This is a genomic window from Pseudomonas sp. R5(2019), from assembly GCF_009905435.1.
In the GTDB taxonomy this organism is placed as follows: domain Bacteria; phylum Pseudomonadota; class Gammaproteobacteria; order Pseudomonadales; family Pseudomonadaceae; genus Aquipseudomonas.
On sequence record NZ_JAAAMT010000028.1, the window covers coordinates 1 to 57,671 of the forward strand.

The following is a 57,671-nucleotide window of genomic DNA, read 5'->3' on the forward strand; positions in this document are numbered from 1 at the left end:
CCCGAACTCAGCAGTGAAACGATGCATCGCCGATGGTAGTGTGGGGTTTCCCCATGTGAGAGTAGGTCATCGTCAAGATTAAATTCCGAAACCCCTATCTGCGTACGCAGGTAGGGGTTTTGTTTTTGCGAACGGAAAAAGCGCAGGCATAAAAAAACCACCGCAAGGGTGGTTTTCAGAACCGCTTCGATTTTACTCGCCGCAGTATACGCAACCGCTGGTGCAGGTCTCGTGAATACGAACCTTGGACAGTTCAGGCAGCAGCGGTTTGAGTTGATCCCAGATCCATTTGGCGACGTTTTCACTGGTCGGGTTTTCAAGCCCGGGAATGTCGTTCAAGTAGTTGTGGTCGAGTTGATCATAGAACGGCTTGAAAATGGCCTTGATCTCGGCGAAGTCGCGGATCCAGCCGGTGTGCGGGTCAACTGGCCCGGTCAGGTGGATGGCGGCCTTGAACGAATGGCCATGCAAGCGTCCGCACTGGTGCCCATCAGGCACATGAGGAAGGCGGTGGGCTGCTTCGAAGGTGAATTCTTTGAAAATTTCCACGGTATGCTGGACTCTGAAAGGTAATGCCGACCGCCAGTTTATCAGCTAGGGCATCGCCTTGCGCGTTCGGTCCGCTACAAGGCTCGCCATAGACACAAACGAATGCACTATCATGGTGCCCATTTTCAGCTTCAATTAAGTTGCCTTCGCTAATGTAAGCACCGTAGACACAGACAACGCCCAACGGAGGCTTACTCATGAAGACTTTTACCACTCTGATCACTGTCACCGCCCTGACACTGACTGCCAGCCTGGTTCAGGCCCGTGACCTGGGTCCGGATGAAGCGCTCAAATTGCGCGATGCCGGTACCATCATCTCGTTCGAAAAACTCAACGCGGCCGCCATCGCCAAACACCCGGGCGCAACCGTGCACGAGACCGAGCTGGAACAGGAGTACGGCAAGTACGTGTATCAGGTCGAGCTGCGTGATGCCCAGGGTGTCGAGTGGGACGTCGAGCTGGACGCCACCAATGGCCAGGTACTCAAGGACCATCAGGACCGTTAATGAAGTTTTCATCGCGCTCTGCGCAGTGGCTGATCGTGGGCCTGCTTGCCTTTTGCTCGCTGGCGGTAGCCCGCGACCTGGATCAGGACGAGGCCCTGCAGTTGCGTCAGAAAGGGATCATTCTTCCGCTTGAGCAGTTGCTGCATCAAGCCTTGGCGCGATACCCCGGGGCGCGGTTGCTGGAGGCCGACCTTGAAGAGGAAGATCATACCTATGTGTACGAAGTCGAGCTGCTGACAGCCGAAGGTGTGGTGCGCGAAATTGAACTCGACGCGACTACCGGACATTTGCTCAAAGACAAGGAAGACAACTGATGCGCCTGTTGCTGGTAGAGGACAACGTACCGCTGGCCGATGAGCTGATGGCCGGCCTGACCCGCCAGGGCTATGCGGTGGACTGGCTGGCCGACGGCCGTGATGCGGTTTACCAGGGCAGCAGCGAACCCTATGACCTGATCATACTTGACCTGGGGTTGCCGGGAATGCCAGGCCTTGAGGTATTGTCCCAATGGCGTGCCGGTAACCTGGCGACGCCGGTGCTGATTCTCACCGCCCGTGGTTCATGGGCTGAGCGCATCGAAGGCCTGAAGGCTGGTGCCGACGACTACCTGACCAAACCGTTTCACCCAGAAGAACTTCAGCTGCGGATCCAGTCGTTGCTGCGCCGCGCGCGCGGCATCGCCAACCAACCGACGCTGACCGCTGCGGGTCTTCAGCTGGATGAAAGCCGCCAGTGTGCTCTGCGTGGCGATATCGAAATTCAGCTCACCGCCGCAGAGTTTCGCTTGCTGCGCTACTTCATGCTGCACCCCAGGCAAATCCTTTCAAAAAGCCACCTGGCCGAGCACTTGTACGACGGAGAAACCGAACGCGACTCCAACGTCCTGGAAGTTCACGTCAACCACCTGCGCCGCAAGCTTGGGCGCAGCATCATTGAGACACGCCGTGGCCAAGGTTATCTGTTCGGTGAGGTGAGTGAGTGAAGTCACTGCAGGCGCGGCTCAGCCTCGGGTTGATCACGGTGCTGGTCGTCGTTGGCCTGGGTGTCACGCAGTTGAGTCTGTGGTTGTTCGAAGTCGGCTTGCAGCGTTATCTCGAGGCAGGGCTGCGCAACGAAAGTGAAAGCATCCTGGTTGCCTTGGTGCGTGGGCGTTCCGGGCTTGAGCTTGAAGAACGGCGGCTCTCTCCAGCCTATCAGCGGCCGTTTTCCGGCCATTATTTTCGCGTCGATTTCAGCAATGGCAGTTGGCGATCCCGCTCCTTGTGGGACTTGGATATGCCGCGTCCAGACACCACTGGCTTGCATTCCGATCTGACGCTGGGACCAGAAGGGCAGCAGCTGTTGAGTCTGCGTGCCGATTACCGCCGGTTTGGCGAAACCCTCTCCATCAGCGTTGCTCAGGATTACACCCCGGTGCGGGCGAGTTTTCGGCGTATGCAGCAGATCGGCCTGGGAATTGGCCTGGGCGCGTTGCTGGTCATCCTGATCTTGCAGCGCTTGATCGTGACACGCTCGCTTCGACCGCTCGAACGTGTCCGCGAGCAGATCGCTCAGTTGCAACAAGGCCAGCGCTCTCAGCTCGACAGCGAAGTGCCTGCCGAGCTTGAGCCTTTGGTCGCACAGATCAACCACCTGCTGGCCCACACCGAAGACAGCCTGAAACGCTCACGCAATGCGCTGGGCAACCTTGGTCATGCTCTCAAGACGCCCTTGGCGGTGTTGCTCAGCCTGGCTGCCAGTGACCGCCTGCGGGATAACCCGCAGGTCCGCGCGCAGTTGCAGGAGCAACTCGAACAGATCCAGCACCGTTTGAGCCGCGAACTCAATCGAGCGCGGCTGGCCGGCGATGCCTTGCCCGGTGCGCACTTCAATTGTGATAACGAGTTGCCCGGGCTGTTCTCGACCCTGGGCATGATTCATGGCGACGGGTTGAAACTTGCCCATGAAGTACCCGCTGGCTTGAAGTTGCCTTGGGATCGGGAAGACTTGCTGGAGCTTTTGGGCAATCTGTTGGACAACGCCTGCAAGTGGGCCGACGCTGAGGTGCTGCTGAGTATCGAGCAGCATCCTCGACATTATTGCCTGTTGGTCGACGATGATGGCCCCGGCATCCCCCAGGCCTCCCGTGCCGAAGTGCTGGAGCGCGGCATGCGCCTGGATGAGCAGATCGACGGCCATGGCCTGGGACTGGGCATCGTGCGGGATATTGTCGACGCGTGGGGCGGCAGCCTGAGCTTGCAGAGCAGCCCGTTCGGCGGGCTGCGGGTGCTGATCGAGTTGCCACGACGCACCGCTGCCTGAAAGGCTCCCTCGCTGTAGCGCATGGGAGCCATTACGGTCAGACGCGGAACTGGTCCATCAAGCCTTGTTGCTGGTTTGCCAGGCTATTGAGCGACTGGCTGACCCGGGCGGACTCATTGGCCTGACCCGATAGCGATTCAGTGACATCGCGGATGGTGGCGACGTTGTTGTTGATTTCCTCGGCGACTGCGCTTTGCTCTTCGGCAGCGCTGGCGATCTGCAGGTTCATGTCGGTAATGATGGTGACCGCATCGCCGATCTGGCGAAGTGCAGTGACAGCCTGGCCGACCTGCTCGACGCTGCCCTGCGCCTGGCGATGACTGTTGCTCATCGCCTCGACCACCACCTGTGTGCCTTGCTGCAGGTGTTCGATCACCTGGCGGGTTTCTTCGACCGACTCCTGAGTGCGACGGGCCAGGTTGCGTACTTCATCGGCCACTACCGCGAAGCCACGCCCGGCTTCACCGGCGCGGGCGGCTTCGATCGCAGCATTCAAGGCCAGCAAGTTGGTTTGCTCGGCGATCGAGCGGATGACCTCCAGTACCGAGCCAATCTTTTCGCTGCTGGCCGCCAAGCCTTCAACCTGGCTCATCGCGGTGCTCATGTCGGTCGCCAATTCATCGATACTGCCCGTGGTGCGGTCGATGACGGCCAAGCCCTGGCGCGTGGCCTGATCGGCGTCCCGGGCAGCCTGTGCCGCTTGGGCTGCACTGCGGGCGACATCCTGGGCGGTAGCGCTCATTTCATGGGAGGCGGTTGCCACCTGATCGACCTGGCGGTACTGCTGTTCCATGCCGGCGCTGGTCTGGCTGGCGATCGAGGCTGATTGGTCTGCGGTGTCCCGGGCGGCTTGCACGGAGCGCTTCACGTCGGCAATCGTCGGTTGCAGTTTGTCGAGAAAGCGGTTGAACCAGCCGGCCAACGCGCCCAGCTCATCACGTTTGGGATAGTGCAGACGACGGGTCAGGTCACCTTCGCCGCTGGCGATGTCCTGGAGCATATCGGCGACCCCGAGGATGGGCCGCGTGACGCTGCGGGCCATCACCCAGACCAACAACAAGCCGATGATCGCGGCCATCAACCCGAGGCCCAGTTCAATCAGGGTGCCGCTGGCATTGCGTTGATCCAGCTCTTTTTTCAAGGCTTCGGCGGGACCGACCAGTGCGGCTGCCGGTACGTCCAGCAGCACGCCCCACAACTTGCCATCAGGAATGGGCGCGAAGGAGGCCAGGACCTTGAGCCGTGCATCGTGGTGGAGGCTGTGAAGAGGCTTGCGATCACTGAGCAGGCCAACCAGTTGTGCGCCATTGACACTGTCAACCTGCTCCAGGCGCTTGGCAAGCTGAGACGCATCGCCGCTGTGGCCGGCCAGCAAGCCGGCTGGGCTGATGATGCTGACGCGCGTCTGGCCTTCATACAGGCTTTGGCTGGCCTGCTCGCTGATGACCTGCAGGCTGTTCAGATTGATGTCCACTAACAGAGTCGCGATCGCCTTGCCGTTGTCCATCAGCGGAAACACGATGCTGGTCATCAGCACGTTCTGGCCATCGATCTCGTAGAAATACGGCTCGATCACGCACGTCTTGAGCGTGGTCCTCGGGCAGGTCGACCACGTGTTGTTCGGCTCTCCGCTTGGGCCGATGCTGGTGTCATTCATGTCCCGTTCCGGCAGCGCCATGGAGGTCAGCTTACCTGCCGTCGGCTGTGACCAGTACAGCGCATAGCGGCCTTTCTCATTGCTGCCCAAGATGTGCTGATTGACGAACAGCTCGTCCTTGCCGTCCAGCGCGTTGGGCTCGAACACCAGGGAAAGTCCCAACAGTTGCGGGTTGGCCTGCAAGGCCGACTTGACCTGCCGGGTCATGTCCTCTCGCAAGTCAAAGGCATCCAGAAAGCGCTTTTGCGCCTGTTCACGCAAGAACAACACCTGGCGCGAGAAGCCTGCGCCGTATTGATAGGCATCCATGAATTGGCGACGAATATTCAGCGCCTGCACTTCGCCCTGGGATTCCAGGCGTGCCCGGGCCGACTCATTGAGCATTTGCATGCTGCTGGCTTTGACCAATTCCGAGTTGTGCTCCATCCGGTACAAGGACAACCCGACCAGCAGGGTGACTGTAGCCAGCAGGCAGAGGCCCGCCAGCAGGGTAATTTTCCATTGAATGGAAAGTTGTCTGAGTGACATCGAGGCGTCCTTGAAAGGGATGACAGGGCTGAAGACTGTGTCGGCTGTGCAGGACTTTTCTTTATTCAAACGTTCAATTTAAATGCGTCGTTTACTGTCAACCGTGCGACCTGCCGCAGCCTTGTGCGTCCAGCGCTTTGACATCCCCACAACGCTGCTGCAGAGTGTCGGCCCTTCATCAAAACGTCCCCCAAGCCCGGTCGCTGCAGGCGCAGTCTGGTTGCCGTTGTCGAGCTATTGACGGGTGTTTTTACAGTTTTTTCAGGTGTGCAAGAGGTACAGGAATGAACGCAGTCATTGCCGCGGTCGGGATCATGCTGATCCTGAGTCTCTCCCGCGTGCATGTGGTGATCGCTTTGATCATCGGAGCGCTGGTGGGTGGATTGGTCGCAGGCATGGGCATTGAAGCCACCCTCAAGGCGTTCAATGGCGGCTTGGGGGGCGGTGCGACGGTTGCCTTGTCTTACGCGCTACTGGGCGCTTTCGCCGTGGCTATCGCCAAGTCGGGTCTGGCCCATGCCTTGGCCGACCGGGCGTTGGCATTGGTCGACCGCCGCGATGCTGCGACTTCCGGCAAGGTGAAATGGTTGCTGATCGGTTTGCTGCTCAGCGTGGCCATCGCCTCGCAAAACATCCTGCCGATTCATATCGCCTTTATTCCCTTGCTGGTGCCGCCGTTGCTGTACGTGCTGACGCGCTTGCAGATCGACCGGCGCTTGATCGCCTGTGTGATGACCTTCGGCCTGATCACCCCTTACATTTTTCTGCCGGTGGGGTTCGGCAATATCTTCCTCAACCAGATCCTGCTGGCTAACGTCGCCAGCAGCGGGGTGGATGTGAGCGGCGTGAATGTCACCCACGCCATGGCGATTCCTGCGGTGGGCATGCTGTTCGGCCTGCTGGTCGCGGTGTTTATCAGCTACCGTAAAAAACGCGTGTACGACCTGGAGAAAATCGCGCAGGTCGAGCAAGTGGCCGTGAACTACAACCCGGTCACGCTGCTGGTCGCGCTGGGGGCGATCGCTACCGCTTTTATCATTCAGTTGTGGCTGGACTCGATGATCATCGGTGCACTGGCAGGTTTTGTGATCTTTTCGTTGTCGGGCATCGTGCGCTGGCGCGAGACCGATGACCTGTTCACCGAAGGCATGAAGATGATGGCCATGATCGGTTTCATCATGATTGCCGCCTCCGGGTTCGCCGAAGTGATGAAGGCAACCGGCGAGATCCGCACTCTGGTCGAGGCCTCTGCCGGTTGGATCGAACACAGCAAGGGCATCGGCGCGCTGTTGATGCTGCTGGTTGGGCTGCTGGTGACCATGGGCATCGGCTCGTCGTTTTCCACCGTACCGATCCTGGCGGCGATCTTTGTGCCGCTGTGCGTGCAACTGGGCTTCGACCCGCTGGCGACCGTGTGCATTGTCGGAACCGCGGGTGCGCTGGGGGATGCGGGTTCGCCTGCATCAGACTCAACCTTGGGGCCCACCTCCGGCTTGAACATCGATGGACAGCATCACCATATCTGGGACACGGTCGTCCCCACCTTCATCCACTACAATTTGCCACTGCTGGCGTTCGGCTGGGCTGCGGCCATGCTCCTGTAGGCCGCTGGCCAATAGCAGGGGACGATCAGGATCTACACTCATGGCACTCGGCCGCAGTACGGTGGACTAACCCTCAGTACCTAAGCGCTTTTCGGCGCACTGACAGGGATCGACCATGAGTGAATCTTCGCTGCACCATCGCAGCCTGCTGCTATTGCTGATCCTGGTCACGCTGGCGTTTATCTGGGTACTGCTGCCGTTCTATGGAGCAGTCTTCTGGGCTGTGATCCTGGCTATCGTCTTTGCACCGTTGCAACAGCGGTTGCTGCTCAAGTTCAGCTTTCGTCGAAACTTGGTCTCGCTGCTTACCCTGACCATTTGTATCGTGATCGCCGTGTTGCCGGTGATTGTGATCAGCGCCTTGCTGGTGCAGGAAGGGGCGAGTCTCTACAAGCGCATCGAGAGCGGTGAGCTGGACATTGCCGGCTATATCAGTCAGTTCAAACACATGCTGCCGGCCTATTTCCAACACCTGCTCGATCGCATGGGCATGGGCAACCTGGCAGGCTTGCGCGAGACCATCACCAAAAGTGCGACTCAAGGCAGCCAGCACCTGGCGAGCCAGGCCTTCAGTTTTGGCCAGGGTACCTTCGACTTTATGGTGAGCTTCGCCATCATGCTGTACCTGCTGTTTTTCTTCCTCAGGGACGGCGCCGAACTGGCGCGCAAGGTTCGCGCTGCCATCCCGTTGGCCGAGCACCAGAAGCGCCTTCTGCAGCTGAAATTCAACCGCGTGGTGCGGGCCACAGTGAAAGGCAACCTGCTGGTGGCGGTCACTCAAGGTGCGCTGGGGGGAGCGATTTTCTGGTTTCTTGACATTCCCAGTGCCTTGCTCTGGGCGGTGCTGATGGCATTTCTTTCATTACTGCCTGCAATCGGCGCAGGAATCGTCTGGGCACCGGTGGCCGTCTTCTTCCTGCTCAGCGGGGCGATCTGGCAAGGGGTGGTGCTGTCGCTGTTCGGCGTGTTCGTGATTGGCCTGGTGGACAACGTGCTGCGACCGATCCTGGTCGGCAAGGACACCCGGATGCCCGACTACCTGATCCTGATCTCGACGCTGGGCGGCCTGGCCGTGTTCGGCCTCAACGGCTTTGTGATCGGGCCGCTGATTGCCGCGCTGTTCATGTCCACCTGGGATATTTTCGTCGGCACTGGAAAACAGGTGCAGTTGCCGTAGTGTGCCTTTCCTGGGGGCTACCGGAAACTGTAGGAAACCCCAGCATACACCCCGAAGCCTTCGCCGGGCGTCGAACGGGCAATATCCTGGCCCTTGTCGTTGTAGCCCGGTGTGACCGTGGCAGCGTAGCGCTTGTTGGTCAGGTTGCGCAGGTCCAGCCAGGTGTCCCAGTCGTGCTTGGGTGAGGCATAACCCAAGGTGGCACCGAGCAGGGTGTAGTGGTCGGCGTAGAAGCTGTTGGCATAATCAACGGCGATCTTCGAGGCCACCTGGGTGTTGATGCCAGCGTAGAAACCCAGTGGGTGGTCGAAGCGCAGCTCGGCCTGATAGTAATGACGAGGAATGCCCGGCAGGCGGTTGTCGCCAAAAGTGTCGTCATCCCGGTAGTGGAAATCGCTGAAGGTGTAGGCCTGACGCAACGACACCTTGCCGACGGCAGCGCGTTCCCAAAGCAGGCTGTCGAGGCCGGCTTCGATGCCCTGGTGCACGGTCGGGCTGGCGTTGACCTCACCGACGATTTGCGAGGTGGTGGCCGTTGCTGTCTGGGTCTCGACTGTCAGCAATTCATGGCGCACGGCCGAGTAGTACCAGGCCAGGTCCCAGCGCCCGATGGCCGATTCGCCCCGGCTGCCGAGCTCGAAGGTGGTGGCGGTCTGGTTTTGCAGTTCGACAGGGGTACTTTGCAAGCCGGTCGCTGCACCGCTGCCGGCCGGGAAGTAGCGGTTCGAGCTCCAGATCAACGCCCACGGGTGCGGCGGCTCTACCGTGCGGCTGATGTTGCCATACACCTGCAGCTGCGGCGTGAAGTCGTAGCGCAGGCCGACCCGTGGTGCGTAGTCCCAATCGTGCTGGCTGACTTTGCCGCCGCTGGCGGGGTAGGTCACGTCGCTTTCCCGACGGGTGTAGATCAGCGCCAGGCCTGTGGTCAGCCACAGGTCTGGCACCAGCTCCAGGTCGTTACTGGCGTGCAGCGCAGAATCTGAACCCTGATAGCTGAAGTCCCGGGTCTTGGTGCCGGGGGCGAAGCCTGCCGTATTGCCGACCGGAATCCGCACGAACTCGGAAGAGCCGCTGTTGGGCAGGTGCTTGGTGGTGCGCCAGCCCAGGGTGGTCTTGCTTTCATGGCCGAACAGGGTATCGCGGCGATGGTAATTCAACGAGCCGCTGACATCGGTGTACGCCACCTTCAGCCGGTTGGCGCCCTCGCGCAGGTCCATCGGGTAGTCGTGGTACACCAGCCCGGTTTCCAGTTGCGAATCGTCGTCCAGGTAAAAGGTCGTCTTGTTCGCCAGCCAGGTGCTGCCCGGTTGCGGGCGGCTGGCGTCGCGCGCCACGTAGACCGGGTTGGCGGCGCGAGGGTGATGCTCGATCGAGTCTTTGCTGACCCGGCCGGCCAGTTCGTTATCGGTCTCCCGGTAGCGCAGGTAAAAGCGGGTTTCCAGGTTGGGGTTGAAGCGGTAGCCGACGTTGGCGGCGATCCCCTGGCTGTTGCCTTGGGTATGGTTCTGATAGCCGTCGTAGTCGGAGTCGGTCAGTGCTACATAGTAATCCAGATCGCCCAGCACTTGCCCGGAACTGACTTGGCGCTTGCGGTAGCCATGGCTGCCCATTTCGTAACGCACTTGCAGAGGCGCAGCGTCGTAACCGGTGCGGGTGATGTAGTCGACCGCGCCGCCCAGGGCCAGCGAACCCTTGTTGAAACCATTGGCTCCGCGCAGCACCTCGGCGCGGCTCAGCCACAGGGGTTCGAGCAGCTCATAGGGCGTGCCACCGGGGCCGGTCAAGGGCAAGCCGTCCAGCATCACGAACACGCCTGAACCGTGGCTGCCCGGTGCCCGGTTGATTCCGGAACCTCGAATCGACAGCTTGATGCCTTCGTTGCCAGCCGATTGGGCATACACGCCCGGTTGGTAGGCAAGCACGTCCTGGTTGCTGGAAACGCGGCCCTGCTCGACACGGGTCAGGTCGATCAGGTTGCTGGCGCCGGGCACTTGCTGGAGGCGCTCGCTGGCGGCTTCCAGTTCCGTGCGTTCGCTTTCCTGAATCATGACCTGGCCCAGTTCGATGCCTTCGGCGGGGGCGCAGGCCAATGCCACGAGCACAGCGAAGGGTTTGGAGAAGGGCAGGGGGGATCGCATCAAGCGTGCTCCAGGACGACGAACAATGAGAGCTCAGACGCACGAAGTGACGGACAAAGCACGGCGATCTTTAACGCAAAGGCGTTACCCGGATTTTTCGCCGCATAAAAAACACCCCGCCGAGGCGGGGTGTTTGAGGGGGCAGCGCAGCATCAACCGATCAGTTGAAAGCCTGCGTGTTGCACCATGTCCAGCAGCGGTTGTGGGTAGACGCCGAGAACGAAGGCCACGATCGCGATCGCCAGCAGCATCACGCCGCCGGTACGTTGTTCCCAGTTGAACGGTGCATCGTGACGACGCAGGTTCGGTTCGATCAGGTACAGGGTGACCATCACGCGCAGGTAGTAGAACACGCCGATGGCACTGCCGATGACCAGCGTACCGACCAACCACCACAGCTGCGATTCAACACCGGCGGCAATGATGTAGAACTTGCCGATGAAGCCTGCGGTCAGCGGAATGCCCGCCAGCGAGAGCATCATCACGGTCAGCACGGCGGTGAGGTACGGACGGCGCCAGAACAGGCCGCGGTATTCGTACAGGGCGTCCGCGTCACGGCCGTTGTACGGCGAGGACATCAGGGTGATCACGCCAAAGGCGCCCAGGCTTGTGATCACGTAGGTGACCAGATACACGCCGATGGCTTCCAGCGCCAGGCCCTTGCTCGCCACCAGGGCGATCAGCAGATAACCGAAGTGGGCGATCGAGGAGTAACCCAGCAGACGCTTGAGGTTGCTCTGGGTCAGGGCCAGCAGGTTACCGACGATGATCGAGACCACGGCAATGATTGCCAGCACATCGTGCAGCACGCCGCTGCTGGCAGCAGGCGAGAGCTGGAACAGGCGCACGACCACGGCGAACACCGCGACCTTGCTGGCAGTGGCCAGGAAGGCGGCAACCGGTGCCGGAGCACCTTCGTAAACGTCCGGGGTCCACAGGTGGAAAGGCACCAGCGAGAGCTTGAATGCCAGGCCTACCAGCATCATGGCCAGGCCCAGCTGTGCCAGCAGGCTTGGCATGCCGGTGGCTGCCAGTGCCGCGCCGATACCGCTGAAGCTCAGGCTGCCGGCGTCGGCGTACAGCAGTGCCATGCCGAACAGCAGGAATGCAGAGCCTGCGGCCGACAGCACCATGTACTTGATGCCGGCTTCCAGCGAACGCTTGTTGAAGAACGCATACGCCACCAGGCCATAGACCGGAACCGACAGCAGTTCCAGGCCGACGAACAGGCCCGCCAGGTGCTGCGCGCTGACCAGCACCAGACCACCGGCGGCGGCCATCAGGATCAGCAGGTACAGCTCTTCACGGTTGCCGGGGTAGCCCGAACCGCCATCGCCCAGGTAGGCGTGGGCGAGGGTGACGCAGGCCAGCGTGGCCACCAGGATCAACGCCATGTACAGGCAGGCGAAGTTGTCGATCTGCAGCAACGGGGTGACGGCCAGCGGGGCGACTTTCAGCGCCGGGATGATCGACAGCAATGCCAGGTTCAAGCCTGCTACCGAGAGCAGGAAAGTTTGCGAGTGATTGCGACGCCAGGCGATGGCCAGCATCACCACGATGATGGTGAGGCTGGTGATCAGCAGCGGCGCAAGCGCGATAAAGTGTTGAATCGTCAGGTCCATAGCGCTCTTACCGGGCCGAAGCGAGTTGAGTGAAAGCGGAACCGAACCACTGCTGTACACCACTCATGGTGGCGGCAGAAGTATCCAGGAACGGCTGCGGATAAATCCCGAGCAGGATCAGCAGGCCAGCCAGGCCCAGCACCATGATCATTTCGCGACCGTCCATGCCGGCCAGCACTTCCTCGGATCTGGCCGGGCCGAAGAAGGCGCGGTGGATCATGATCAGCGAGTAGACCGAACCGAACACCAGGCCCGAAGTGGCGATCACGGTGACCCACGGCGAGGCCACGAAGCTGCCGATCAGGATCAGGAACTCACCGACAAAGTTACCGGTGCCCGGCAAGCCCAGCGAAGCAGCCGCGAAGAACAGGCTGATCGCCGGCAGGTAAGCGATGCGGTGCCACAGGCCACCCATCTGACGCATGTCACGGGTGTGCAGGCGCTCGTACAACTGGCCGCTGAGGATAAAGAGTGCGGCGGCCGAGAGGCCGTGGGCCAGCATCTGGATCACCGCGCCTTGCAGGGCTTGCTGGCTGCCGGAGTAGATGCCGATCAGCACGAAGCCCATGTGCGCGACGCTGGAGAACGCGATCAGGCGCTTGATGTCGGTCTGAGCGAAGGCCAGGAACGCACCGTAGAAAATCCCGATCAGACCCAGGGTCATGGCGAACGGCGCAAACTCGGCCGAGGCATTCGGGAACAGCGGCAGGGCGAAGCGCAGCATACCGTAGGCAGCGGTTTTCAGCAGAATACCGGCCAGATCCACCGAACCTGCGGTCGGTGCCTGGGCGTGAGCGTCAGGCAGCCAGGAGTGGAACGGTACGACCGGCAGCTTGACCGCGAAGGCGATAAAGAAGCCCAGCATCAGCAGGTACTCGGTACCGGCTGGCATCTCGGCCTTCAGCAACTGCGAGTAGTCGAAGGTCAGCACGCCAGTGCTGTTGTAGTTGACCAGCACCAGACCGAGGATCGCCACCAGCATGATCAGGCCGCTGGCCTGAGTGAAGATGAAGAACTTGGTCGCGGCGTAGATCCGGGTTTTCTTGCCGTCTGCCGAGCTGTGACCCCAGAGCGCGATGAGGAAATACATCGGCACCAGCATCATTTCCCAGAAGAAGAAGAACAGGAACAGGTCCAGGGCCAGGAACACCCCGACCACGCCGCCCAGGATCCACATCAGGTTGAGGTGGAAGAAGCCGACGTGGCGCTGAATCTCTTTCCACGAACACAGGACCGACAGCACACCGAGCAAGCCGGTGAGCAAGATCATCAGCAGCGACAGGCCGTCCAGGCCCAGGTGCACGCTGATACCGAAGCGCTCGATCCAGAGCACTTTGAATTCAAGCGCCCAGGCAGGTTCGGCACCCGGAGCGGGGGCGAGGGTGTAGTCACCGTTGGCCCACAGCCAGAGGCCGATACCGAGCAACAGGGACATGGTCAGCAGCGCAATCCAGCGTGGCAGGGTGGCGCCGAAGCGCTCACCCAGCCAGCACAGCAGGCCGCCGATAAAGGGGATCAGGATCAGCCAAGGCAAAATCATGACGGGCTCAATTCCTTTCGCAAATTCGCAAGGTTCATATCAGACCGCAAGCAACACAGCACCGAGCACCAGCACGGCGCCAGCGGCGATAGAAGCGGTGTACCAGCGCAGCTGACCAGTCTCGGTACGGCTCATGGCGGTGTGACCGCCCTTGGCCAGTCGTGGGATCAAACCAATGGTGCGATCCACTGGGTCACGGCCCAGCAGGCGAATGATCAGCAGATAAGGTTTGACGAACAGCAGGTCATAGAGCCAGTCGAAGCCCCAGGCCGCATACCACAAGGCCGACAGCACACGCCCCGGCGCGCTGTTGGCGACCGCGGTGGCGAAGCGACGCTTGCCCAGGAACAGCAGGGCGGCCAGCAGGATACCGGCAATGGCGATGGCACCGGAGGCGATTTCCAGGCTGTGCTTGGCTTCGCCACCGGCATGACCGGCGCTTTGCGGCAGCACGCCTGCCAGTGGTGGATGAATCCAGGCACCGACGAAGGTCGACAGCACAATCAGCACGCCCAGCGGCAGCCAGTGGGTAATCCCGTGACCGGCATGGGCTTCGGTCTTCGCTTCACCGTGGAAGGTGATGAAGATCAGGCGGAAGGTGTACAGCGAGGTCATGAACGCACCGACCAGGCCTGCGTACAGCAGGTTCTGGTTGCCGCTGGCGAAGGCTTCCCAGAGGATTTCGTCCTTGGAGTAGAAGCCTGCGGTCAGCAGCGGCAGGGCGGCCAGGGCGGCACCACCGACGATGAAGCTGGCATAGGCCAGTGGCAGTTTCTTCCACAGGCCGCCCATCTTGAAGATGTTCTGCTCGTGGTGGCAGGCAACGATCACCGAACCGGAGGCAAGGAACAGCAGGGCCTTGAAGAAGGCGTGGGTCATCAGGTGGAAGATCGCGCCTTCCCAGGCGCCGACGCCCAGGGCCAGGAACATGTAGCCGATCTGGCTCATGGTCGAGTAGGCGAGGATACGCTTGATGTCGGTCTGGACCAGCGCGGCAAAGCCGGCCAGCACCAGGGTCACGCCGCCAACCACACCGACCAGGTGCAGCACGTCAGGTGCCAGGGTAAACAGGCCGTGAGTACGAGCGATCAGGTAAACACCCGCGGTCACCATGGTGGCCGCGTGGATCAGTGCCGAAACCGGGGTAGGGCCGGCCATCGCATCCGCCAACCAGGTTTGCAGCGGCAGCTGAGCCGATTTGCCGACTGCACCACCCAACAGCATCAGGGTTGCCAGCACGATCCAGAAGTCACCGACCTTGAATTGCTCAGGTGCCCGCACCAGCAGTTCCTGAACGTTCAGGGTGCCCAGTTGCTGGAACAGGATGAACAGGCCGATGGCCAGGAACACGTCGCCGACACGGGTCACGATAAAGGCCTTGAGGGCCGCGTTACCGTTGTTGCGGTTGCTGTAGTAGAAACCGATCAACAGGTATGAGCACAGGCCCACGCCTTCCCAGCCGAGGTAGATGAACAGCAGGTTATCGCCCAGTACCAGGAACAGCATGCTGGCGATAAACAGGTTGGTGTAGGCGAAGAAACGCGAGTAACCGGCTTCACCGCGCATGTACCAGGACGCGAACAGGTGGATCAGGAAGCCGACGCCGACCACCACACCGAGCATGGTGAGCGACAGGCCATCCAGGTACAGGGTGAAGTTGGGTGCGAAGCCGTCGACCGACATCCACTGCCACAGCAGTTGGCTGTACGCACCCCCTTCAGGCGGCGCGACGTTGAACTGCCAGATGACGTAGGCGGCGACGATGGCCGACAGGCCAACGGAGCCGACACCGACCAGCGCCGAGAGGTTTTCGGACCACCGACCGCGCGAGAACGACAGCAGCAAGAAGCCGATCAGAGGAAATACGAAAGTCAGAAAGAGTAGGTTCATCCGCGCATCTCACTGGCTGCATCGATATCGAGAGTGTGGAAGCGGCGATACAGCTGCAGCAGGATCGCCAGGCCAATACTGGCCTCGGCGGCTGCCAGGCTGATCACCAGGATGAACATGATCTGCCCATCCGGCTGCGCCCAGCGGCTACCGGCGACGATGAACGCCAGGGCCGAGGCGTTCATCATGATTTCCAGGCTCATCAATACGAAGAGAATGTTACGACGCACCATCAGGCCGACCAGCCCGAGGCAGAACAGAATGCCGGCGACCGCCAGGCCATGCTCTAAAGGAATTGCAGGCATGTGATTACTCCTTCGCCTCGTTGCGGCCGAGGTGGAAGGCCGTTACCGCTGCGGCAAGCAGCAGCATCGACGCCAGTTCCACCACCAGCAGGTAAGGGCCGAACAGGCTGATGCCAACGGCCTTGGCGTCCACGGTGGTATGACCGACACCGCCCGCGCTTGGATTGACGAACAATACGTAGAGCAGTTCGAGCAGCAGCAGCGCAGCGAGGAAAATGGGACCGGCCCAGATTCCAGGTTTCAGCCAGGTGCGTTCCTGTTGAACCGAGGCCGGGCCCAGGTTCAGCATCATCACCACGAAGACGAACAGCACCATGATGGCGCCGGCGTAGGCGATCACTTCCAGAACCCCGGCGAACGGTGCACCAAGGCTGAAGAAGGTCATCGCCACGGAGATCAGCGAGATGATCAGGTAGAGCAGGGCGTGCACGGGGTTGGTGTTGGTGACCACCCGAAGGGTGGACACCACAGCGACACCGGATGCGAAATAGAAGGCGAATTCCATCTTTCTTCCTTAAGGGAGCAAGCTCTTCACGTTGATCGGCTCGGCTTCGTTCTGCGCGGCGCCTTTCGGCTTGCCGGCAACAGCCATACCTGCAACACGGTAGAAGTTGTAGTCAGGGTTCTTGCCGGGGCCGGAGATCAGCAGATCTTCTTTCTCGTACACCAGGTCCTGACGCTTGAACTCGGCCATTTCGAAATCCGGTGTCAGCTGGATTGCGGTGGTCGGGCAGGCTTCCTCGCAGAGGCCGCAGAAAATGCAGCGCGAGAAGTTGATACGGAAGAAGTCCGGGTACCAGCGACCATCTTCGGTTTCAGCTTTCTGCAGCGAGATGCAGCCCACCGGGCACGCCACGGCGCACAGGTTGCAGGCTACACAGCGCTCTTCGCCATCCGGGTCGCGGGTCAGGACGATGCGGCCACGGTAGCGTGGCGGCAGGTAGACCGGCTCTTCGGGGTATTGCAGGGTGTCACGCTTGCGAAAGCCGTGACCGAAAATCATCACCAGGCTGCGCAGCTGAGTGCCCGTGCCTTTAATGATGTCACCAATATATTTGAACATGGGTCAAATCCTCACTGGGCCGCAACAGCTGGCGTGTTCAACAACACGATCGCAGCGGTCACCAGCAAATTGATCAGGGTCAGCGGCAGGCAGAACTTCCAGCTGAAGTCCATCACCTGGTCATAGCGCGGGCGCGGGATCGAGGCGCGCAGCAGGATGAACAGCATGATGAAGAACGCGGTTTTCAGTGCGAACCAGACGAACGACAGTTGCGGCAGGATGCCGAACGGACCGTGCCAGCCACCGAAGAACAGGGTGACCAGCAGCGCCGAGATCAGGATGATGCCGATGTATTCACCAACGAAGAACATACCCCATTTCATGCCGGCGTATTCAATGTGATAGCCGTCGGCCAATTCCTGTTCTGCTTCCGGCTGGTCGAAGGGGTGACGGTGAGTCACGGCCACACCAGCAATGAAGAAAGTACAGAAGCCGAAGAACTGCGGAATGATGAACCACAGGTTCTGAGCCTGGTAGTCAACGATATCGCGCATGTTGAACGAGCCGACCTGAGCCACGATGCCCATCAGCGCCAGGCCCATGAACACTTCATAGGACACGGTCTGGGCCGAGGCCCGCAAGCTGCCGAGCAGGGCATACTTGTTGTTCGACGACCAACCGGCGAACAACACCGCATACACCGACAGACCGGCCATGGCGAAGAAGAACAGCAGGCCGATGTTCAGGTCCGCGACACCCCAGGTCGGGGTGATCGGGATGATCGCGAAGGCGATCAGCAAGGCGCTCATGGCCACCACCGGCGCCAGGGTGAAGATCACCTTGTCGACGAAGGGCGGGTTCCAGTCTTCCTTGAAGAACATCTTCAGCATGTCGGCGGCAATCTGGAACATGCCGAACGGACCGACGCGGTTAGGACCGTAACGGTCCTGCCACCAGCCCAGCAGACGCCGCTCGACGAAGCTGAGCAGCGCGCCACAGACCACCACGGCGAGCAGAATGACCACCGCCTTGATGACTGTAATCAGCACGTCGATCACTTCAGGAGTAAACCAGGTCATTGTGCTGCCTCCTGCAGACCGTCGACGGATGCACCGAAGATGGCTGGCGGGATACCGGCCAGGCCTTTGGGCAGGGCAACCAGGCCGGCGCCCAGTTCTTCATTGATGCGCAGCGGCAGACGCAAGGTCTGGCCGGAAACGTTCAGGCTCAGCATGGCACCGTTGTTGATGCCCAGGCGATCGGCTTCCGATTTGGCCAGGCCGACATAGGCGCGCTGAATGCGCTCCTGAACCGGTGCGGCGCGCGAAGAGGTCTCTTCACTGCCGAACAGGTGGTAGAACGGCACGGCTTGCCAGGTGCCACGGGCCGGGGAGAAGGCGCCCGGAATGCGGCTGAACCAGCTCAGGTTGTCGCCCTGGGTTTCGATCAGGCGGGTGCCCGGGTCGCCAGCGCGCAGGTGACCACCGACTTCGTCCTGGAACTTGTTCCAGGCTTGCGGCGAGTTCCAGCCCGGCGACCAGGCGAACGGCACCTGTTGGCGAGGTTCGGCCGAACCCGAGTAACCTTCCATGGAGAAGGCGAACGCGGTGTCGTTGTCTTGCGAGGTACGCGGTTCGTGCACGCTGATGTTGGCGCGCATGGCGGTCCGGCCGCTGTAACGCAGCGGTTCACGGGCAAGCTTCATGCCCTTGATGCGGAACGCTGCCGACGGTGCGGCATTGAGGATACCGGCCAGTTGCGGGCTGCTGGCAGCGCAAGCGCTGGTGACATGGTCCAGTTGTGTCCAGTCGACCTTCTTGTTCAGCAGGGTCGAGCGCAGGACATGCATCCAGCGCCAGCCCTCGTGAATCAGGATGTCGGCATTCAGGTAGGTAGGGTCGAAGACCTGGAAGAAGCGCTGGGCACGGCCTTCCTGGCTGACCAGCGTACCGTCGCCTTCAGCGAAGGAGGCAGCAGGCAGCACCAGGTGGGCGCTGTCGGTGGTGCGGGTTTTCTGGTGGTCGGCGACGATCACCACTTTCGCGGCTTTCAGCGCGGCGTCGACCTTGGCCGCATCGAGGCGGGTGTACAGATCGTTTTCCAGCACCACGATGGCGTCGGCACGACCTTCGATCACGGCGTCCAGCGCAGTGTCGACGGACTCACCGCCGAGCATGGCCAGGCCCAGGCTGTTGGCTTCCGGCACAACCAGGCTCAGGGAGCCGGCTTTTTCGCGCAGCTTCAGGGCCTTGGCGATGTTGGCAGCGGCTTCGATCAGCGCGGTGGACGCCAGCGAAGTACCGGCAACAATCAGCGGACGCTGGGCGTTGACCAGCGCATCGGCGATGCGTTTGGCCAGTGCCAGGGCTTCGGCGTCCAGGCCTTCGACGGCCGGCGCGCTCGGGTCGATGGCGTGCGCCACGGCAAAACCGATACGGGCCAGGTCGTCGGGCGCTGCGTGTACGCATTCTTCGGCAACGTCATCGAGCTTGGTTTCGGCCAGGCTGGCGATGAACAGCGGGTACAGCGCGTGCTGACCGATGTTCTTGACCGCCGCGTCGAGCCACGGCTGGACGCGCATGGCATCGGCCATGGCTTCGGCCTTGCCCTTGACCGACTGACGAATCGACAGCGCCATGCGGGCAGCGGTCTGGGTCAGGTCTTCGCCGAGGACGAATACGGCGTCATGGTCTTCGATTTCGCGCAGGGTCGGAATCGGCAGCGGGCTGTCTTTCAACACCTGCAGAACCAGGCGGATACGCTCCAGTTCAGCGGCCTCGATGCCGGAGTGGAAGTACTCGGCGCCGACCAGTTCGCGCAGGGCGTAGTTGCTTTCGAGGCTGGCGCGAGGCGAGCCGATGCCCACGATGGTACGGCCGCGCAGCAGGTCGGCAGCCTTGTCCAATGCGGCGTCCAGGCCCAGCTTCTGGCCACCGGCCAGCATTGGCTGGCGCGGGCGGTCTTCACGGTTGACGTAGCCATAGCCGAAGCGGCCGCGGTCGCACAGGAAGTACTGGTTTACAGAACCGTTGAAGCGGTTCTCGATCCGGCGCAGTTCACCGTAACGCTCGCCCGGGCTGATGTTGCAGCCGCTGGAGCAGCCATGGCAGATGCTCGGGGCAAACTGCATGTCCCATTTACGGTTGTAGCGCTCGGAGTGGGTCTTGTCGGTGAACACACCGGTCGGGCAGACCTCGGTCAGGTTGCCGGAGAATTCGCTTTCCAGCGTGCCATCTTCGACACGGCCGAAATACACGTTGTCGTGGGCACCGAATACGCCCAGGTCGGTACCGCCGGCGTAATCGTTGTAGTAACGCACGCAACGGTAGCAGGCGATGCAGCGGTTCATCTCGTGAGCGATGAACGGGCCGAGTTCCTGGTTCTGGTGGGTACGCTTGGTAAAACGGTAGCGGCGCTCGTTGTGGCCGGTCATCACCGTCATGTCTTGCAGGTGGCAGTGACCGCCTTCCTCACAGACCGGGCAGTCGTGCGGGTGGTTGGTCATCAGCCATTCGACGACGCTGGCACGAAACACTTTCGCTTCTTCGTCTTCGATGGAAATCCAGCTGCCGTCGGAGGCAGGGGTCATGCAGGACATGACGATACGACCACGGGTGTCGTTCTCGTCGGTGTACTGCTTGACCGCACACTGGCGGCAGGCGCCGACGCTACCGAGCGCCGGGTGCCAGCAGAAATAAGGAATGTCGAGGCCTAGCGACAGACACGCCTGTAACAGGTTGTCTGCGCCGTTGACTTCGAGCGCTTTGCCGTCTACGTGGATAGTGGCCATGGTTCAAAGTTCTTCGTTGGCCCGCATGGGCGGGCGTGGCTAATGGAAAGCTGTGTGCCTGCAGCCCGCCTCAGGCGTACCCGGGCGAGCGCTGCAAGCAGCGGATGGCACGGGCCATCCGCTGTCGATTCGGTCAGGCCGGGGCGACGATCGGGCGCGCCAGGTCCGGACGCACGCTGCTGGTCGCAGCGATGCCTGCCTCGAACTCCGGACGGAAGTATTTGATCGCGCTGCCCAAGGGCTCCACGGCACCTGGTGCGTGAGCACAGAAGGTCTTGCCTGGGCCGAGAAATCCAACCAGACCCAACAGGGTCTCGATGTCGCCTTGCTGCCCCTGGCCTTGCTCGAGCGCGCGCAGAAGCTTGACGCTCCATGGCAGACCGTCGCGGCACGGGGTACAGAAGCCGCAGGATTCGCGGGCGAAGAACTCTTCCATGTTGCGCAGCAGGGACACCATGTTGATGCTGTCGTCCACGGCCATGGCCAGGCCCGTACCCATCCGGGTGCCGACCTTGGCGATGCCGCCGGCGTACATCTGTGCGTCCAGGTGCTCGGGCAACAGGAAACCGGTACCGGCGCCGCCTGGCTGCCAGCACTTGAGCTTGAAGCCGTCGCGCATGCCGCCGGCGTAGTCTTCGAACAGCTCGCGCGCGGTGACGCCGAACGGCAGTTCCCACAGGCCCGGGTTCTTGACCTTGCCGGAGAAGCCCATCAGCTTGGTGCCGTGGTCTTCACTGCCTTCTCGGGCCAGCGACTTGTACCAGTCAACGCCATTGCCGACGATGGCCGGCACGTTGCACAGGGTCTCGACGTTGTTGACGCAAGTCGGCTTGCCCCAGACGCCAACGGCGGCAGGGAAGGGCGGCTTGGAGCGCGGGTTGGCGCGGCGGCCTTCGAGGGAGTTGATCAGTGCGGTTTCTTCACCGCAGATGTAACGACCGGCACCGGTGTGGACGAACAGTTCGAAATCGAAGCCGCTGCCCAGGATGTTCTTGCCCAACAGGCCTGCGGCTTTCGCTTCTTCAACGGCGCGGGTGAGGTTGCGGGCGGCGGTGGTGTATTCGCCACGCAGGAAGATGTAGCCGCGGTAGGCTTTCAGTGCACGGGCACTGATCAGCATGCCTTCTACCAGCAGATGGGGCAGTTGCTCCATCAGCATGCGGTCTTTCCAGGTGTTGGGCTCCATTTCATCCGCATTGCACAGCAGGTAGCGGATGTTCATGGATTCGTCTTTGGGCATCAGGCCCCATTTGACGCCGGTGGGGAAACCCGCACCGCCACGGCCCTTCAGGCCGGAATCTTTCACGGTTTGAACGATGTCGTCCTGGGACAGGTCGGCGAAGGCCTTGCGCGCGGCGGCATAGCCGTCCTTGGCCTGGTATTCGTCGAGCCAGACCGGTTCGCCGTCGTCACGCAGGCGCCAGGTCAGCGGGTGGGTTTCAGCGGTGCGCGCAATGCGGTTGGCCGGGCCGAAGGAAGTGATGGTCATACGTAGTCCCCCAGCAATTTCGCTACACCGGCAGGTTGCACGTCGCCGAAGGTGTCATCGTCGATCATCAGCGCCGGCGCCTTGTCGCAGTTACCCAGGCAGCATACCGGCAGCAGCGTGAAGCGGCCGTCAACGGTAGTCTGGCCCAGGCCAATGCCCAGCTCGCTCTGGATCTGGGCAACCACGGACTCGTGGCCACCGATGTAGCAGACCATGCTGTCGCAGACGCGAATGATGTGGCGGCCAACGGGCTGACGGAAGATCTGGCTATAGAAGGTGGCCACGCCTTCGACGTCGCTTGCAGGAATGCCGAGGATTTCGCCAATGGCATAGATTGCGCCATCCGGTACCCAGCCGCGGGCCTTCTGGACAATTTTCAAAGCTTCGATGGACGCCGCGCGCGGGTCCTCGTAGTGATGCATCTCGTGCTCGATGGCCGAGCGCTCGGCTGCGCTGAGGGCGAAGCGGTCAGTCTGAATAAGTGGGCTGTTCATACTTAGCGGTCCACGTCGGCCATAACGAAATCGATACTACCCAGGTACGCAATGAGGTCCGCGACCATGCTGCCGCGGATCACCGAAGGGATCTGTTGCAGGTGCGGGTAGCTCGGGGTACGAATCCGGGTGCGGTAGCTCATGGTGCCGCCATCGCTCGTCAGGTAATAACTGTTGATGCCCTTGGTCGCTTCGATCATCTGGAAGGACTCGTTGGCCGGCATGACCGGGCCCCACGAAACTTGCAGGAAGTGCGTGATCAAGGTCTCGATGTGCTGCAGGGTGCGCTCTTTCGGTGGCGGCGTGGTCAGCGGGTGATCCGCCTTGTACGGGCCTTCCGGCATGTTGCGCAGGCACTGGTCGATGATGCGGATACTCTGGCGCATCTCCTCGACGCGGACCATGCAGCGGTCGTAGGCATCGCCGTTGTGGGCCAGCGGTACTTCGAATTCGAAGTTCTCGTAGCCGGAGTACGGACGGGCCTTGCGCAGGTCGAAGTCGCAACCGGTGGAACGCAGGCCGGCACCGGTGACACCCCAGGCCAGGGCGTCCTTGGTGTTATAGGCGGCGACGCCGACGGTACGGCCTTTGAGGATGCTGTTTTGCAGCGCCGCTTTTTCGTACTCGTCCAGGCGCTTGGGCAGCCAGTCGACGAAGTCCTTGACCAGCTTGTCCCAGCCGCGTGGCAGGTCGTGGGCGACGCCACCAATGCGGTACCAGGCCGGGTGCAGGCGGAAACCGGTGATCGCTTCGATCACGGTGTAGGCGCGCTGGCGGTCGGTAAAGGTGAAGAACACCGGGGTCATGGCACCAACGTCCTGAATATAAGTACCCAGGAACAGCAGGTGGCTCGTGATCCGGAAGAACTCGGCCATCATGATGCGGATGGTGTCGACTTTCTGCGGCACCTTGATGCCGGCCAGCTTCTCGACCGCGAGTACGTAGGGCAGGTTGTTCATCACCCCGCCGAGGTAATCGATACGGTCGGTGTAGGGAATGAAGCTGTGCCAGGACTGACGCTCGGCCATCTTCTCGGCACCACGGTGGTGGTAGCCGATGTCCGGGACGCAGTCGACGATTTCTTCACCGTCCAGTTGCAGCACGATACGGAACGCACCGTGGGCGGACGGGTGGTTGGGCCCCAGGTTGAGGAACATGTAATCCGCGTTGGGGCCGGAACGCTTCATGCCCCAGTCTTCCGGATTGAAGCGCGCGGCTTCTTCTTCCAGTTGCTGCTTGGCTAGCGTCAGGCTGTAGGGGTCGAACTCGGTCGCACGGGCCGGGTAGTCCTTGCGCAGCGGGTGACCTTCCCAGGTCGGCGGCATCATGATGCGAGTCAGGTGCGGGTGGCCGGCAAAGTGGATGCCGAACATGTCCCAGACTTCACGCTCGTACCAGTTGGCGTTAGGCCAGATACCGGTGATGGTTGGCAGGTTAAGGTCGCCCTCGGACAAGGCCACCTTGATCATTACGTCACTATTACGCTCGATCGACATCAGGTGGTAGAACACACTGAAGTCGGCGCCCGGCAGGCCGCGGCGCTGGGTGCGCAGGCGCTCGTCCACGCCGTGCAGGTCATAGAGCATGACGTACGGCTTGGGCAGGTTGCGCAGGAAAGTCAGGACTTCAACCAGTTTGGCACGGGCAACCCACAGCACCGGCATGCCGGTGCGGGTTTCCTGGGCGGTGAACGCCTCGGGGCCAAAACGGTTGGTCAATTCGACGACCACATCCTGGTCGTCAGCCTTGTAAGGCGGGATATAAATAGCGTTGTCCGCTGTCATGGTCTCGGTCGCTTTGGGTCAACGTAAAGAATGAAGCCAGGGTGCTTGCCTTGTGGGTCAAGACACAAACAACTGGATCAGACTTCGTCGGGGCTGCGCAGGTTGGTCACCGCAATGCGCTGTTCGCGGCGCTGCTCTTTCTGGGACGGCATTTCGGCGCGGTAAACGCCTTGATCGCCAACGACCCATGAAAGAGGACGGCGCTCCTGGCCAATCGATTCCTGCAACAGCATCAGGCCTTGCAGGAAAGCTTCAGGGCGAGGCGGGCAGCCAGGTACATACACGTCCACGGGGAGGAATTTATCGACCCCTTGAACGACCGAGTAAATGTCGTACATGCCACCGGAGTTGGCGCACGAACCCATGGAGATAACCCACTTCGGTTCCAGCATCTGCTCGTACAGGCGCTGGATGATCGGGGCCATTTTCACAAAGCAGGTACCGGCAATAACCATGAAGTCAGCCTGACGCGGCGAGGCCCGGATGACTTCGGCGCCGAAGCGGGCGATGTCGTGGGGCGCCGTGAAGGCCGTGGTCATTTCCACATAGCAGCACGAGAGACCGAAGTTGTACGGCCACAGGGAGTTTTTACGCCCCCAGTTGACGGCACCATTGAGCACATCTTCGAGCTTGCCCATGAAGATGTTCTTGTGGACCTGATCTTCTAGCGGATCGGAAACGGTTTCGCGTTCGCCGATTGGATACTGCTCGTTAGGTGCATCCGGGTCGATTCGAGTGAGATTGTATTGCATTGCCAAAGCCTCATTGTTTCAGCTTCGCTTGCCGCATGCGACGACCCACGGGAGCCCAATCGAGCGCCCCGACCCGCCAAAGGTAGACAAGACCTGCCAACAGAATTGCTATGAAAACGAGAGCTTCGACGAATCCGGCCCAGCCGCTTTCGCGGACGGACACAGACCAGGCAAAGAGAAAGAGGGCTTCGATATCGAAGATCACGAACAGCATCGCGACCAGATAGAATTTTGCGGAAAGACGCAGGCGCGCGCCGCCGGTAGGCAGCATGCCGGATTCGAAGGGTTCGTTCTTGGCGCGGCCGAAGGCCTTGCTGCCAAGAAGGCTCGACAGACCGAGCATGAAGGCGCACAAGCCGACGACACCCAAAAGGAAGATGGCAAAGCCCCAGTTGTGGGCGATGAGTCCTGTCGAATCGGGCATGCTGGAAATCCTTAACAGAGAGCCGGGTCTCTGAGCTTGAAAAAGAAGTAGAGCAGTGACGATATGTCGCAGCGGAATCTATCGCTCTGATTTTATGGGTAAACCAGGTGCAAGTAAATTTTCTGCAGCAAATTTATTCGTAGGATTAAGTACATATTCGGTCACGGATGCGACGCAGGCCCCGTAAACCGTGGATTAGCGCCACTTTTGTCAATTATGTTTCTTGGGCGCGGCAATGAAGCACTTAAGCTGAAATGATAATTACTATCATTTATAGGTGTTACTTATTTTCTCACCTTAATGAACGGTCAAATTAATGAGGGTGCTTTGCTCGCTTAGGTATCCTCCCTTAATGGTTGTAGCAGGTTTTCTATCAACCGGGGGTGCGCTGGATCAATGTCTGTCGGAAAAACAACAAGCCGCCCCTCAGCACGCTCAGCATAGGCACGAATGGAGGTGGGTGCAGGAGCCGAGCTTGCTCGCGATGAGGCCGGTAAAGGTTGCGGACATGTTGCTGCTGGAGAGGCTGTTGCGGGTGAAATATCCGCAGATGAGGCGGTTTCATCGCGAGCAAGCTCGGCTCTCATCAAGCATGGTGACCCGCGATGCGGCACTGTTTCAATGCCTGGGCAGTGCTATTGATGATTTTGGGGCCTCGTCCCGAGAGCTGGCTACCGTTGCGTTCCTGATAGCGAAGTCATTGCTGGTGATCCGCTGCTCAAGGAACTCCTAACAGTCGACCTCCTGCTCCAGGACGTGAAGGTGTTCGAGTCGCGAGCTGCCTTGAAGGCTCCGTGCGATGGTGTCTTGCGGGGCCCTAGACGCGGCGATCTCTCAGCGCTGTCAGCTTTTTCGGGTTGCGCTCCCCGGCGATGATTGCCCTGAGGATCTTCAAGCTGGTGACGCCGGAAATATTGCTGATGACATTCGCCAATTGAACGTTCATCTGCCTGAGCGCTTTTGGAATCCGATTGAGTGGCTGTGCCTGGTCATGAACCGTGTTCGCTCGCCGTCGAACCAATGCGCGCACCGAACAAATAGCGCCTGCGGGCCGAAACGCGCTGCACCCCTTGGTTGCGCTCCATGCAGTCCTTTGCAAAGCGTTGAGTCGCAAAGAAAGGAAGGCGGAGGTTGACTGCGAGGTTTTGATCCTATTCGTCGCCGCTCAGCTTCAGGAATGGCTCCGGCTATAGCGCTTCCATACCTGCTGATGAGCCCGTCACAAGCGCTCGCTTTCCTCTCAATCGTCCTCTCATGGCTTGGTACTCCGTCATGCCATTTGGGTGACTGGGTGCTTGCGGTTGCATGGGGTATAACGCATTGATCTTGAATGTAAATTGAGAGCTGCCCTTCGATAGTGCAAGATCTAAAAGTATTATCCAAGTGCGTTATATGATGTTTCAGGGGTGTGCGGAGTCGTGCTTTTTAATCAGCTGTATGGCTGGATGCGCACAGTGTCCTGATGCGACTAGTTATTTGTTTTGTGAATAGTATGTCGATATCTCGGTAAAAGTTCCTACAGAGTTTTCGCTCGAAAATTTCGGAATTTTTCCTATTGATGAATGAATTTATTTGTGGAAGGCTAATGGTGTGTGTTTATTTGTGTGATTGAGCGGCAGTGGTTTGATTAATGAGGTGCCGGAAAATACCTTAATAGCTGAGGATGTTGCATCCATTGCTTAGGGTCTCGTGAATTTACCTACCCCAACTATCAACCGCTGTTGGTCGGGACGTCACCAATGCTCTTTGATCAAAGAGCTCTATACGACCATGCGACGAGGCATACCACTGTGGGTGGATGCACTAGTGACCCTGCCACGCTGGTTTTTGGCGTCGAGGTGATCCTGAAGTGAGGAGAATGTTGAGTAAAATCAGTTTGGCGGCAGGAATGCGCAATATTGTTTTGCTCCGGTTGCTCTTCGTCACGGCGAATGCGTTGGGGCCTTTTGCTGCCTTATTTTTCCAGCGTCATTACCAACTCGAAAGTTCGGCGGTGGCGTTAGTGATTACGCTGATGTCGGCGTTCTATCTCGCGGGTAATCTATTGGGCGGGGCGCTGGTCGGTCATTGTTCATTCCGGGCGCTATTCATTTGTACTTCGTCCTGTTCATCAGTGTTTCTGTTACTCGCTGTCGTGTTCAGCTCATCGGTCGCATGGACGGAAGCGGCGCCCCGTGTTTCATAGCCACAAAGGAGCTGAAACCTGCATCCGAAGCCGGCTGGCTAGCCGCTTTGAAACATCAATGGAAAGAGGTGTGGTTAAGATGAACGCGACAACGCAGGATTTGTTTGGTCGGTTGTACACGGCTTCCCCGACCCTGGTCAAAACCGATGATTTCGAAAATATGGCCAAATTTTTATTTCATTGTTTATGACAGTCTGTATCGATCGCTTAAAGCGAAATATAGACCGGCTCATGCATTTAGTGTTTGGCCCGGTGGCTGGCTATGGGGTGGGCGCAACTGGGAAAAGTCGGAGTCCAAAATCTTGTCTATTTCGATAAGCGCTTTTTGTGGCAAGCGTTCTCTTGTTGAAGTTGACCGGAAGTTTACAAGGGAATGTGAGCCGAATGAGTCATTGTCGCTCAGTTCCAGCAATGTTGAGGAACCTCTATGCGACCGCAGTACGATCCAGCCTGGGTAGAAAGTACGGCGCAGGCCAAATGGCTTCAAGATGATGTATTCAGGGCGGTCGAAGATGAAAGTCGGCCCAAGTTTTATGCTTGCTCCATGCTTCCCTATCCATCAGGTAAGTTGCACATGGGCCACGTACGCAACTATACGATCAACGACATGCTGGCCCGTCATTTGCGCATGAAGGGGTTCAACGTGCTAATGCCGATGGGGTGGGATGCTTTCGGTTTGCCGGCAGAGAATGCGGCTATGCAGTCGGGCGTTTCTCCCGCCCAGTGGACACGGTTGAATATTGCTGACATGAAGTCGCAAATGCAGCCGCTGGGCCTGGCTTTCGACTGGTCGCGAGAAATCGCCACCTGCGACCCGGAATACTACAAGTGGAACCAGTGGTTTTTCTTGAAACTGCTGGAAAAGGGCGTGGCCTACAAGAAAACCCAGATAGTCAACTGGGACCCTGTCGATCAAACAGTTCTGGCCAATGAGCAGGTGATCGATGGTCGAGGCTGGCGATCTGGGGCGCTCGTCGAGAAACGGGAAATTCCCGGGTACTACCTGCGCATCACTCAATATGCCGAAGAGCTGCTATCGTCCATCGACACTTTGGATGGCTGGCCGGATATGGTCCGCACCATGCAGCGCAACTGGATTGGCAAGGCCACCGGGGTTCGTCTGGCATTCGCCCACAAGATTCAAAACGCCTCCGGGCAACTAATCGATGCAGGCAAACTGTGGGTGTTTACAACCCGCGTCGATACGCTCATGGGAGTGACGTTTTGTGCCATTTCTCCCGAGCATGCACTTGCCAGGCGCGCTCTGGAGATCAATCCCGGCCTTGAGTCGCAGGTGCAGGCGTGTCGGCAAGCGGAAGATGCGGGCACGGCTTTCAGAGCCCAAGTCAAGATCGGCGTTCCCACCGGTTTGCAGATCGACCACCCGTTGACCGGTGAGCCTGTCGCACTGTGGATTACCAACTACGTGCTCGGCGGATATGGTGAAGGGGCCCTGATGGGGGTGCCTGCCCATGATAAACGTGACTTCGAATTTGCCAATCAATACGGTTTGCTTGTTCGCCAGGTCATTGCCTGCGACGATCAGGTATACGACCCCCGGGGCTGGTCAGACACCTACACCAGTCGGGACGGCCATCTAGTCAACTCCGGCACCTACGATGGGCTGGCAGTCGCACAGGCCACCCGGGCCATCGTCGCTGTACTGCGTGAGCGTGGAATGGGCGAGGAGACCACCACATGGCGCCTGCGCGACTGGGGAATTTCACGGCAGCGTTACTGGGGTACCCCAATTCCCATTATCCATTGTGAGCAATGTGGCGACGTTCCGGTACCTTACTCGGATCTGCCCGTGGTGTTGCCCACCGATTGCACTCCCGACGGCAGCGGCAATCCGTTGCTGCAGCATGACGGGTTTCGCCATGTGGCTTGCCCTCGCTGCGCAGCGCCTGCGCTGCGTGAAACGGACACCATGGATACCTTCGTGGATTCAAGCTGGTATTTCATGCGCTATTGCGATCCCGACAGTCATACCTCGATGGTGGGGGCCGGCAGCCGATACTGGATGCCGATTGACCAATACATCGGCGGTATCGAGCATGCGGTTCTGCATTTGCTCTACGCCAGATTCTGGACCCGGGCGATGCGTGATGAAGGGCTGGTGAACTTCAGCGAGCCATTCAAAAGCCTGTTTACCCAAGGAATGCTGCTGCGTGAAAGTTATTACCGAAAAGCCGACGACGGTAGCCGGCGGTGGTTCTATCCCGCTCAGGTGTTGGTCGAATACGATGAAAAAAGCCGCCCGGTGAGGGCCACGGCGCTTGAGGATGGTTTACCTGTCACCATTGGCGACGTGGAGAAGATGTCCAAGTCCAAGAACAACGTCGTCGAGCCGAAGGACATCATCAACAAGTTTGGTGCCGACACGGCCCGATTGTTTACGATCTTTGCGGGCCCCCCTGACCAGAGCACGATCTGGAGCGACAGTGGCGTTGAGGGTGCCTATCGCTTCCTGCGCCGGCTCTGGCGCTTTGCCAGCGAGGAGCAGGCCCCACGTAATGGGGATGAGCAGGCTGAAGATGTTGCCGAATCCAGACGCGTGCGCTTTGAGATGCATTGTTTGCTGCAGCAGATCAACATTGATTACGAACGACTGCAATACAACACCGTGGTGTCGGGCGCGATGAAAATGCTCAAGGTTCTGGAGGGGGGCAAGGCGGCCGGTCAGCAGACGTCGCGCGAGGGCATGGCAATCCTGTTGCAGGTTTTGCATCCAGTGACGCCGCATATCTCCCAGGTCCTCTGGGATGAGCTGGGGTTCGCAGGTGATATCTACGACAGTTCGTGGCCGGTTCCGGATAGCGAAACTTTGAAACAGGACGAAGTAAAAATGATGGTGCAGGTCAATGGCAAGTTGCGCGGAGATATCATGATCCAGGCTAATGCCGATCACGAATTGATACGAAGCCGGGCGTTATCCGATGCTGCCTTGCGCAGTCACCTGGAAGGCGCCGGGAGGATGATCGTGGTGCCCAACCGTCTGGTGAACTTCATCGTCTGAATACTCCGGGCTGATGCTCTGGAAACGAAAAACCCGGTGTTTCGTGAGAAACGCCGGGTTTTTTCGTTCAGGCACTGGGCCTGTCAGAGCTGATCAATCAATGAAACTGCTCTTCTTCAGTCGAGCCGGTCAGCGCGGTGACCGAGGATGAGCCACCCTGGATCACGGTGGTCATGTCGTCGAAGTAGCCGGTGCCCACTTCCTGCTGGTGCGCCACGAAGGTATAGCCTTTGGCGGCGTCAGCGAACTCCTGCTCTTGCAGTTTCACGTAGGCGGTCATGTCGTTGCGGGCGTAGTCGTGCGCCAGGTTGAACATGCTGTGCCACATGTTGTGGATGCCTGCCAGGGTGATGAACTGGTGCTTGTAGCCCATGGCCGACAGCTCGCGCTGGAACTTGGCGATGGTCGCGTCGTCCAGGTTTTTCTTCCAGTTGAAGGAAGGCGAGCAGTTGTAGGACAGGATCTGGTCCGGGTATTCCTTCTTGATCGCTTCGGCGAAGCGACGGGCTTCGTCCAGGTCCGGCTTGGCGGTTTCACACCAGATCAGGTCGGCGTAAGGGGCGTAGGCCAAGCCGCGGGCGATGGCTTGATCGAGACCTGCACGAACCTTGTAGAAGCCTTCCTGGGTACGGGTGCCGGTCACGAATGGCTGGTCGTACGGGTCGCAGTCGCTGGTCAGCAGGTCGGCGGCGTTGGCGTCGGTACGGGCCAGGATAATGGTCGGTACACCGGCAACGTCAGCGGCCAGGCGAGCGGCAGTCAGCTTCTGAACGGCTTCCTGAGTTGGCACCAGTACCTTGCCGCCCATGTGGCCGCATTTTTTCACTGAAGCCAGTTGGTCTTCGAAGTGAACGCCAGCGGCGCCTGCTTCGATCATGCTCTTCATCAGTTCGTAGGCGTTCAGGACGCCACCGAAACCGGCTTCGGCGTCAGCAACGATTGGCGCGAAGTAGTCGATGTAGCCGTCGTCGCCCGGGTTCTTGCCGGCTTTCCACTGGATCTGGTCGGCACGACGGAACGAGTTGTTGATGCGCTTGACCACGGTTGGAACCGAATCCACCGGGTACAGCGACTGGTCTGGGTACATGGACTCGGCAGAGTTGTTGTCTGCAGCGACTTGCCAGCCCGACAGGTAGATGGCCTGGATGCCGGCCTTCACTTGCTGTACAGCCTGGCCGCCGGTCAGGGCGCCCATGCAGTTGACGAAGTCCTTGTCTGGACGGAAGGAAGGCTTGGCACCTTGGGTGACCAGGTTCCACAGCTTTTCAGCGCCCATGCGGGCCAGGGTGTGCTCAGGTTGGACCGAGCCACGCAGACGAACGACATCAGCGGCAGAGTAGGTACGAGTCACGCCTTTCCAGCGCGGGTTTTCTGCCCAGTCTTTTTCAAGGGCTGCAATTTGCTGTTCGCGTGTCAGTGCCATGGAGATAAACCTCGTCGCATAGGTCTTGGGTGAAAAATTCTTGCTCCGTCTGGCAGCTGTCTCGACAACATACCGGTGACTTGCTCGCAAACCAGAAGCTTAGGCGCTCGAGTCCTGGTTTGACGGGGCGGGCGACGATCGAACGATGAGGTCGATTGAAGAAGAGGAAGTGGTCGGGCGTCGGGCGAGTCTTGCGGGCGCACTGTGGCTCGTGGATGCCGGTGTGCAGCCGAAAGGGTCTTGCCGTGTACCTCGTATCTGCTTCCGTCCCTCAGGACAACTTCGTTCCAGTCGCAACCTCGTCAAACTGCCTTGTGGGCGGTACAGACACGAATCGGCTCAGGTGGGTAGGGTTAGAGCGGCGATTCGAAGGCCCTTGTCGGGGCCTCTGATTAGCGGGAGCGGGGCCATCATGCCTCCGTGATTTTTCGCCGTCAAATGTTTTGTAGTGGTTTTTTTGGTCCACTACATCTTTGGTCTAATACGACTGAGCAGTCAGTTTCAAGGCCTTTGGTCGAAGCCTTGATTTCATTGAGGTCCGTCCAAAGCGTCGACCTTGACCCTCAGGGTCATGTCATCGCGGCCCTGGGTCGAATAATGGCGCGAGTAGCCATTTTGATCGGCCTGGCTCTGGCGATTGACCCCTGCCAGGGTGATCCATTCGCCCAGTCGACCGCTGACGTTGGTGTCGGTGCTTTGCACATTCACGACATCCGGCTGTTCCTGGCTCATCCGGTCGTTGTTGGTGCTGATGCTCACGTGCACGGTTTGCCCGGTGACGCTGGCGGTCACGTAGAAGCCTTGGGTCACGTTGCGGTATTGGGTCTGGGCCTGAATCTGGCCGTAAGGATCGCTCTGGGTGCTGGTCAGTGGCACGCTCTGGCCGACCTGGATCAGCGCGGGTGAACCTTCGGTGGTCTGAATTTGCTGGATCCCGCCGCTGCGGTTGGTGGTGCTGTAAGTGATGATTCGGGTATTGCCGGGGCCGCCTTGCTGGACATTGCTGTCGCTGGAATCGACGCTGATCAGAAGTCGCCTTGCGGGCCTGTCGAGCTGGTTGATCAGGACGCGAAGTTCGTCGATCTTGCGCGGTTCGGCGTTGACGATCAATTGGTTGCCATAAGCACTGACCTTGCCTTCGTCGCCCAAAAACTGCTGAGCGGCGGGCAACAGCTCTTCACTGGGGCGGTGGTTGAGGGGCAAGACTTGCGTATCGGCAAGCAGGGGAAGGCTGAGACTCAGCAGGAGGGAAGCGAGGAGGGTGCGTAGCGGCATGTCCATAATCTCCGCGAGTGGAGACGACATGATGGCAAATTTTCTGCTACAGCAGGAGCGACCTGGGTCACTCCTGCTGAAAACAGCGAATCAGGCGCGCGAATCGCGAACCATATCAACGTGTGGAATGCCTGCTTCCAGGAATTCTTCGCTGACGATCCTGAAGCCCAGCCGCTCATAGAACGGTATGGCCTGGACCTGCGCACTCAGCATTTGTTGCTTGAGGTCGCGGTTCTGGGCTTCGCTGATCACGGCGCTCATCAGTGCATCGCCGACTTTCAGGCCGCGCCAGTCCTTGAGCACCGATACCCGCCCGATCTGACCGTCGGGTAGCAGCCTGGCGGTGCCGACCGGGTAGTCGCCTTCGAGTGCGAGAAAATGCACGGCGTCGATGTCGTCGGCATCCCATTCAAGCTCCGGTGGTACCGATTGCTCGGCGATAAACACGCTGTCGCGGATACGGCGTATTTCGGCGTTGTCTTTGTGCCAGTCGGCAATACGGACGCGGATTTTATTCATCGGCAGCGAACCCCAGACTTCCTTGTTTGACCAATTGGCAGAGCAGCGTCAGGCCTTCTTCGTCGCTCAGCCATGGTTGGAGGTTTTCGATGTGCAGGGCGTCAGCCGAGCAGATCAGTTTCAACAGCTCGCGCAGCGCGCCCGGCAGCAGGCGGCTCTGACCGCTGGCGAACAATAGCAGGTCGTCGTCGACTTCGGACCAGGCCAGGCGTGCGCTCGGGTTACGGATCAGCAGGGCGCCTTGTTCCAGGCTCTCGACCAGGTCTTCTCCATGCAGTTCGGTGTCGTCGCCGCTGACCAGTTCGGGGTAGCGCGGCTCGGTCATGAACTGGCCGAACCAGGTGAGCAGCAGGCGTTCGTCGCTCATGTGCTCGGCCAGCAGGCGCTTGAGGCGGTCCAGGGCGTCATGCTGAATCTGGTGCGGGTCGGCGGCCGGCTGTGCGTCAGCATCGCTGTAGCGCTCTTCGTCCGGCAGGAACTGGCTGAGGAAGTCGGTGAAGTGGGTCAGGACTTCGGCGGCACTTGGCGCGCGGAAGCCGACCGAGTAGGTCATGCAGTCGTCGACGGCTACGCCGCAATGGGCCAGGCGCGGCGGCAGGTAAAGCATGTCGCCCGGTTCCAGTACCCACTCGTCGGTCTGCTGGAAGTCGGCCAGGATACGCAAATCGGCGTGCGGCAGCAGCGGGCTGTCGGAATCGCACATCTGGCCGATTTTCCAGTTGCGTTTGCCGTGGCCTTGCAGCAGGAACACGTCGTAGTTGTCGAAATGCGGGCCAACGCTGCCACCGGGTGCGGCGAAGCTGATCATCACGTCGTCGATGCGCCAGCTCGGCAGAAAGCGGAAGTGCTCCAGCAGGGCGCCGACTTCCGGCACAAACTGGTCGACGGCCTGTACCAGCAGCGTCCACTCACGCTCGGGCAACTTGCTGAACTCGTCTTCGGCGAATGGGCCGCGACGCATTTCCCACGGACGCTCGCCGTGCTCGAGGATCAGGCGCGATTCGACGTCTTCTTCCAGCGCCAGGCCGGCCAGTTCATCGGCGTCGATCGGGTTCTCGAAATCAGTAAAGGCCTGGCGGATCAGCAGGGGCTTTTTCTGCCAGTAGTCACGCAGGAATTCGCGTGCAGTCAAACCGCCAAGAAGCTGGAGTGGAATATCAGGATTCATGTGTAACCTATTGAAAAAAAGTACTTTTCTTTCAGGAATAAAAACGCCCGGCACTGCCGGGCGTTCAGGCGGTGTAGGCAGCGTCAGACGCGTTTGGCTTGAGCCGCCGCGTTACCGATGTAAGTTGCCGGGGTCAGCAGCTTGAGCTCTGCCTTGGCATCGGCGGGCATGTCCAGGCTGTCGATGAAAGTTTGCAGCGCTTCTGGGCTGATGCCCTTGCCGCGGGTCAACTCTTTGAGTTTTTCGTACGGGTTTTCAATGTTGTAGCGACGCATGACGGTCTGGATTGGCTCGGCCAGGACTTCCCAGCAGGCGTCCAGGTCGTCAGCGATGCGCTGGGTGTTGATTTCCAGCTTGCTGATGCCCTTCAGGCTCGCTTCGTAGGCAATGACGCTGTGAGCAAAGCCCACGCCCAGGTTGCGCAGTACGGTGGAGTCGGTCAGGTCGCGCTGCCAGCGCGAAACCGGCAGTTTGCTCGCCAGGTGCTGGAACAGTGCGTTGGCGATACCCAGGTTGCCTTCGGAGTTTTCGAAGTCGATCGGGTTGACCTTGTGCGGCATGGTCGACGAACCGATTTCGCCAGCGATGGTGCGCTGTTTGAAGTAACCCAGGGAGATGTAGCCCCAGATGTCACGGTCGAAGTCGATCAGGATGGTGTTGAAGCGGGCGATCGCATCGAACAGCTCGGCGATGTAGTCGTGCGGCTCGATCTGCGTGGTGTACGGGTTGAAGCCCAGGCCCAGCTCATCTTCGATGAAGGCGCGGGCGTTGGCTTCCCAGTCGATCTGCGGGTAGGCCGACAGGTGGGCGTTGTAGTTGCCCACGGCGCCGTTGATCTTGCCCAGCAGCGGCACGGCGGCTACCTGGGCGATCTGGCGCTCCAGGCGGTAAACAACGTTGGCCAGCTCTTTGCCCAGGGTGGTCGGCGATGCCGGTTGGCCGTGGGTGCGCGACAGCATCGGCACGTCGGCGAAGCGGTGGGCCAGCTCACGGATGGCTTCGGCCGTCTGGCGCATCAGCGGCAGCAGCACGTCATCACGGCCTTCGCGCAGCATCAGGGCGTGGGACAGGTTGTTGATGTCCTCGCTGGTGCAGGCAAAGTGGATGAACTCGCTGACCTTGGCCAGCTCTGGCAGCTTGGCAGCCTGCTCCTTGAGCAGGTACTCGATGGCCTTGACGTCGTGGTTGGTGGTGCGCTCGATTTCCTTGACGCGCTCGGCATGTTCGAGGGCGAAGTCTTCGGCCAGGGTGTTGAGCAGGGCGTTGGCTTCGGCGGAGAACGCCGGCACTTCGCTGATCTGCGGGTGGGCGGCCAGGCGCTGGAGCCAGCGAACCTCAACCAGGGCGCGGAAACGGATCAGGCCGTATTCGCTGAAAATAGGGCGCAGGGCCTGGGTTTTGCCGGCGTAGCGGCCGTCAACAGGGGAAACCGCAGTGAGCGAAGAGAGCTGCATGGGGTGTTCTCGGACAGTCGGGCAACGAAAAGGGCGCATATCATACATGAAAAAAGCGCCCGGGTCGGCAGTCGGACAAATGGCCGACTGCTATGAGGGGTGAAATCTGCGTGAGCGCGGCGGTCAGCCGCGCATCATCGGGTACAGCTCCTTGAGCAGCTTGCGCCGGCTGATCACCAATTGCCAACGGTGGCCGCCCAGTTGCCGCCACAGACGCGCTGAGCGGATACCGGCCAGCAGCAGGGCGCGGATCTTGGAGGCATTGCTGGTTTGTTGCAGGTGGCGCATGTCTCCATGCACCTGGATGCGTTGGCGCAGCGTGCTCAGGGTGTCCTGATACAGAGCACCACTGGCGGCAATCACGTTGTCGTGGACCAGGCCAAAGTGTTCGACTTGCTGCTGGATTTGCGGCAGGCGGTTGCCGATCACTTCCAGCATGTCGCCGCGCTTGGCCAATTGCCGCTCCAGGCCCAGCATGCCGAGGGCGTAGCGCAGTGGTTCACGCTGCAGGCTCGCCGGGTCGCGCTCCAGGGCGCTGGCCAGTGCGCGGTAGCCGTCGCGTAGGTACAGGTCGTCGCCGCCGAACACTTCAAGGGTGTTTTTCGGGTCGCGAACCATCAGGCTGCCGAGCATGCAGCCGAGGTCGGCCTCGCTGGCGGTGCCGGTCTTGGCGATGCGGTCGACCAGCACGGCTGCCTGAAAGACGCCGCCCAGTGCGATGAGTTGCTCTTGCATCGCATTCATCAATGGCTGCTCCAGGGTTCGGCAGTTTCGATCACGCCGCCACCCAGGCAAATTTCACCGTCATAAAACACGACCGATTGGCCGGGCGTCACGGCCCGTTGCGGTTCGTCGAACACGGCGCGGTAGCCGCTTTCAGTGTGCTCCAGGGTGCACGCCTGGTCGCTCTGGCGATAGCGGACCTTGGCTGTCAGGCGGCGCGGGCTGCTCAGGTCGATCGGGTTTACCCAGTAAATGTCCGAGGCGAGCAGGGCGCGGGAGAACAGCCAGGGGTGTTCGTTACCTTGGCCGACGACCAGCACATTGCGCTTCAGGTCTTTCTCCAGCACATACCACGGCTCGTCGCCAGCGTCTTTCAGGCCGCCAATGCCCAGGCCCTGACGCTGGCCGATGGTGTGGTACATCAGGCCGTGGTGCTGGCCGATCACTTCGCCGTCGGTGGTCTGGATTTCACCCGGTTGGGCCGGCAGGTATTGCTTGAGAAAATCGCTGAAGCGACGCTCGCCGATAAAGCAAATGCCGGTGGAGTCTTTCTTCTTGGCAGTGGCCAGGCGGTATTTTTCAGCGATGGCACGCACTTCGGGCTTTTCCAGTTCGCCAACCGGGAACAGGGTCTTGGCGATTTGCTCGCCGCCGACGGCGTGCAGGAAGTAGCTCTGGTCCTTGTTCGGGTCCAGGCCCTTGAGCAGTTCGGTGCGACCGTCGATGTCGCGGCGGCGAACGTAGTGGCCGGTGGCGATCAGGTCGGCGCCCAGCGCCAGGGCGTAGTCGAGGAACGCCTTGAACTTGATTTCGCGGTTGCAGAGGATGTCCGGGTTGGGGGTACGCCCAGCCTTGTACTCCTCCAGGAAGTGTTCGAAGACGTTGTCCCAGTATTCGGCAGCAAAGTTGGCGGTGTGCAGCTTGATGCCGATCTTGTCGCACACGGCCTGGGCGTCGGCCAGGTCTTCGCGGGCGGTGCAGTATTCAGTGCCGTCGTCTTCTTCCCAGTTCTTCATGAACAGGCCTTCGACCTGATAGCCCTGTTCGAGCAGCAGGAGAGCGGAAACGGAGGAGTCCACGCCGCCGGACATGCCGACGATGACGCGCAACTTGCCGGGTTCGATGAGAGCTGAATCAGACATAGGGATAGGATGAGTATCTGGGAAAAGGAAGCGATTCTATCAGGCTGCGGGCCCCAAGGCGAAAGGCGCGCTCAATCGCGGATCAGATCGAGGCTGTGCAGCGGGCCGGCCAGGTAGTCGTCGATGCAGCGCAACAGCAACTCACTGCGCCAGCGTTCCGGCTGGGTGGCCAATTCGTCGCGTTCGAACCACTGTGCGCCGAGGATGCCGGTATCCAGTTTGCGTTCGGGATGGTGTTTGAGCGGGCGGGCGGCAAAGCACACGCGCTGGTAAGTGACGCCGTTGCTGGGAGCGGTATACAGGTAGATGCCGACCACGCCGGTCAGCTCGACGTCCCAGCCGGTTTCCTCGAGGGTTTCGCGCACGGCGGCTTCGCGCAGGGTTTCATTGGCCTCCAGGTGGCCAGCCGGTTGATTGAGCACATTGCGCCCACCCTTGAATTCCTCCACCAGCAGAAAACGGCCCTGGTCTTCGACAATGGTGGCGACGGTGATATGCGGTTGCCAAGTCATGATTGCCTGTCCTTTTCAAGGTGTAAAAAGCAGAACCCCCGGTGCGTGGCCGGGGGTTCTGGTGTCACTTCAAACGGACCTTAGGCCAACAGCGTGCTGATCGCATTGTTGAGGGTCTGGCTTGGGCGCATGACCTTGCTGGTCAGCTCGGCATCGGGGTAGTAGTAACCACCGATTTCCACCGCCTTGCCTTGAACTGCGTTGAGCTCGGCGACGATGGTCGCTTCGTTCTCGGTCAGTGCCTTGGCCAGGGGTGCGAAGTGAGCTTGCAGCGCAGCGTCTTCGGTCTGGGCGGCCAGGGCTTGAGCCCAGTACAGCGCCAGGTAGAAGTGGCTGCCGCGGTTGTCGATGTTGCCGACTTTGCGCGCAGGCGACTTGTTGTTGTCCAGGAACTGGCCGGTGGCCTGGTCCAGGGTGTTGGCCAGAACCTTGGCTTTCGGGTTGGCGTAAGCGTTGCCCAGGTGCTCCAGGGAAGCAGCCAATGCCAGGAATTCGCCCAGCGAGTCCCAGCGCAGGAAGTTCTCTTCAACCAGTTGCTGTACGTGCTTTGGAGCCGAGCCGCCGGCGCCGGTTTCGAACAGGCCGCCGTTGTTCATCAGCGGTACGATCGAGAGCATTTTGGCGCTGGTGCCCAGTTCCATGATCGGGAACAGGTCGGTCAGGTAGTCGCGCAGTACGTTGCCGGTCACCGAGATGGTGTCCTGGCCTTTACGGATGCGCTCCAGGGAGACAGCCATGGCCTCGACCGGTGCCAGAATGCGGATATCCAGGCCGGAGGTGTCGTGGTCTTTCAGGTACTTCTGGACTTTCTCGATCAGCACGCCGTCGTGGGCGCGCAGTGGGTCCAGCCAGAACAGCGCCGGGGTGTTGCTGGCGCGAGCGCGGTTGACGGCCAGTTTGACCCAATCCTGGATCGGGGCGTCTTTGGTCTGGCACATGCGGAAGATGTCGCCCGCTTCAACGTTCTGCTCCAGCAGCAGCTTGCCTTGGCCGTCGACAATGCGAACAACGCCGTCTGCCTTGATCTGGAAGGTCTTGTCGTGCGAGCCGTACTCTTCGGCTTTCTGCGCCATCAGGCCAACGTTCGGCACGCTGCCCATGGTGGTCGGATCGAAGGCGCCATGTTTCTTGCAGTCTTCGATGACGGCCTGGTAGATGGTCGCGTAGCAACGGTCCGGGATGATGGCCTTGGCGTCTTGCAGTTGGCCTTCGGTGTTCCACATCTTGCCGGAGTCACGGATCATCGCCGGCATCGAGGCGTCGACGATAACGTCGCTCGGCACGTGCAGGTTGGTGATGCCTTTGTCGGAGTTGACCATCGCCAGTGCTGGGCGAGCCGCGTAGACCGCCTGGATGTCCGCTTCGATTTCGGCTTGTTGCTCGGCCGGCAGCGCCTTGATGCGTGCGTACAGGTCGCCGATGCCGTTGTTCAGGTTGAAGCCGATTTGCTCAAGCACGGCAGCATGCTTGGTCAGTGCGTTCTGGTAGAACTCAGCCACGATCTGGCCGAACATGATCGGGTCGGAGACCTTCATCATGGTGGCTTTCAGGTGCACGGAGAACAGAACGCCCTGGGCCTTGGCGTCTTCGATCTGGGCGGCGATGAAAGTGCGCAGGGCGCTTTTGCTCATCACGGCGCAGTCAATGATTTCGCCGGCCTTGACCGAGGTTTTTTCTTTCAGGACGGTGGTGGTGCCGTTCTTGTCCAGCAGCTCGATGCGCACAGCGTCGGCGGCTTCGATCAGTGCGGCTTTTTCGCTGCCGTAGAAGTCACCGGCGCTCATGTGCGCAACGTGCGACTTGGAGTCGGCAGCCCAGGCGCCCATCTTGTGCGGGTGCTTGCGCGCGTAGTTCTTGACCGACAGCGGTGCGCGGCGGTCGGAGTTGCCTTCGCGCAGAACCGGGTTTACGGCGCTGCCCTTGATGCGGTCGTAGCGTGCCTTGGCTTCTTTCTCGGCATCGGTAGCGGCGGCTTCAGGGTAGTCTGGAACGTTGAAGCCCTTGGCTTGCAGTTCCTGGATGGCGGCCTTGAGCTGAGGCACCGAGGCGCTGATGTTCGGCAGCTTGATGATGTTGGCTTCTGGCGTGGTTGCCAGTTGGCCCAGTTCTGCCAGATGGTCGGCCACTTGCTTTTCGGCGCCGAGCTGTTCAGGGAAGGCAGAAAGGATGCGGCCGGCCAGAGAGATGTCCCGCGTTTCTACGGCGATGTCGGCCGTAGCAGTGAATGCCTCGACGATCGGCAGAAGTGAATAGGTGGCGAGGGCAGGGGCTTCGTCGGTGAGGGTGTAGATGATCTTAGAGCGGGTGGGCATATTCGGGTTAACTCTCTGTTTTGCTGAGCGTGCTCAGAATCTCGAGTTGTGCAGGGTATGCGCTTTTGCCCAAAGTCATCTATGAGCAGAAAGTCGAGGATTTCTGTGCGGTGATGGTGGGTGCATCAGTCGAGTGTCGTGCGGTCGGGTTGCGGTAACAGCCCGGCCCTTTCGTGCTAAGTGCCTGATTCCAGACGCTTTGGCTCCAGTGACCTAGTGGTCACGGCGCGCATTATACCAAACCATTGGGCGTAATCATCAAGGCTATTAATAGAATGTCGTTTGGCTTATAGACCAAAGGCGTAGAGCCTTGCATGTGGTTCCCGTTGTCAGCCAAGTGGGTTACGCTCAGGGAATTGCGGATGACAAACCACAGAAAAGCGGAGTGCAGCATGGGATACCAGAAAATCAAGGTACCAGCAGTCGGCGACAAGATTACCGTCAATGCAGACCATTCACTCAACGTTCCTGATAATCCGATCATTCCCTTTATCGAAGGCGACGGTATCGGCGTCGATATCAGCCCGGTGATGATCAAGGTCGTTGATGCTGCCGTCGAAAAAGCCTATGACGGCAAGCGCAAAATCTCGTGGATGGAAGTCTATGCCGGCGAAAAGGCCACCCAAGTCTATGACCAGGACACCTGGCTGCCGCAAGAAACCCTGGACGCTGTCAAAGATTACGTCGTCTCCATCAAAGGCCCCCTGACCACCCCGGTCGGTGGCGGTATCCGCTCCCTGAACGTTGCCTTGCGCCAGCAGCTCGACCTGTATGTGTGCCTGCGCCCGGTACGCTGGTTCGAAGGCGTACCAAGCCCGGTGAAAAAACCTGGCGACGTTGACATGACCATCTTCCGTGAAAACTCCGAAGACATTTACGCCGGTATCGAGTGGAAGGCCGGCTCGCCGGAGGCGCAGAAGGTCATCAAGTTCCTGAAAGAAGAAATGGGCGTCACCAAGATCCGTTTCGACCAGGACTGCGGTATCGGCGTCAAGCCGGTCTCCAGGGAGGGCACCCAGCGCCTGGTGCGCAAGGCCCTGCAATATGTGGTCGACAATGATCGCAAGTCGCTGACGATCGTTCACAAAGGCAACATCATGAAGTTCACCGAAGGTGCCTTCAAGGATTGGGGCTATGAAGTCGCCAAGAACGAATTCGGCGCCGAGTTGCTCGATGGCGGTCCGTGGATGAAGTTCAAGAACCCGAAAACCGGCAGGGAAGTGGTGGTCAAGGACGCTATCGCCGACGCCATGCTGCAGCAGATCCTGTTGCGTCCGGCCGAGTATGACGTGATCGCCACCCTGAACCTGAACGGCGACTACCTCTCCGACGCATTGGCGGCCGAGGTGGGTGGTATCGGTATTGCACCGGGTGCCAACCTGTCCGACACCGTGGCCATGTTCGAAGCCACCCACGGCACTGCGCCAAAATACGCCGGCAAGGACCAGGTCAACCCGGGTTCTGTGATTCTTTCGGCGGAAATGATGCTGCGCCACCTGGGCTGGACCGAAGCAGCCGACCTGATCATCAAGGGCACCAACGGCGCGATTTCGGCCAAGACCGTGACCTACGACTTCGAGCGTTTGATGGATGACGCGACGCTGGTATCGAGCTCGGGCTTTGGTGAAGCAGTCATCAAGCACATGTAAGACGAGCGAGCACTAAAAAACCGGCTGCGCATTGAGCAGCCGGTTTTTTTGTGCCTGCGGTTTGACTCGCAGGGCTTTTGTCAGGCGGTGACCTTGGCTTCAGTCGCAGCGCTGGCAGCGGGAGCGGTATCTTGCACCTTGGACGCACTGCAGATGTTCACCGCATGCAGCCCCTTGGGCCCCTGGATGATCTCGAAGCTCACGGCCTGCCCGGCCTTGAGCGTCTTGTAACCGTCCATCTGAATGGCCGAGTAGTGGGCGAAGAGGTCTTCTGTCTTGCCGTCTTCGTTGATGAAACCGTAGCCCTTGGCATTGTTGAACCACTTGACTTTACCGCTTGCCATGCTCATATCCCTCTGCAAAGGACTCCATCACTGGAGTATCATCCACTACATCCGCATCGCGACCGACGAAATTGTGGTTGACTGGGCGGATCTTTATTACCCAATGTGGGTTCTATTGTTTGTAACACCGTTTTGCCGATAGTCAAGGTCATGCGATGCCCTTGTGCCGTCGCGGATACGGAAACCCACAATCCTGTTTGCCAACGATGAAACTTTCTTTCCATGCATGCACACAGCCAGATTCGACTAACATTCAATCAGGATCGCCCGCAATCGCATGAGGACGACTCCTCGGGGCTGGCCTTGCAGGAGGCCAAGCCGGCGTTACAGGCTCCGCCTATGTATAAGGTGGTTTTGTTTAACGATGACTACACGCCGATGGATTTCGTCGTCGAAGTGCTCGAGGTGTTTTTCAACCTGAACCGCGAGCTGGCGACCAAGGTCATGCTGGCCGTCCACACAGAAGGACGGGCAGTGTGCGGATTGTTTACCCGCGACATCGCCGAGACCAAGGCCATGCAGGTTAACCAGTACGCAAGGGAAAGCCAGCATCCGCTACTCTGTGAAATCGAGAAGGACGGTTAAAGCCGGCCAGTTGGGTATGAGGTGAAGCTATGTTAAACCGCGAGCTCGAAGTCACCCTCAATCTCGCCTTCAAGGAGGCCCGTTCCAAACGTCATGAGTTCATGACCGTGGAACATCTCCTGCTGGCTCTATTGGACAATGAGGCTGCTGCCACGGTACTGCGTGCCTGTGGCGCCAATCTCGACAAACTCAAGCACGACTTGCAGGAGTTCATCGACTCCACCACGCCGCTGATCCCTGTTCATGATGAGGACCGCGAAACCCAGCCAACCCTGGGCTTCCAGCGGGTGCTACAACGTGCCGTATTCCATGTGCAGAGCTCCGGCAAGCGCGAAGTCACGGGTGCCAACGTACTGGTGGCGATCTTCAGCGAGCAGGAAAGCCAGGCGGTCTTTCTGCTCAAGCAACAAAGCGTGGCGCGTATCGATGTCGTCAACTACATCGCTCACGGCATTTCCAAGGTGCCAGGGCACGGCGAACATTCCGAGGGTGAGCAAGATATGCAGGACGACGAGGGCGGTGAGTCTTCTTCTTCAGGCAATCCGCTGGATGCTTATGCCAGCAACCTCAACGAACTGGCGCGCCAGGGTCGCATAGACCCGTTGGTGGGGCGCGAAGTGGAAGTTGAGCGCGTGGCGCAGATTCTCGCACGGCGTCGCAAGAACAACCCGCTGCTGGTCGGAGAGGCCGGTGTCGGTAAAACCGCCATCGCCGAAGGCCTGGCCAAGCGCATCGTTGATAATCAGGTGCCGGACCTGCTGGCCAACAGCGTCGTTTACTCCCTTGATCTGGGGGCGTTGCTGGCCGGTACCAAATACCGCGGCGATTTCGAGAAGCGCTTCAAGGCGTTGCTGCACGAGCTGAAAAAACGCCCGCAAGCGATTCTGTTCATCGATGAGATTCACACGATCATCGGTGCCGGTGCGGCCTCGGGCGGGGTGATGGATGCCTCGAACCTGCTCAAACCGTTGCTGTCGTCGGGTGATATCCGTTGCATCGGCTCGACCACCTTCCAGGAATTCCGCGGCATTTTCGAGAAAGACCGGGCCTTGGCGCGGCGCTTCCAGAAAGTGGATGTGAGTGAGCCGTCGGTGGAAGACACCGTTGGCATCCTGCGCGGCCTCAAGGGGCGTTTCGAGCAGCACCACAACATCGAGTACAGCGATGAGGCGCTGCGCGCGGCCGCTGAGCTGGCAGCGCGTTATATCAATGATCGGCACATGCCGGACAAGGCGATCGATGTGATCGACGAGGCGGGTGCCTACCAGCGCCTGCAGCCGCTGGAAATGCGGGTCAAACGTATCGAAGTGCCGCAGGTCGAGGACATCGTCGCGAAAATCGCGCGGATTCCACCAAAACACGTCACCAGCTCCGACAAGGAACTGCTGCGTAACCTGGAGCGCGATCTGAAGCTGACCGTGTTTGGTCAAGACGCTGCCATCGATTCGCTGGCTACCGCGATCAAGCTGTCTCGGGCAGGCCTGAAGTCGCCGGACAAACCGGTGGGTTCGTTCCTGTTCGCCGGCCCTACCGGCGTCGGCAAGACCGAAGCGGCGCGGCAACTGGCCAAGGCGCTGGGTGTGGAGTTACTGCGCTTCGACATGTCGGAGTACATGGAACGCCATACCGTATCGCGCCTGATCGGTGCGCCACCGGGCTATGTCGGTTTTGACCAGGGCGGCCTGTTGACTGAAGCGATCACCAAGCAGCCGCATTGCGTGCTGCTGCTCGATGAAATCGAGAAGGCTCACCCCGAAGTCTTCAACCTGCTCTTGCAGGTCATGGACCACGGGACCCTGACCGACAACAACGGGCGCAAGGCGGATTTCCGCAACGTGATCGTGATCATGACCACTAACGCCGGTGCCGAAACCGCGGCGCGTGCTTCGATCGGCTTTACGCACCAGGACCACTCGTCCGATGCGATGGAAGTCATCAAGAAGAGCTTCACGCCCGAGTTCCGCAACCGTCTGGACACCATCATCCAATTTGGTCGCCTCAGCCATGAGGTCATCAAAAGCGTGGTGGACAAGTTCCTTATCGAGCTTCAGGCGCAGTTGGAAGACAAGCGTGTGCTGCTTGAGGTGACGGATGCGGCCCGTAGCTGGCTGGCAGCCGGTGGTTATGACGCGCAGATGGGTGCGCGGCCGATGGCGCGGTTGATCCAGGACAAGATCAAGCGTCCGCTGGCGGAGGAAATCCTGTTTGGCGAGTTGGCTGAGCACGGTGGTGTCGTCCATATCGACATCGTCGATGGGGAGTTGACCTTCGAGTTCGAAACCACTGCAGAGATGGCATGAAGTAGAGCAGGGCGCCTGGCGTCCCGCTTTTCCTTGGTGCACACAAAAACGCCCGGCATTGCCGGGCGTTTTTGTGGGTGTTGCTTAGCGAGCGCGGTAGGTGATACGCCCTTTGCTCAAATCATAGGGCGTCAGCTCAACACGCACCTTGTCACCGGTCAGAATACGGATGTAGTTCTTGCGCATCTTGCCGGAGATATGCGCGGTTACGACGTGCCCATTTTCCAACTCCACACGAAACATGGTGTTGGGCAGGGTGTCGACGACAGTGCCTTCCATTTCGAAGCTGTCTTCTTTCGACATGCAGTAAAGCCCTCGGTGTCCAGTTATTGGCCCGGTGCAACTGCGCCAGGCTAAAAAGTGGCGTGCATTGTGCCCGAAAAATGGGGTTAACGCCAAGGGCTTCAGTTCAGGGTGATCCAGCGCTGATTGATCAGCAGCTCGATCGGGCGGTATTGAGTCTTGTAACTCATCTTCTTGCAGTTCTTGATCCAGTACCCGAGATAGACAGCGTCGAGCCCCAGGCGCAGGGTTTCGGCGATCTGCCAGAGAATGGCAAAACGGCCCAGGCTGCGGCGCTCTTCATCTGGTTCGTAGAAGGTATAAACCGCCGAAAGGCCATTGGGGAGCAGGTCGGTGACGGCGACGGCGACCAGTCGGCCCTCGAGCCGGAACTCGTAAAAGCGTGAGAAAGGCAGGTCTCGGACCAAAAAGGTGGCGAACTGGTCGCGGCTTGGTGGGTACATGTCGCCGTCGGCGTGCCGCTGCTCGATATAGCGGCGGTACAGCTCGAAGTACTCTTCACTGAAGGACGGGCGGGCCGCGGTTACCTGCAGGTCGGCGTTGCGCTTGAGAATGCGTTTTTGCTGGCGGCTTGGCAAAAAGCGCGCGACCGGGATGCGCGCAGGTACGCAGGCATTGCAGTTCTGGCAATGCGGACGATACAGGTGGTCACCACTGCGACGGAAGCCCATTTCCGACAAATCGGCATACACATTGACGTCCATCGGCTGGCTGGGGTCGAGGAATAATGTGGTCGCCTGCTCGTCGGGCAAGTAGCTGCACGAGTGGGGTTGAGTGGCATAAAACTTCAAGCGCGCCAGCTCGGTCATGATCAACCCCTTTGGATAATGTCTTTGGATAAGTGTAAGCCAGTCGTGCAATCTCGCCCAGAAATCCAGCTGGCGCTATTGGGTTGATCGAGGTATTGCTGCAGGTAGCCGGTGAACTCGGCCCGGGATATGGCGCGGGCGCCCAGGCTGTGCAAATGGTGGGTCGGCATCTGGCAATCGATCAGCACAAAGCCGGCTTCGCGAAGGTGCTCGACCAGGGTGGCGAAGCCGAATTTCGAGGCGTTATCGGTGCGGCTGAACATCGATTCACCAAAAAACAGCTTGCCCATGGCCAGCCCGTAGAGGCCGCCGACCAGCTCATTGCCGTCGCGCACTTCTACCGAGTGAGCGAAGCCTTGCTCGTGTAGTTTCAAATAAGCCGTCTGCATGGCGCTGGTAATCCAGGTGCCCCCGGCGTAGTCCCGAGGGGCGGCGCAGGCGTGAATCACGGCTTCAAAATCCTGGTCAAAACTGACCTGGTAACGGCCCTGGCGCAGCAACTTGCGCAAGCTGCGGGAGACATGGAGTTCGTCAGGAAACAGCACGGTGCGAGGGTCGGGTGACCACCAGAGGATGGGCTGACCCTCCTCGAACCAGGGAAAGCAACCGTGGCGATAAGCTTGCACCAGTCGCTCGGCGCTCAGGTCGCCGCCGGCTGCGAGCAGGCCATTGGGTTCACGCAGGGCTTTTTCCAGTGGTGGAAAGGTCAGGGTGTCGCGGTTAAGCCAGGTCAACATGGTAATGATCGAACCAGAAGGGGAGGGCGCGAAGGGCATTGAAACCACTTCGCGCCGTTCATTCAATTGTCGTCGAGGAATTTCTCGGCATCCAGTGCCGCCATGCAGCCGGCGCCCGCGGAGGTGACCGCCTGGCGGTAGACGTGATCGGCCACATCGCCGGCCGCGAATACCCCGCGTATCACCGTCTCGGTAGCGTTGCCCTCGCTGCCGCCCTTGATCCGCAGGTAGCCTTCATGCATCTCCAACTGGCCTTTGAACAGGTCGGTGTTGGGTTTGTGGCCAATGGCGATGAATACTCCGGACAGGGGCAAATCCTGGGTGACGCCACTGATCGTATCAATCAGGCGCGCGCCGGTCACGCCGCTGGAGTCGCCCAGCACTTCGTCCAGGGTCTGATTCCAGTGCAGAACGATATTGCCATTGGCGGCCTTCTCGAACAGCTTGTCTTGCAGGATTTTCTCCGCGCGCAGTTTGTCGCGGCGATGCACCAGGTGCACTTGCTTGGCGATGTTGGCCAGGTACAGGGCTTCTTCCACGGCGGTGTTGCCGCCGCCGATCACCGCGACCACCTGGTTGCGATAGAAAAAGCCATCGCAGGTGGCGCAGGCGGAGACGCCCTTGCCGGCGAAAGCGTCTTCGGAGGGTAGGCCCAGGTACTGCGCCGAGGCGCCTGTGGCGATGATCAGCGCGTCACAACTGTAGGAACCGCTGTCGCCGTGAAGCAGGAAGGGGCGCTGCTGCAACTCTGCCGTGTGGATGTGGTCGTAGACGATCTCGGTGTCGAAACGCTCGGCATGCTTTTGCATGCGCTCCATCAACACCGGGCCGGTCAGGCCTTCGACGTCGCCTGGCCAGTTATCGACTTCGATGGTGGTCATCAGTTGGCCGCCGGCCTCGACGCCGGTAATGACCACAGGTTTGAGGTTGGCGCGGGCGGCGTACACGGCGGCGCTATAGCCGGCAGGGCCGGAGCCGAGGATGATCAGGCGTGAATGCTTTGCTTGTGTCATAAAAACACCTCATAAGCCTTTGTCACGAAAGAGAATGCATGCTCAAATTAAATGGTATGAAAGTGCTGTCAGCTATGCTGGAGCGATGCCAATACGGGCGTGGCATCGGCGTTACAAACCCGTACAATGCCGGGTGGCCTTGCGTCGGGGCCCGGGCCTTCGGGCGCAATGGACCTGGCAGTATGTTAAAAGTAGTCGGTCATCAACTTTCCACCTGACCCGAAAGGGCAGTATTTTCGTAGTCAATCATTTGTTGGACGCGCTACGAGCGCAGGAAAAGACGCGTTTTGAAGAAATCCACCGCAACACCCAATCCCGTGCCCCTCTGGCGCCAGCAACTGCACTACCGGCTCAAGGAGGGTGCGTTGATCGCCATGGGGGCCTTGTGCCTGTACCTGTGGATGGCGCTGCTGACCTACGATCAGGCCGATCCAGGCTTCAGCCATACCAGTAACGTCGACCAGGTACAGAACGCTGCTGGCCGTGCCGGCGCCTGGTTCGCCGATGTGCTGTTCATGGTACTGGGCTATTTCGCCTACATCTTCCCGCTACTACTGGCCGTCAAGACCTATCAGATTTTCCGTCAGCGCCATGAGCCCTGGCAGTGGAGTGGCTGGCTGATCTCCTGGCGCCTGGTCGGGCTGGTGTTCCTGGTGCTTTCCGGCGCTGCGCTGGCGCATATCCACTTTCATTCGGCGTCGAACCTGCCGGCATCGGCCGGCGGTGCACTGGGCGAGAGCCTCGGCGAACTGGCGCGCAACGCCTTGAACGTGCAGGGCAGCACCCTGTTGTTCATCGCGCTGTTTCTCTGCGGGCTGACCGTGTTTACCGACCTCTCCTGGTTCAAGGTCATGGACCTGACCGGCAAGATCACCCTGGACCTGCTCGAGCTGATCCAGGGCTCTGCCAACCGCTGGTGGGCAGCCCGCAACGAACGCAAGCAACTGGTCGCGCAGCTGCGTGAAGAGGATGAGCGGGTGCGCGACGTGGTCGCACCGGTCGTGCCAGAGCGCCGCGAGCAGGCCAAGGCCCGTGAGCGCATCATCGAGCGCGAGCAGCCACTGACCAGGCCCGTGACGGCCCGCGAACAGCCGCCAGCACCGGTGATCATCCCGCCCGCGGCGCCCAAGGCCCCCGAGCCGAGCAAGCGCGTGCAGAAGGAAAAGCAGACGCCATTGTTCGTCGACAGCGCGGTCGAGGGCACCTTGCCACCGATCTCCATTCTCGATCCGGCCGAAAAGAAACAGGTCAATTACTCGCCTGAATCGCTGGCCGGTGTCGGTCAATTGCTGGAAATCAAACTCAAGGAATTCGGCGTCGAAGTCTTGGTGGACTCCATCCATCCGGGCCCGGTGATTACCCGTTACGAAATTCAGCCCGCGGCCGGCGTCAAGGTCAGCCGCATCGCCAACCTGGCGAAAGACCTGGCGCGTTCGTTGGCCGTTACCAGCGTTCGGGTAGTGGAAGTGATTCCGGGCAAGACCACGGTCGGTATCGAAATCCCCAACGAAGACCGGCAGATGGTGCGCTTCTCCGAAGTGCTGTCGTCGCCGCAGTACGACGAGGCCAAGTCGCCTGTCACGCTGGCGCTGGGCCACGACATCGGCGGCAAGCCGGTCATTACCGACCTGGCCAAGATGCCGCACCTGCTGGTGGCCGGTACCACCGGTTCCGGTAAGTCGGTGGGCGTGAACGCGATGATTCTGTCGATCCTGTTCAAATCCAGCCCCGAAGACGCCAAACTGATCATGATCGACCCGAAAATGCTCGAGTTGTCGATCTATGAAGGTATTCCCCACCTGCTGTGCCCGGTGGTGACCGACATGAAGGACGCCGCCAATGCCCTGCGCTGGAGCGTGGCCGAGATGGAGCGCCGCTACAAGCTGATGGCGGCCATGGGCGTGCGAAACCTGGCGGGCTTCAACCGCAAGATCAAGGACGCCGAGGAAGAGGGTGCGCCACTGAGCGATCCGCTGTACAAGCGCGAAAGCATGCACGATGAAGCGCCATTGCTGAAAACGTTGCCAACCATCGTTGTCGTGGTCGACGAATTTGCCGACATGATGATGATCGTCGGCAAGAAGGTTGAAGAGCTGATCGCCCGTATCGCCCAGAAAGCGCGGGCGGCCGGTATTCACCTGATCCTCGCGACCCAGCGTCCGTCGGTGGATGTGATCACAGGCCTGATCAAGGCCAACATCCCGACCCGCATGGCGTTCCAGGTGTCGAGCAAGATCGACTCGCGGACCATCATCGACCAGGGCGGTGCCGAGCAATTGCTGGGCCATGGTGACATGCTCTACATGCCACCAGGCACCAGCCTGCCGATTCGGGTCCACGGTGCGTTCGTTTCCGACGAAGAGGTGCATCGGGTGGTCGAGGCCTGGAAACTGCGTGGCGCGCCGGACTACAACGACGATATCCTCAATGGCGTCGAGGAGGCCGGCAGCGGCTTCGAGAATGGCGGTGGCGGTGAGGGTGGCGACGATGCTGAAACCGATGCGCTGTATGACGAAGCCGTACAGTTCGTGCTCGAAAGCCGTCGCGCCTCCATTTCGGCAGTCCAGCGCAAGCTCAAGATTGGCTACAACCGCGCGGCACGGATGATCGAGGCGATGGAAATGGCCGGCGTGGTCACGGCCATGAACACCAACGGCTCGCGTGAAGTGATTGCGCCAGGGCCGATGCGCGATTGATTGATATTGCCGGCCGCTGCACAGTGGCCGGTCTATTTACTTTGAATGAGGATTCCCATGCGCCTGATCCGCATGTTGTTGGTCTCTGCACTGACGTTCGCCGTACTGCCGGCTCATGCAGATGAAAAGGACGTAGCTCGCCTGACTCAGCTGTTAGAGAAATCTCAGACGCTGAGTGCGAGATTTTCCCAGTTGACCCTGGATGGCAGTGGCACGCAATTGCAGGAAACTGCTGGCGAAATGTCGGTCCAGCGTCCGGGGTTGTTCTACTGGCATACCGATGCGCCGCAAGAGCAACTGATGGTGTCCGATGGCAAGAAAGTCTCGCTGTGGGACCCTGACCTGGAGCAGGTCACGATCAAGACCCTCGACCAACGCCTGAACCAGACTCCGGCCCTGTTGCTGTCCGGTGACGTGTCGAAGATCAGTCAGAGTTTTGACATCACCGCCAAGGAAACCGGCGGCGTGATCGATTTCACGCTCAAGCCCAAATCCAAGGACACCCTGTTCGACTCCCTGCGCCTGTCGTTTCGCAACGGGATGATCAACGACATGCAACTGATCGACAGCGTTGGCCAGCGCACCAATATCCTCTTCACCGGGGTCAAGGCCAACGAGCCGATCGCAGCCAGCAAATTCAAGTTCGACATCCCCAAAGGGGCTGATGTCATTCAAGAGTAATCGAGGTTCGCCCCGCGCCCATGGATCTGTTTCGTAGTGAACCCATCGCCCAGCCGTTGGCCGCGCGTTTGCGCCCGGCCAACCTGGACGAGTACGTCGGTCAGGAGCATGTGCTCGGTCGCGGCAAACCCCTGCGCGAAGCGCTGGAGCAGGGCGCCCTGCATTCGATGATCTTCTGGGGCCCGCCCGGGGTCGGCAAGACCACCCTGGCGCGGCTGCTGGCCAAGGTCTCGGATGCGCATTTCGAAACCGTTTCGGCGGTCCTGGCGGGCGTGAAAGAGATTCGCCAGGCGGTCGAGATCGCAAAGCAACAAGCCGCTCAGTACGGCCGGCGCACCATTCTCTTCGTCGACGAAGTGCACCGCTTCAACAAATCCCAGCAGGATGCGTTCTTGCCCTACGTGGAAGACGGCACCCTGATCTTTATCGGTGCGACCACCGAGAACCCTTCCTTTGAGCTGAACAACGCTTTGCTCTCGCGAGCGCGGGTGTATGTGCTCAAAAGCCTGGACGAAGCGGCCCTGCGCAAGCTGGTGCAGCGCGCCCTGAGCGAAGATCGCGGCCTGGGCAAGCGCCACCTGACACTCGGCGAGGACGGTTTCAAGATGCTCCTGGCCGCCGCCGATGGCGATGGCCGCCGACTGCTGAACTTGCTGGAAAACGCTTCGGACCTGGCCGAAGACCACAGCGAAATCGGTATCGAGCTGCTGCAAAGCCTGCTCGGGGATACCCGTCGTCGCTTCGACAAAGGCGGCGAAGCGTTCTATGACCAGATCTCGGCGTTGCACAAATCTGTGCGCGGTTCCAACCCGGACGCGGCGCTGTACTGGTTTGCGCGCATGCTCGATGGCGGTTGCGACCCGCTGTACATCGCCCGGCGCGTGGTGCGCATGGCCAGCGAGGACATCGGCAACGCTGACCCGCGTGCCTTGAGCCTGTGCCTGGCGGCCTGGGACGTGCAAGAGCGCCTCGGCAGCCCGGAAGGCGAACTGGCGGTCTCCCAGGCCATCGTGTACCTGGCCTGTGCACCGAAAAGCAACGCGGTGTACATGGGCTTCAAGGCCGCGATGCGCGAAGCGGCCGAGCATGGTTCGCTGGAGGTGCCGCTGCACCTGCGCAATGCGCCGACCAAATTGATGAAGCAACTGGGCTACGGTGACGAATATCGCTACGCCCATGACGAGCCGGAGGCCTACGCGGCGGGTGAGGACTATTTCCCCGAGGCGCTTGAGCCGCGGCCCTATTACCAACCGGTGCCGCGCGGGCTTGAATTGAAGATTCGCGAGAAACTCGGGCACCTGGCGGAGCTTGACCGATTGAGTCCCCGGCAGCGGAGAAAACCTTGATTTTGGTGGTTGCCGCTGTCAGTGCTGGTGGTATAGCAGGCACTCTGCTGCGCTTTGCCACGGGCAATTGGGTCGCTGCCCACTGGCCACGCCACTTTTATGCCGGTACGCTGGCCGTCAATTTGATCGGCTGCCTGCTGATCGGTGTGCTGTACGGGCTGTTTTTGCAGCGCCCGATCGCACCGGTGGAGCTGCGGGCAGGCCTGATAGCTGGCTTCCTTGGGGGGCTGACGACATTTTCATCCTTTTCGCTGGACACCGTACGCCTGCTCGAAAGCGGGCAAGCGCCGCTGGCGCTGGGGTACGCGGGGCTCAGCGTAATTGGCGGGCTGCTCGCAACCTGGGCTGGCCTGTCCTTGACCAAATTCTGATAGACGAGAAACCGATATGCTCGATTCCAAACTGTTACGTAGCAATCTTCAGGACGTAGCGGACCGCCTTGCCTCCCGTGGCTTCAGCCTGGACGTGGAGCGCATCGACGCGCTGGAGCACCAGCGCAAGGTCGTGCAGACCCGCACCGAACAATTGCAAGCCGAGCGTAACGCCCGTTCCAAATCCATTGGCCAGGCCAAGGCCCGTGGTGAAGACATCGCGCCGCTGATGGCCGAAGTCGACAGCATGGCCACCGAGCTTGCCAGCGGCAAGGTCGAGCTGGACGGCATTCAGGCCGAGCTGGACGCCATGTTGCTGGGGATTCCCAACCTGCCGGACGAGTCGGTGCCGGTCGGTGACGACGAAGACAGCAACGTTGAAGTGCGTCGCTGGGGCACGCCGACGACCTTTGATTTCCCTGTCCAGGACCATGTCGCCCTGGGCGAGAAGAACGGCTGGCTGGATTTCGAAACCGCCGCCAAGCTGTCCGGTGCCCGTTTCGCCCTGTTGCGCGGCCCGATTGCCCGCCTGCACCGCGCCCTGGCACAGTTCATGATCAACCTTCACGTCAGCGAGCACGGCTACGAAGAGGCCTACACCCCGTACCTGGTGCAGGCGCCTGCGCTGCAAGGCACTGGCCAGCTGCCCAAGTTCGAAGAAGACCTGTTCAAGATCAGCCGTGAAGGCGAGGCTGACTTCTACCTGATCCCGACCGCTGAAGTGTCACTGACCAACATCGTGGCCGGCGAAATTCTCGATGCCAAGCAACTGCCGATCAAGTTCGTGGCGCATACGCCGTGCTTCCGCAGCGAGGCGGGCGCGTCGGGTCGTGATACCCGCGGCATGATTCGCCAGCACCAGTTCGACAAGGTCGAGATGGTCCAGGTGGTTGAGCCCGGCAAGTCGATGGATGCACTGGAAGGCCTGACCGCCAACGCCGAGCGCGTTCTGCAGGCGCTGGAACTGCCTTACCGGGTACTGGCACTGTGCACCGGCGACATGGGTTTCAGCGCCGTGAAGACCTACGACCTGGAAGTGTGGGTACCGAGCCAGGACAAGTACCGCGAAATTTCATCGTGCTCCAACTGTGGCGACTTCCAGGCCCGCCGCATGCAGGCCCGCTGGCGCAATCCGGAAACCGGCAAGCCGGAGCTGGTGCATACCCTCAACGGTTCGGGCCTGGCCGTTGGTCGCACCCTGGTTGCCGTGCTGGAAAACTACCAGCAGGCCGACGGCACCATCCGCGTGCCGGACGTGCTGAAACCGTACATGGGCGGCCTCGAGGTCATCGGTTAAATGGAATTTCTGCCGCTGTTCCATAACCTGCGAGGCAGCCGTGTGCTGGTCGTAGGGGGAGGCGAAATTGCCTTGCGCAAGTCGCGTCTGCTGGCTGACGCTGGCGCAGTGTTGCGCGTGGTTGCGCCCCAGATCGAAGCGCAATTGGCGCAGTTGGTCGAGGGCAGCGGCGGCGAAACTCTGTTACGGGGCTATGACGAAGCGGACATGGACGGCTGCCAGTTGATCATCGCCGCCACCGACGACCAGGCGCTCAATGCCCAGGTTTCCGGTGATGCCAAGCGTCGTTGCGTGCCCGTCAATGTGGTTGACGCGCCTGCCCTGTGCAGCGTCATCTTTCCGGCCATCGTTGACCGCTCGCCGCTGGTGGTGGCGGTCTCCAGCGGTGGCGACGCCCCGGTGCTGGCGCGGTTGATCCGGGCCAAGATGGAAACCTGGATTCCGTCTGCTTATGGCGAGCTGGCCGGTTTGGCGGCGCGCTTTCGCGCACGGGTCAAGAGTTTGTACCCGGATGTACAGCAGCGTCGCGCGTTCTGGGAAGAGGTGTTCCAAGGCCCGATTGCCGATCGCCAGCTGTCGGGGCAGGGCGCCGAGGCCGAGCGCCTGCTTCAGGAAAAGCTCGACGGTGCGCCACCGCATGCACCCGGTGAGGTGTATCTGGTAGGAGCCGGCCCGGGCGACCCGGACCTGCTGACCTTCCGCGCCTTGCGGTTGATGCAGCAGGCCGATGTGGTGCTGTATGACCGCCTGGTGGCTCCGGCGATCCTTGAGCTATGCCGACGCGATGCCGAACGACTTTATGTCGGCAAGCGCCGCGCCGATCACGCGGTGCCGCAAGACCAGATCAACCAGCAGCTGGTGATCCTGGCCAAGCAGGGCAAGCGTGTGCTGCGGCTCAAGGGCGGCGACCCGTTTATCTTTGGTCGTGGCGGTGAAGAGATCGAGGAGCTGGCTGCTCATGGCATTCCGTTCCAGGTCGTCCCCGGCATTACCGCCGCCAGTGGCTGTGCGGCTTACGCCGGTATTCCGCTGACTCACCGTGATTATGCCCAGTCGGTGCGCTTTATCACCGGCCACCTCAAGGATGGGACCAGTGACCTGCCATGGGATGACCTGGTCGCGCCGGCTCAGACCCTGGTGTTCTACATGGGCCTGGTCGGCTTGCCGGTTATCTGCCAGCAGCTGATCATGCACGGCCGTTCCGCCGATACGCCTGCGGCCTTGATTCAGCAGGGCACCACGGTCAATCAGCGGGTCTTTACCGGCACGCTGGCGGACTTGCCAAACCTGGTTGCCGAGCATGAGGTGCATGCACCGACGCTGGTGATCGTGGGTGAAGTGGTGCAGTTGCGTGAGAAGCTGGCGTGGTTTGAAGGCGCTCAAGCGTTGAATTGATTTGTGGGAGCAAGGCTTGCCTGCGATGCAGGCACCGCGGTGCAGAGGGAACACCGCGGTGATTTCATCGCGGGCAAGCCTTGCTCCCACAGATGCATGACTCAAGCTTGAGGTAGTGCCCCCAGATTCCTTTTCCTGTCAACCGTTCCCGGTCATGGGGTGCGGTGAAATTCTGCTGCGGGCCTTTAGGTACGATTCCAGTCGGGTTGATCGTCTGGTGGCTGCCGTAATAGTGGTGTTTGATGTGTTCGAAACTCACCGTTTCAGCAACGCCCGGCCACTGATACAGCTCACAAATCCAGTTTGACAGGTTGGGGTAATCGGCGATGCGGCGCAGATTGCACTTGAAGTGCCCGAAATACACCGCGTCGAAACGAATCAGCGTGGTGAACAGGCGCCAGTCAGCTTCAGTCAGGTACTCGCCGGCCAGGTAGCGGCGCTTGTCCAGCAACTGTTCCAGGCGATCAAGCTCTTTGAACAGTTCGTCGAACGCCTCCTCGTACGCACCTTGTGATGTCGCAAAGCCGGCCCGGTACACGCCGTTGTTGATGTGAGGGTAAATGCGCTCGTTCAGTTCATCGATCACGGGCCGCAGCGGCTCGGGGTAGAAGTCCAGACCGTTGCCGGTCAGTTCATCGAACGCACTGTTGAACATGCGGATGATTTCAGACGACTCATTGTTGACGATGCACTCACGCTGTCTGTCCCACAGCAGGGGCACGGTCACGCGGCCAGTGTAATTCGGGTCATCGCGGGTATAGCGCTGGTGGAGAAAGTCCAGGTGGTCGAGCTTATCGCCGGTGGAGCCTTTCGCTGGGTCGAAGGTCCAGCCGCTTTCGCGCATCAGCCAGCTCACCACT

Annotated in this window: 49 protein-coding genes and 2 pseudogenes (1 of these 51 running past the window's edge); 18 read left to right on the forward strand and 33 right to left on the reverse strand. The window is 60.1% G+C overall.

Features of this window, described 5'->3' with window-relative positions; genetic code table 11:
- Positions 1–192: 192 nt before the first annotated feature.
- Complete coding sequence (gene queD / locus GUY40_RS17795) at positions 193–549, reverse strand: 6-carboxytetrahydropterin synthase QueD (RefSeq protein ID WP_166570223.1); 357 nt, start codon at positions 547–549, stop codon at positions 193–195.
- 197 nt (positions 550–746) lie between these two features.
- Between queD and GUY40_RS17800 the strand changes: the two genes are divergently transcribed.
- Genes GUY40_RS17800 through GUY40_RS17815 form a run of 4 tightly spaced genes read left to right on the forward strand, consistent with a single transcriptional unit; the run spans position 747 to position 3,356 of the window.
- Entirely contained in the window at positions 747–1,055 is a 309-nt protein-coding gene (locus GUY40_RS17800; protein WP_166570224.1) for a PepSY domain-containing protein, read from the forward strand.
- Complete coding sequence (locus GUY40_RS17805; RefSeq protein ID WP_166570225.1) at positions 1,055–1,369, forward strand: PepSY domain-containing protein; 315 nt, start codon at positions 1,055–1,057, stop codon at positions 1,367–1,369. Before GUY40_RS17800 ends, GUY40_RS17805 begins: the two co-directional genes overlap by 1 nt.
- Positions 1,369–2,037 carry a response regulator transcription factor gene (locus tag GUY40_RS17810; protein WP_166570226.1) on the forward strand — a complete coding sequence of 223 codons (669 nt, stop codon included), beginning with the start codon at positions 1,369–1,371 and terminating at the stop codon, positions 2,035–2,037. Before GUY40_RS17805 ends, GUY40_RS17810 begins: the two co-directional genes overlap by 1 nt.
- Positions 2,034–3,356, forward strand: a complete 1,323-nt coding sequence (locus GUY40_RS17815) for a sensor histidine kinase (RefSeq protein ID WP_166570227.1) — start codon at positions 2,034–2,036, stop codon at positions 3,354–3,356. The genes GUY40_RS17810 and GUY40_RS17815 overlap by 4 nt, the downstream gene beginning before the upstream one ends.
- Positions 3,357–3,393: 37 nt before the next feature.
- Here the strand turns inward: GUY40_RS17815 and GUY40_RS28840 are convergent, their stop codons facing one another.
- Together GUY40_RS28840 and GUY40_RS28845 are read right to left on the reverse strand one after the other, a co-directional pair.
- The gene (locus GUY40_RS28840) at positions 3,394–4,149 is read right to left on the reverse strand and encodes a methyl-accepting chemotaxis protein (RefSeq protein WP_371924847.1); all 756 of its coding nucleotides are present in this window, start codon (positions 4,147–4,149) and stop codon (positions 3,394–3,396) included.
- Positions 4,150–4,251: 102 nt separating this feature from the next.
- Positions 4,252–5,541 (reverse strand): annotated as a pseudogene (locus tag GUY40_RS28845) (HAMP domain-containing protein); the annotation flags it as partial.
- Between the two features lie 284 nt (positions 5,542–5,825).
- On the opposite strand from GUY40_RS28845, the gene GUY40_RS17825 reads away from it, so the two are divergent.
- Both GUY40_RS17825 and GUY40_RS17830 read left to right on the forward strand, forming a co-directional pair.
- Positions 5,826–7,145 (forward strand): Na+/H+ antiporter family protein, encoded by a 1,320-nt coding sequence (locus GUY40_RS17825; protein WP_166570229.1) that lies wholly within the window; start codon positions 5,826–5,828, stop codon positions 7,143–7,145.
- 115 nt (positions 7,146–7,260) lie between these two features.
- Complete coding sequence (locus GUY40_RS17830) at positions 7,261–8,322, forward strand: AI-2E family transporter (RefSeq protein WP_166570230.1); 1,062 nt, start codon at positions 7,261–7,263, stop codon at positions 8,320–8,322.
- Between the two features lie 17 nt (positions 8,323–8,339).
- Here the strand turns inward: GUY40_RS17830 and GUY40_RS17835 are convergent, their stop codons facing one another.
- The 14 genes from GUY40_RS17835 to GUY40_RS17900 all read right to left on the reverse strand — a co-directional run bounded on the left by GUY40_RS17835 (position 8,340) and on the right by GUY40_RS17900 (position 25,553).
- Complete coding sequence (locus GUY40_RS17835; protein ID WP_166570231.1) at positions 8,340–10,460, reverse strand: TonB-dependent receptor domain-containing protein; 2,121 nt, start codon at positions 10,458–10,460, stop codon at positions 8,340–8,342.
- Positions 10,461–10,612: 152 nt separating this feature from the next.
- Positions 10,613–12,082, reverse strand: coding sequence for an NADH-quinone oxidoreductase subunit NuoN (gene nuoN / locus GUY40_RS17840; RefSeq protein ID WP_166570232.1), 1,470 nt, complete (start codon positions 12,080–12,082; stop codon positions 10,613–10,615).
- Positions 12,083–12,089: 7 nt separating this feature from the next.
- Positions 12,090–13,622 (reverse strand): NADH-quinone oxidoreductase subunit M, encoded by a 1,533-nt coding sequence (nuoM, locus tag GUY40_RS17845; protein WP_166570233.1) that lies wholly within the window; start codon positions 13,620–13,622, stop codon positions 12,090–12,092.
- A 39-nt stretch (positions 13,623–13,661) separates the two neighbouring features.
- Positions 13,662–15,512: an NADH-quinone oxidoreductase subunit L gene (nuoL, locus tag GUY40_RS17850; RefSeq protein WP_166570234.1), complete on the reverse strand. Its 1,851-nt coding sequence runs from the start codon at positions 15,510–15,512 to the stop codon at positions 13,662–13,664.
- Complete coding sequence (gene nuoK / locus GUY40_RS17855; RefSeq protein ID WP_028944232.1) at positions 15,509–15,817, reverse strand: NADH-quinone oxidoreductase subunit NuoK; 309 nt, start codon at positions 15,815–15,817, stop codon at positions 15,509–15,511. The genes nuoL and nuoK overlap by 4 nt, the downstream gene beginning before the upstream one ends.
- Before the next feature lie 4 nt (positions 15,818–15,821).
- Positions 15,822–16,322 carry an NADH-quinone oxidoreductase subunit J gene (nuoJ, locus tag GUY40_RS17860; RefSeq protein WP_166570235.1) on the reverse strand — a complete coding sequence of 167 codons (501 nt, stop codon included), beginning with the start codon at positions 16,320–16,322 and terminating at the stop codon, positions 15,822–15,824.
- 9 nt (positions 16,323–16,331) lie between these two features.
- Complete coding sequence (gene nuoI, locus GUY40_RS17865; RefSeq protein WP_085712394.1) at positions 16,332–16,880, reverse strand: NADH-quinone oxidoreductase subunit NuoI; 549 nt, start codon at positions 16,878–16,880, stop codon at positions 16,332–16,334.
- 11 nt (positions 16,881–16,891) lie between these two features.
- Entirely contained in the window at positions 16,892–17,899 is a 1,008-nt protein-coding gene (nuoH, locus tag GUY40_RS17870; protein WP_166570236.1) for an NADH-quinone oxidoreductase subunit NuoH, read from the reverse strand.
- Complete coding sequence (gene nuoG / locus GUY40_RS17875) at positions 17,896–20,610, reverse strand: NADH-quinone oxidoreductase subunit NuoG (RefSeq protein ID WP_166570237.1); 2,715 nt, start codon at positions 20,608–20,610, stop codon at positions 17,896–17,898. Before nuoG ends, nuoH begins: the two co-directional genes overlap by 4 nt.
- Positions 20,611–20,743: 133 nt before the next feature.
- Positions 20,744–22,099, reverse strand: coding sequence for an NADH-quinone oxidoreductase subunit NuoF (nuoF, locus tag GUY40_RS17880; protein ID WP_166570238.1), 1,356 nt, complete (start codon positions 22,097–22,099; stop codon positions 20,744–20,746).
- Positions 22,096–22,593, reverse strand: coding sequence for an NADH-quinone oxidoreductase subunit NuoE (nuoE, locus tag GUY40_RS17885; RefSeq protein WP_166570239.1), 498 nt, complete (start codon positions 22,591–22,593; stop codon positions 22,096–22,098). Before nuoE ends, nuoF begins: the two co-directional genes overlap by 4 nt.
- 2 nt (positions 22,594–22,595) lie before the next feature.
- Entirely contained in the window at positions 22,596–24,377 is a 1,782-nt protein-coding gene (nuoC, locus tag GUY40_RS17890) for an NADH-quinone oxidoreductase subunit C/D (protein ID WP_166570240.1), read from the reverse strand.
- A gap of 77 nt (positions 24,378–24,454) precedes the next feature.
- Positions 24,455–25,129 (reverse strand): NADH-quinone oxidoreductase subunit B family protein, encoded by a 675-nt coding sequence (locus GUY40_RS17895; RefSeq protein WP_166570241.1) that lies wholly within the window; start codon positions 25,127–25,129, stop codon positions 24,455–24,457.
- 10 nt (positions 25,130–25,139) lie between these two features.
- Positions 25,140–25,553, reverse strand: a complete 414-nt coding sequence (locus tag GUY40_RS17900) for an NADH-quinone oxidoreductase subunit A (protein WP_166570242.1) — start codon at positions 25,551–25,553, stop codon at positions 25,140–25,142.
- A gap of 508 nt (positions 25,554–26,061) precedes the next feature.
- Between GUY40_RS17900 and GUY40_RS17905 the strand changes: the two genes are divergently transcribed.
- Positions 26,062–26,286, forward strand: coding sequence for a hypothetical protein (locus tag GUY40_RS17905; RefSeq protein WP_166570243.1), 225 nt, complete (start codon positions 26,062–26,064; stop codon positions 26,284–26,286).
- On the opposite strand, the pseudogene GUY40_RS28385 reads toward GUY40_RS17905, so the two are convergent.
- Positions 26,193–26,613: pseudogene (locus tag GUY40_RS28385) on the reverse strand (IS110 family transposase); the annotation flags it as partial. The gene GUY40_RS17905 and the pseudogene GUY40_RS28385 sit on opposite strands and share 94 nt — an antisense overlap.
- Positions 26,614–27,411: 798 nt before the next feature.
- Between GUY40_RS28385 and GUY40_RS17910 the strand changes: the two are divergent.
- Together GUY40_RS17910 and leuS are read left to right on the forward strand one after the other, a co-directional pair.
- Positions 27,412–27,738 carry a hypothetical protein gene (locus tag GUY40_RS17910; RefSeq protein WP_256675789.1) on the forward strand — a complete coding sequence of 109 codons (327 nt, stop codon included), beginning with the start codon at positions 27,412–27,414 and terminating at the stop codon, positions 27,736–27,738.
- 427 nt (positions 27,739–28,165) lie between these two features.
- The gene (leuS, locus tag GUY40_RS17915) at positions 28,166–30,757 is read left to right on the forward strand and encodes a leucine--tRNA ligase (RefSeq protein WP_166570244.1); all 2,592 of its coding nucleotides are present in this window, start codon (positions 28,166–28,168) and stop codon (positions 30,755–30,757) included.
- A gap of 97 nt (positions 30,758–30,854) precedes the next feature.
- Here leuS and aceA read toward each other — a convergent pair whose 3' ends face one another.
- The 9 genes from aceA to GUY40_RS17960 form a co-directional block, all read right to left on the reverse strand.
- Entirely contained in the window at positions 30,855–32,180 is a 1,326-nt protein-coding gene (gene aceA, locus GUY40_RS17920; protein WP_017123838.1) for an isocitrate lyase, read from the reverse strand.
- 528 nt (positions 32,181–32,708) lie between these two features.
- Positions 32,709–33,455 carry a secretin N-terminal domain-containing protein gene (locus GUY40_RS17925; RefSeq protein WP_166570245.1) on the reverse strand — a complete coding sequence of 249 codons (747 nt, stop codon included), beginning with the start codon at positions 33,453–33,455 and terminating at the stop codon, positions 32,709–32,711.
- Between the two features lie 90 nt (positions 33,456–33,545).
- Complete coding sequence (locus GUY40_RS17930; protein ID WP_166570246.1) at positions 33,546–33,974, reverse strand: GNAT family N-acetyltransferase; 429 nt, start codon at positions 33,972–33,974, stop codon at positions 33,546–33,548.
- On the reverse strand, positions 33,967–35,142 hold the full coding sequence (locus GUY40_RS17935) for a cupin domain-containing protein (RefSeq protein ID WP_166570247.1): 1,176 nt from the start codon (positions 35,140–35,142) through the stop codon (positions 33,967–33,969). Before GUY40_RS17935 ends, GUY40_RS17930 begins: the two co-directional genes overlap by 8 nt.
- 83 nt (positions 35,143–35,225) lie before the next feature.
- Positions 35,226–36,596, reverse strand: coding sequence for an adenylosuccinate lyase (gene purB / locus GUY40_RS17940; RefSeq protein ID WP_166570248.1), 1,371 nt, complete (start codon positions 36,594–36,596; stop codon positions 35,226–35,228).
- A gap of 123 nt (positions 36,597–36,719) precedes the next feature.
- Positions 36,720–37,340, reverse strand: a complete 621-nt coding sequence (hflD, locus tag GUY40_RS17945; protein ID WP_166570249.1) for a high frequency lysogenization protein HflD — start codon at positions 37,338–37,340, stop codon at positions 36,720–36,722.
- Positions 37,340–38,461: a tRNA 2-thiouridine(34) synthase MnmA gene (mnmA, locus tag GUY40_RS17950; protein ID WP_166570250.1), complete on the reverse strand. Its 1,122-nt coding sequence runs from the start codon at positions 38,459–38,461 to the stop codon at positions 37,340–37,342. The genes hflD and mnmA overlap by 1 nt, the downstream gene beginning before the upstream one ends.
- A 71-nt stretch (positions 38,462–38,532) precedes the next feature.
- On the reverse strand, positions 38,533–38,973 hold the full coding sequence (locus GUY40_RS17955; protein WP_166570251.1) for an NUDIX hydrolase: 441 nt from the start codon (positions 38,971–38,973) through the stop codon (positions 38,533–38,535).
- A gap of 80 nt (positions 38,974–39,053) precedes the next feature.
- Positions 39,054–41,285, reverse strand: coding sequence for an NADP-dependent isocitrate dehydrogenase (locus GUY40_RS17960; RefSeq protein WP_166570252.1), 2,232 nt, complete (start codon positions 41,283–41,285; stop codon positions 39,054–39,056).
- A 392-nt stretch (positions 41,286–41,677) separates the two neighbouring features.
- Here GUY40_RS17960 and icd point away from each other — a divergent pair, with 392 nt between their 5' ends.
- Positions 41,678–42,934, forward strand: a complete 1,257-nt coding sequence (gene icd / locus GUY40_RS17965) for an NADP-dependent isocitrate dehydrogenase (RefSeq protein WP_166570253.1) — start codon at positions 41,678–41,680, stop codon at positions 42,932–42,934.
- A gap of 80 nt (positions 42,935–43,014) precedes the next feature.
- Here icd and cspD read toward each other — a convergent pair whose 3' ends face one another.
- Positions 43,015–43,278: a cold shock domain-containing protein CspD gene (cspD, locus tag GUY40_RS17970; protein WP_166570254.1), complete on the reverse strand. Its 264-nt coding sequence runs from the start codon at positions 43,276–43,278 to the stop codon at positions 43,015–43,017.
- 222 nt (positions 43,279–43,500) lie between these two features.
- Here cspD and clpS point away from each other — a divergent pair, with 222 nt between their 5' ends.
- Together clpS and clpA are read left to right on the forward strand one after the other, a co-directional pair.
- Positions 43,501–43,863 carry an ATP-dependent Clp protease adapter ClpS gene (gene clpS / locus GUY40_RS17975; RefSeq protein WP_166570255.1) on the forward strand — a complete coding sequence of 121 codons (363 nt, stop codon included), beginning with the start codon at positions 43,501–43,503 and terminating at the stop codon, positions 43,861–43,863.
- Between the two features lie 29 nt (positions 43,864–43,892).
- Positions 43,893–46,163 carry an ATP-dependent Clp protease ATP-binding subunit ClpA gene (clpA, locus tag GUY40_RS17980; protein WP_166570256.1) on the forward strand — a complete coding sequence of 757 codons (2,271 nt, stop codon included), beginning with the start codon at positions 43,893–43,895 and terminating at the stop codon, positions 46,161–46,163.
- A gap of 84 nt (positions 46,164–46,247) precedes the next feature.
- Here clpA and infA read toward each other — a convergent pair whose 3' ends face one another.
- The 4 genes from infA to trxB all read right to left on the reverse strand — a co-directional run bounded on the left by infA (position 46,248) and on the right by trxB (position 49,025).
- On the reverse strand, positions 46,248–46,466 hold the full coding sequence (infA, locus tag GUY40_RS17985; RefSeq protein ID WP_002553999.1) for a translation initiation factor IF-1: 219 nt from the start codon (positions 46,464–46,466) through the stop codon (positions 46,248–46,250).
- 101 nt (positions 46,467–46,567) lie between these two features.
- Positions 46,568–47,275 (reverse strand): arginyltransferase, encoded by a 708-nt coding sequence (locus GUY40_RS17990; protein WP_166570257.1) that lies wholly within the window; start codon positions 47,273–47,275, stop codon positions 46,568–46,570.
- A gap of 2 nt (positions 47,276–47,277) precedes the next feature.
- Positions 47,278–48,012 carry a leucyl/phenylalanyl-tRNA--protein transferase gene (gene aat / locus GUY40_RS17995; protein WP_166570258.1) on the reverse strand — a complete coding sequence of 245 codons (735 nt, stop codon included), beginning with the start codon at positions 48,010–48,012 and terminating at the stop codon, positions 47,278–47,280.
- Positions 48,013–48,074: 62 nt separating this feature from the next.
- Positions 48,075–49,025 (reverse strand): thioredoxin-disulfide reductase, encoded by a 951-nt coding sequence (gene trxB, locus GUY40_RS18000; RefSeq protein WP_166570259.1) that lies wholly within the window; start codon positions 49,023–49,025, stop codon positions 48,075–48,077.
- Between the two features lie 248 nt (positions 49,026–49,273).
- On the opposite strand from trxB, the gene ftsK reads away from it, so the two are divergent.
- Genes ftsK through cysG form a run of 6 tightly spaced genes read left to right on the forward strand, consistent with a single transcriptional unit; the run spans position 49,274 to position 56,811 of the window.
- Positions 49,274–51,721: a DNA translocase FtsK gene (ftsK, locus tag GUY40_RS18005; protein WP_371924848.1), complete on the forward strand. Its 2,448-nt coding sequence runs from the start codon at positions 49,274–49,276 to the stop codon at positions 51,719–51,721.
- A gap of 57 nt (positions 51,722–51,778) precedes the next feature.
- Positions 51,779–52,402, forward strand: a complete 624-nt coding sequence (gene lolA / locus GUY40_RS18010) for an outer membrane lipoprotein chaperone LolA (RefSeq protein ID WP_166570261.1) — start codon at positions 51,779–51,781, stop codon at positions 52,400–52,402.
- A gap of 20 nt (positions 52,403–52,422) precedes the next feature.
- Entirely contained in the window at positions 52,423–53,748 is a 1,326-nt protein-coding gene (locus GUY40_RS18015; RefSeq protein WP_166570262.1) for a replication-associated recombination protein A, read from the forward strand.
- The gene (crcB, locus tag GUY40_RS18020; RefSeq protein WP_166570263.1) at positions 53,745–54,119 is read left to right on the forward strand and encodes a fluoride efflux transporter CrcB; all 375 of its coding nucleotides are present in this window, start codon (positions 53,745–53,747) and stop codon (positions 54,117–54,119) included. The genes GUY40_RS18015 and crcB overlap by 4 nt, the downstream gene beginning before the upstream one ends.
- 16 nt (positions 54,120–54,135) lie before the next feature.
- Positions 54,136–55,416 carry a serine--tRNA ligase gene (serS, locus tag GUY40_RS18025; RefSeq protein ID WP_166570264.1) on the forward strand — a complete coding sequence of 427 codons (1,281 nt, stop codon included), beginning with the start codon at positions 54,136–54,138 and terminating at the stop codon, positions 55,414–55,416.
- On the forward strand, positions 55,417–56,811 hold the full coding sequence (cysG, locus tag GUY40_RS18030; protein WP_166570265.1) for a siroheme synthase CysG: 1,395 nt from the start codon (positions 55,417–55,419) through the stop codon (positions 56,809–56,811).
- A 64-nt stretch (positions 56,812–56,875) separates the two neighbouring features.
- Here the strand turns inward: cysG and GUY40_RS18035 are convergent, their stop codons facing one another.
- Positions 56,876–57,671, reverse strand: the 3' portion of a protein-coding gene (locus GUY40_RS18035; protein WP_166570266.1) for a glutathione S-transferase family protein. 251 nt of this gene lie beyond the right edge of the window; only the last 796 of its 1,047 coding nucleotides appear in the window; the start codon falls outside the window, past its right edge; it ends in the stop codon at positions 56,876–56,878.

Coding starts and splice junctions, on each gene's coding strand:
- GUY40_RS17800 (WP_166570224.1), top strand. CDS start 747: ATGAAGACTTTTACCACTCTGATCACTGTCACCGCCCTGACACTGACT.
- GUY40_RS17805 (WP_166570225.1), top strand. CDS start 1,055: ATGAAGTTTTCATCGCGCTCTGCGCAGTGGCTGATCGTGGGCCTGCTT.
- GUY40_RS17810 (WP_166570226.1), top strand. CDS start 1,369: ATGCGCCTGTTGCTGGTAGAGGACAACGTACCGCTGGCCGATGAGCTG.
- GUY40_RS28840 (WP_371924847.1), bottom strand. CDS start 4,149: ATGGAACAGCAGTACCGCCAGGTCGATCAGGTGGCAACCGCCTCCCAT.
- GUY40_RS17825 (WP_166570229.1), top strand. CDS start 5,826: ATGAACGCAGTCATTGCCGCGGTCGGGATCATGCTGATCCTGAGTCTC.
- GUY40_RS17830 (WP_166570230.1), top strand. CDS start 7,261: ATGAGTGAATCTTCGCTGCACCATCGCAGCCTGCTGCTATTGCTGATC.
- GUY40_RS17835 (WP_166570231.1), bottom strand. CDS start 10,460: ATGCGATCCCCCCTGCCCTTCTCCAAACCCTTCGCTGTGCTCGTGGCA.
- nuoN (WP_166570232.1), bottom strand. CDS start 12,082: ATGGACCTGACGATTCAACACTTTATCGCGCTTGCGCCGCTGCTGATC.
- nuoM (WP_166570233.1), bottom strand. CDS start 13,622: ATGATTTTGCCTTGGCTGATCCTGATCCCCTTTATCGGCGGCCTGCTG.
- nuoL (WP_166570234.1), bottom strand. CDS start 15,512: ATGAACCTACTCTTTCTGACTTTCGTATTTCCTCTGATCGGCTTCTTG.
- nuoK (WP_028944232.1), bottom strand. CDS start 15,817: ATGCCTGCAATTCCTTTAGAGCATGGCCTGGCGGTCGCCGGCATTCTG.
- nuoJ (WP_166570235.1), bottom strand. CDS start 16,322: ATGGAATTCGCCTTCTATTTCGCATCCGGTGTCGCTGTGGTGTCCACC.
- nuoI (WP_085712394.1), bottom strand. CDS start 16,880: ATGTTCAAATATATTGGTGACATCATTAAAGGCACGGGCACTCAGCTG.
- nuoH (WP_166570236.1), bottom strand. CDS start 17,899: ATGACCTGGTTTACTCCTGAAGTGATCGACGTGCTGATTACAGTCATC.
- nuoG (WP_166570237.1), bottom strand. CDS start 20,610: ATGGCCACTATCCACGTAGACGGCAAAGCGCTCGAAGTCAACGGCGCA.
- nuoF (WP_166570238.1), bottom strand. CDS start 22,099: ATGACCATCACTTCCTTCGGCCCGGCCAACCGCATTGCGCGCACCGCT.
- nuoE (WP_166570239.1), bottom strand. CDS start 22,593: ATGAACAGCCCACTTATTCAGACTGACCGCTTCGCCCTCAGCGCAGCC.
- nuoC (WP_166570240.1), bottom strand. CDS start 24,377: ATGACAGCGGACAACGCTATTTATATCCCGCCTTACAAGGCTGACGAC.
- GUY40_RS17895 (WP_166570241.1), bottom strand. CDS start 25,129: ATGCAATACAATCTCACTCGAATCGACCCGGATGCACCTAACGAGCAG.
- GUY40_RS17900 (WP_166570242.1), bottom strand. CDS start 25,553: ATGCCCGATTCGACAGGACTCATCGCCCACAACTGGGGCTTTGCCATC.
- GUY40_RS17905 (WP_166570243.1), top strand. CDS start 26,062: ATGTTGCTGCTGGAGAGGCTGTTGCGGGTGAAATATCCGCAGATGAGG.
- GUY40_RS17910 (WP_256675789.1), top strand. CDS start 27,412: ATGTTGAGTAAAATCAGTTTGGCGGCAGGAATGCGCAATATTGTTTTG.
- leuS (WP_166570244.1), top strand. CDS start 28,166: ATGCGACCGCAGTACGATCCAGCCTGGGTAGAAAGTACGGCGCAGGCC.
- aceA (WP_017123838.1), bottom strand. CDS start 32,180: ATGGCACTGACACGCGAACAGCAAATTGCAGCCCTTGAAAAAGACTGG.
- GUY40_RS17925 (WP_166570245.1), bottom strand. CDS start 33,455: ATGCCGCTACGCACCCTCCTCGCTTCCCTCCTGCTGAGTCTCAGCCTT.
- GUY40_RS17930 (WP_166570246.1), bottom strand. CDS start 33,974: ATGAATAAAATCCGCGTCCGTATTGCCGACTGGCACAAAGACAACGCC.
- GUY40_RS17935 (WP_166570247.1), bottom strand. CDS start 35,142: ATGAATCCTGATATTCCACTCCAGCTTCTTGGCGGTTTGACTGCACGC.
- purB (WP_166570248.1), bottom strand. CDS start 36,596: ATGCAGCTCTCTTCGCTCACTGCGGTTTCCCCTGTTGACGGCCGCTAC.
- hflD (WP_166570249.1), bottom strand. CDS start 37,340: ATGAATGCGATGCAAGAGCAACTCATCGCACTGGGCGGCGTCTTTCAG.
- mnmA (WP_166570250.1), bottom strand. CDS start 38,461: ATGTCTGATTCAGCTCTCATCGAACCCGGCAAGTTGCGCGTCATCGTC.
- GUY40_RS17955 (WP_166570251.1), bottom strand. CDS start 38,973: ATGACTTGGCAACCGCATATCACCGTCGCCACCATTGTCGAAGACCAG.
- GUY40_RS17960 (WP_166570252.1), bottom strand. CDS start 41,285: ATGCCCACCCGCTCTAAGATCATCTACACCCTCACCGACGAAGCCCCT.
- icd (WP_166570253.1), top strand. CDS start 41,678: ATGGGATACCAGAAAATCAAGGTACCAGCAGTCGGCGACAAGATTACC.
- cspD (WP_166570254.1), bottom strand. CDS start 43,278: ATGGCAAGCGGTAAAGTCAAGTGGTTCAACAATGCCAAGGGCTACGGT.
- clpS (WP_166570255.1), top strand. CDS start 43,501: ATGCATGCACACAGCCAGATTCGACTAACATTCAATCAGGATCGCCCG.
- clpA (WP_166570256.1), top strand. CDS start 43,893: ATGTTAAACCGCGAGCTCGAAGTCACCCTCAATCTCGCCTTCAAGGAG.
- infA (WP_002553999.1), bottom strand. CDS start 46,466: ATGTCGAAAGAAGACAGCTTCGAAATGGAAGGCACTGTCGTCGACACC.
- GUY40_RS17990 (WP_166570257.1), bottom strand. CDS start 47,275: ATGACCGAGCTGGCGCGCTTGAAGTTTTATGCCACTCAACCCCACTCG.
- aat (WP_166570258.1), bottom strand. CDS start 48,012: ATGTTGACCTGGCTTAACCGCGACACCCTGACCTTTCCACCACTGGAA.
- trxB (WP_166570259.1), bottom strand. CDS start 49,025: ATGACACAAGCAAAGCATTCACGCCTGATCATCCTCGGCTCCGGCCCT.
- lolA (WP_166570261.1), top strand. CDS start 51,779: ATGCGCCTGATCCGCATGTTGTTGGTCTCTGCACTGACGTTCGCCGTA.
- GUY40_RS18015 (WP_166570262.1), top strand. CDS start 52,423: ATGGATCTGTTTCGTAGTGAACCCATCGCCCAGCCGTTGGCCGCGCGT.
- serS (WP_166570264.1), top strand. CDS start 54,136: ATGCTCGATTCCAAACTGTTACGTAGCAATCTTCAGGACGTAGCGGAC.
- cysG (WP_166570265.1), top strand. CDS start 55,417: ATGGAATTTCTGCCGCTGTTCCATAACCTGCGAGGCAGCCGTGTGCTG.